The 46,432-nt window shown below is 45.0% G+C and carries 43 protein-coding genes (1 of these 43 cut by a window edge); 28 read left to right on the top strand and 15 right to left on the bottom strand.

Features of this window, described 5'->3' with window-relative positions; genetic code table 11:
• Nucleotides 1-105 precede the first annotated feature (105 nt).
• Together ACFVAD_RS08850 and ACFVAD_RS08845 are read left to right on the top strand one after the other, a co-directional pair.
• Entirely contained in the window at nt 106-1,479 is a 1,374-nt protein-coding gene (locus ACFVAD_RS08850) for an aldehyde dehydrogenase (RefSeq protein ID WP_386638305.1), read from the top strand.
• A gap of 183 nt (nt 1,480-1,662) precedes the next feature.
• Complete coding sequence (locus ACFVAD_RS08845) at nt 1,663-2,877, top strand: MFS transporter (protein WP_386638302.1); 1,215 nt, start codon at nt 1,663-1,665, stop codon at nt 2,875-2,877.
• Nucleotides 2,878-2,887: 10 nt separating this feature from the next.
• Here ACFVAD_RS08845 and ACFVAD_RS08840 read toward each other — a convergent pair whose 3' ends face one another.
• The 3 genes from ACFVAD_RS08840 to hpaB all read right to left on the bottom strand — a co-directional run bounded on the left by ACFVAD_RS08840 (nt 2,888) and on the right by hpaB (nt 5,723).
• On the bottom strand, nt 2,888-3,085 hold the full coding sequence (locus ACFVAD_RS08840) for a YwbE family protein (RefSeq protein ID WP_386638342.1): 198 nt from the start codon (nt 3,083-3,085) through the stop codon (nt 2,888-2,890).
• A gap of 135 nt (nt 3,086-3,220) precedes the next feature.
• Nucleotides 3,221-4,168, bottom strand: coding sequence for a glycerophosphodiester phosphodiesterase family protein (locus ACFVAD_RS08835; RefSeq protein ID WP_386638299.1), 948 nt, complete (start codon nt 4,166-4,168; stop codon nt 3,221-3,223).
• 115 nt (nt 4,169-4,283) lie between these two features.
• Nucleotides 4,284-5,723: a 4-hydroxyphenylacetate 3-monooxygenase, oxygenase component gene (gene hpaB, locus ACFVAD_RS08830; protein ID WP_386638297.1), complete on the bottom strand. Its 1,440-nt coding sequence runs from the start codon at nt 5,721-5,723 to the stop codon at nt 4,284-4,286.
• Between the two features lie 133 nt (nt 5,724-5,856).
• Between hpaB and ACFVAD_RS08825 the strand changes: the two genes are divergently transcribed.
• Together ACFVAD_RS08825 and ACFVAD_RS08820 are read left to right on the top strand one after the other, a co-directional pair.
• Nucleotides 5,857-6,963 carry a D-TA family PLP-dependent enzyme gene (locus tag ACFVAD_RS08825; protein ID WP_386638294.1) on the top strand — a complete coding sequence of 369 codons (1,107 nt, stop codon included), beginning with the start codon at nt 5,857-5,859 and terminating at the stop codon, nt 6,961-6,963.
• A 22-nt stretch (nt 6,964-6,985) separates the two neighbouring features.
• Nucleotides 6,986-7,816: a DUF4037 domain-containing protein gene (locus tag ACFVAD_RS08820; protein ID WP_386638291.1), complete on the top strand. Its 831-nt coding sequence runs from the start codon at nt 6,986-6,988 to the stop codon at nt 7,814-7,816.
• A 292-nt stretch (nt 7,817-8,108) separates the two neighbouring features.
• On the opposite strand, the gene ACFVAD_RS08815 is transcribed toward ACFVAD_RS08820, so the two are convergent.
• Both ACFVAD_RS08815 and ACFVAD_RS08810 read right to left on the bottom strand, forming a co-directional pair.
• On the bottom strand, nt 8,109-9,476 hold the full coding sequence (locus ACFVAD_RS08815; RefSeq protein ID WP_386638289.1) for a dipeptidase: 1,368 nt from the start codon (nt 9,474-9,476) through the stop codon (nt 8,109-8,111).
• The gene (locus tag ACFVAD_RS08810; RefSeq protein WP_386638286.1) at nt 9,473-10,963 is read right to left on the bottom strand and encodes an amidase family protein; all 1,491 of its coding nucleotides are present in this window, start codon (nt 10,961-10,963) and stop codon (nt 9,473-9,475) included. Before ACFVAD_RS08810 ends, ACFVAD_RS08815 begins: the two co-directional genes overlap by 4 nt.
• 233 nt (nt 10,964-11,196) lie before the next feature.
• On the opposite strand from ACFVAD_RS08810, the gene ACFVAD_RS08805 reads away from it, so the two are divergent.
• The 4 genes from ACFVAD_RS08805 to ACFVAD_RS08790 all read left to right on the top strand — a co-directional run bounded on the left by ACFVAD_RS08805 (nt 11,197) and on the right by ACFVAD_RS08790 (nt 16,804).
• A complete protein-coding gene (locus ACFVAD_RS08805) occupies nt 11,197-12,939 on the top strand; it encodes an ABC transporter ATP-binding protein (protein ID WP_386638283.1) in 1,743 nt (580 codons plus the stop codon).
• The gene (locus ACFVAD_RS08800) at nt 12,920-14,725 is read left to right on the top strand and encodes an ABC transporter ATP-binding protein (RefSeq protein WP_386638280.1); all 1,806 of its coding nucleotides are present in this window, start codon (nt 12,920-12,922) and stop codon (nt 14,723-14,725) included. The genes ACFVAD_RS08805 and ACFVAD_RS08800 overlap by 20 nt, the downstream gene beginning before the upstream one ends.
• A gap of 52 nt (nt 14,726-14,777) precedes the next feature.
• Nucleotides 14,778-14,930, top strand: a complete 153-nt coding sequence (locus ACFVAD_RS08795) for a hypothetical protein (protein WP_386638277.1) — start codon at nt 14,778-14,780, stop codon at nt 14,928-14,930.
• A gap of 461 nt (nt 14,931-15,391) precedes the next feature.
• Nucleotides 15,392-16,804 carry an alanine/glycine:cation symporter family protein gene (locus tag ACFVAD_RS08790; protein WP_386638339.1) on the top strand — a complete coding sequence of 471 codons (1,413 nt, stop codon included), beginning with the start codon at nt 15,392-15,394 and terminating at the stop codon, nt 16,802-16,804.
• Between the two features lie 47 nt (nt 16,805-16,851).
• Here ACFVAD_RS08790 and ACFVAD_RS08785 read toward each other — a convergent pair whose 3' ends face one another.
• The gene (locus ACFVAD_RS08785; RefSeq protein WP_386638275.1) at nt 16,852-17,820 is read right to left on the bottom strand and encodes an EAL domain-containing protein; all 969 of its coding nucleotides are present in this window, start codon (nt 17,818-17,820) and stop codon (nt 16,852-16,854) included.
• A 216-nt stretch (nt 17,821-18,036) separates the two neighbouring features.
• On the opposite strand from ACFVAD_RS08785, the gene ACFVAD_RS08780 reads away from it, so the two are divergent.
• On the top strand, nt 18,037-19,314 hold the full coding sequence (locus ACFVAD_RS08780) for an ATP-binding protein (protein WP_386638272.1): 1,278 nt from the start codon (nt 18,037-18,039) through the stop codon (nt 19,312-19,314).
• A gap of 23 nt (nt 19,315-19,337) precedes the next feature.
• Here ACFVAD_RS08780 and ACFVAD_RS08775 read toward each other — a convergent pair whose 3' ends face one another.
• On the bottom strand, nt 19,338-20,867 hold the full coding sequence (locus ACFVAD_RS08775; protein WP_386638269.1) for an FAD-dependent oxidoreductase: 1,530 nt from the start codon (nt 20,865-20,867) through the stop codon (nt 19,338-19,340).
• 150 nt (nt 20,868-21,017) lie between these two features.
• Here ACFVAD_RS08775 and ACFVAD_RS08770 point away from each other — a divergent pair, with 150 nt between their 5' ends.
• The 3 genes from ACFVAD_RS08770 (at nt 21,018) to ACFVAD_RS08760 (ending at nt 25,193) form a co-directional block, all read left to right on the top strand.
• Nucleotides 21,018-22,223, top strand: a complete 1,206-nt coding sequence (locus ACFVAD_RS08770; protein ID WP_386638267.1) for a DEAD/DEAH box helicase — start codon at nt 21,018-21,020, stop codon at nt 22,221-22,223.
• Between the two features lie 635 nt (nt 22,224-22,858).
• Nucleotides 22,859-24,049: an FxLYD domain-containing protein gene (locus ACFVAD_RS08765; RefSeq protein ID WP_386638264.1), complete on the top strand. Its 1,191-nt coding sequence runs from the start codon at nt 22,859-22,861 to the stop codon at nt 24,047-24,049.
• Between the two features lie 13 nt (nt 24,050-24,062).
• The gene (locus ACFVAD_RS08760; protein ID WP_386638261.1) at nt 24,063-25,193 is read left to right on the top strand and encodes a S1C family serine protease; all 1,131 of its coding nucleotides are present in this window, start codon (nt 24,063-24,065) and stop codon (nt 25,191-25,193) included.
• 166 nt (nt 25,194-25,359) lie between these two features.
• On the opposite strand, the gene ACFVAD_RS08755 is transcribed toward ACFVAD_RS08760, so the two are convergent.
• Nucleotides 25,360-25,755, bottom strand: coding sequence for a C40 family peptidase (locus ACFVAD_RS08755; RefSeq protein WP_386638259.1), 396 nt, complete (start codon nt 25,753-25,755; stop codon nt 25,360-25,362).
• Between the two features lie 135 nt (nt 25,756-25,890).
• Here ACFVAD_RS08755 and ACFVAD_RS08750 point away from each other — a divergent pair, with 135 nt between their 5' ends.
• Nucleotides 25,891-26,664, top strand: a complete 774-nt coding sequence (locus ACFVAD_RS08750; protein WP_386638256.1) for an arylamine N-acetyltransferase — start codon at nt 25,891-25,893, stop codon at nt 26,662-26,664.
• A 375-nt stretch (nt 26,665-27,039) separates the two neighbouring features.
• Here the strand turns inward: ACFVAD_RS08750 and ACFVAD_RS08745 are convergent, their stop codons facing one another.
• Nucleotides 27,040-27,756, bottom strand: a complete 717-nt coding sequence (locus ACFVAD_RS08745; RefSeq protein ID WP_386638253.1) for a tryptophan-rich sensory protein — start codon at nt 27,754-27,756, stop codon at nt 27,040-27,042.
• Between the two features lie 107 nt (nt 27,757-27,863).
• Here ACFVAD_RS08745 and ACFVAD_RS08740 point away from each other — a divergent pair, with 107 nt between their 5' ends.
• The 5 genes from ACFVAD_RS08740 to ACFVAD_RS08720 all read left to right on the top strand — a co-directional run bounded on the left by ACFVAD_RS08740 (nt 27,864) and on the right by ACFVAD_RS08720 (nt 33,775).
• Entirely contained in the window at nt 27,864-28,820 is a 957-nt protein-coding gene (locus ACFVAD_RS08740; protein ID WP_386638251.1) for a phosphotransferase enzyme family protein, read from the top strand.
• 90 nt (nt 28,821-28,910) lie between these two features.
• Nucleotides 28,911-30,242 (top strand): polysaccharide biosynthesis protein, encoded by a 1,332-nt coding sequence (locus tag ACFVAD_RS08735; RefSeq protein WP_386638248.1) that lies wholly within the window; start codon nt 28,911-28,913, stop codon nt 30,240-30,242.
• A 462-nt stretch (nt 30,243-30,704) separates the two neighbouring features.
• Nucleotides 30,705-31,796, top strand: coding sequence for a nitric oxide synthase oxygenase (locus tag ACFVAD_RS08730; RefSeq protein ID WP_386638245.1), 1,092 nt, complete (start codon nt 30,705-30,707; stop codon nt 31,794-31,796).
• 12 nt (nt 31,797-31,808) lie between these two features.
• Nucleotides 31,809-32,945, top strand: coding sequence for a glycerate kinase (locus ACFVAD_RS08725; RefSeq protein WP_386638242.1), 1,137 nt, complete (start codon nt 31,809-31,811; stop codon nt 32,943-32,945).
• A 110-nt stretch (nt 32,946-33,055) separates the two neighbouring features.
• Complete coding sequence (locus ACFVAD_RS08720; protein ID WP_386638239.1) at nt 33,056-33,775, top strand: YebC/PmpR family DNA-binding transcriptional regulator; 720 nt, start codon at nt 33,056-33,058, stop codon at nt 33,773-33,775.
• Nucleotides 33,776-33,826: 51 nt separating this feature from the next.
• On the opposite strand, the gene ACFVAD_RS08715 is transcribed toward ACFVAD_RS08720, so the two are convergent.
• A complete protein-coding gene (locus tag ACFVAD_RS08715; protein ID WP_386638236.1) occupies nt 33,827-34,378 on the bottom strand; it encodes a DJ-1/PfpI family protein in 552 nt (183 codons plus the stop codon).
• 329 nt (nt 34,379-34,707) lie between these two features.
• Between ACFVAD_RS08715 and ACFVAD_RS08710 the strand changes: the two genes are divergently transcribed.
• Nucleotides 34,708-35,463, top strand: a complete 756-nt coding sequence (locus ACFVAD_RS08710; protein WP_386638233.1) for an AAA family ATPase — start codon at nt 34,708-34,710, stop codon at nt 35,461-35,463.
• Between the two features lie 113 nt (nt 35,464-35,576).
• On the opposite strand, the gene mreBH is transcribed toward ACFVAD_RS08710, so the two are convergent.
• Nucleotides 35,577-36,584: a rod-share determining protein MreBH gene (mreBH, locus tag ACFVAD_RS08705; protein WP_386638230.1), complete on the bottom strand. Its 1,008-nt coding sequence runs from the start codon at nt 36,582-36,584 to the stop codon at nt 35,577-35,579.
• 244 nt (nt 36,585-36,828) lie between these two features.
• Here mreBH and ACFVAD_RS08700 point away from each other — a divergent pair, with 244 nt between their 5' ends.
• The 3 genes from ACFVAD_RS08700 (at nt 36,829) to ACFVAD_RS08690 (ending at nt 38,651) form a co-directional block, all read left to right on the top strand.
• Complete coding sequence (locus tag ACFVAD_RS08700) at nt 36,829-37,389, top strand: hypothetical protein (RefSeq protein WP_386638227.1); 561 nt, start codon at nt 36,829-36,831, stop codon at nt 37,387-37,389.
• 271 nt (nt 37,390-37,660) lie between these two features.
• Nucleotides 37,661-37,984: a hypothetical protein gene (locus ACFVAD_RS08695; protein WP_386638224.1), complete on the top strand. Its 324-nt coding sequence runs from the start codon at nt 37,661-37,663 to the stop codon at nt 37,982-37,984.
• Nucleotides 37,985-38,204: 220 nt separating this feature from the next.
• Complete coding sequence (locus ACFVAD_RS08690; RefSeq protein WP_386638221.1) at nt 38,205-38,651, top strand: NUDIX domain-containing protein; 447 nt, start codon at nt 38,205-38,207, stop codon at nt 38,649-38,651.
• A 114-nt stretch (nt 38,652-38,765) separates the two neighbouring features.
• Here the strand turns inward: ACFVAD_RS08690 and ACFVAD_RS08685 are convergent, their stop codons facing one another.
• Complete coding sequence (locus ACFVAD_RS08685; RefSeq protein ID WP_386638218.1) at nt 38,766-40,061, bottom strand: NCS2 family permease; 1,296 nt, start codon at nt 40,059-40,061, stop codon at nt 38,766-38,768.
• Between the two features lie 194 nt (nt 40,062-40,255).
• Between ACFVAD_RS08685 and ACFVAD_RS08680 the strand changes: the two genes are divergently transcribed.
• From ACFVAD_RS08680 to ACFVAD_RS08660, 5 genes are all read left to right on the top strand, one after another.
• On the top strand, nt 40,256-40,624 hold the full coding sequence (locus tag ACFVAD_RS08680) for a DnaJ family domain-containing protein (RefSeq protein WP_386638215.1): 369 nt from the start codon (nt 40,256-40,258) through the stop codon (nt 40,622-40,624).
• Nucleotides 40,625-40,831: 207 nt separating this feature from the next.
• A complete protein-coding gene (locus tag ACFVAD_RS08675; protein ID WP_386638336.1) occupies nt 40,832-41,512 on the top strand; it encodes a response regulator transcription factor in 681 nt (226 codons plus the stop codon).
• The gene (locus ACFVAD_RS08670; protein ID WP_386638212.1) at nt 41,509-42,924 is read left to right on the top strand and encodes a sensor histidine kinase; all 1,416 of its coding nucleotides are present in this window, start codon (nt 41,509-41,511) and stop codon (nt 42,922-42,924) included. Before ACFVAD_RS08675 ends, ACFVAD_RS08670 begins: the two co-directional genes overlap by 4 nt.
• A 116-nt stretch (nt 42,925-43,040) precedes the next feature.
• The gene (locus ACFVAD_RS08665; RefSeq protein ID WP_386638209.1) at nt 43,041-44,279 is read left to right on the top strand and encodes a S1C family serine protease; all 1,239 of its coding nucleotides are present in this window, start codon (nt 43,041-43,043) and stop codon (nt 44,277-44,279) included.
• 27 nt (nt 44,280-44,306) lie between these two features.
• Nucleotides 44,307-44,441, top strand: a complete 135-nt coding sequence (locus ACFVAD_RS08660) for a hypothetical protein (protein WP_386638206.1) — start codon at nt 44,307-44,309, stop codon at nt 44,439-44,441.
• 106 nt (nt 44,442-44,547) lie between these two features.
• On the opposite strand, the gene ACFVAD_RS08655 is transcribed toward ACFVAD_RS08660, so the two are convergent.
• The 3 genes from ACFVAD_RS08655 to ACFVAD_RS08645 all read right to left on the bottom strand — a co-directional run bounded on the left by ACFVAD_RS08655 (nt 44,548) and on the right by ACFVAD_RS08645 (nt 46,294).
• A complete protein-coding gene (locus tag ACFVAD_RS08655; protein WP_386638203.1) occupies nt 44,548-44,712 on the bottom strand; it encodes a hypothetical protein in 165 nt (54 codons plus the stop codon).
• Between the two features lie 386 nt (nt 44,713-45,098).
• Nucleotides 45,099-45,965, bottom strand: coding sequence for a metal-dependent hydrolase (locus tag ACFVAD_RS08650; protein WP_386638200.1), 867 nt, complete (start codon nt 45,963-45,965; stop codon nt 45,099-45,101).
• 149 nt (nt 45,966-46,114) lie between these two features.
• On the bottom strand, nt 46,115-46,294 hold the full coding sequence (locus ACFVAD_RS08645) for a hypothetical protein (RefSeq protein ID WP_204415082.1): 180 nt from the start codon (nt 46,292-46,294) through the stop codon (nt 46,115-46,117).
• Between the two features lie 104 nt (nt 46,295-46,398).
• On the opposite strand from ACFVAD_RS08645, the gene ACFVAD_RS08640 reads away from it, so the two are divergent.
• A protein-coding gene (locus tag ACFVAD_RS08640; protein WP_386638196.1) for an SRPBCC family protein crosses the window boundary here: on the top strand, nt 46,399-46,432 show its 5' end (the start). Its footprint extends 419 nt past the window's final position; the window shows 34 of its 453 coding nt (coding positions 1-34); its start codon is at nt 46,399-46,401; its stop codon lies beyond the right edge, outside the window.

Genomic DNA, 46,432 nt, shown 5'->3' with positions numbered 1-46,432 from the left:
GCCCCATACAAAAGGTTAATCATATTCTTTTAAAAATATTTTTAAAAAGGAAAAACTCTTAAAAACGTTGATATAGCTACATTTATAGAGGGAGGATTCGTTAATATGACAACCGTTTTACATAGATTGGAGCAGCATCGAAATTTCTTTGCGACCGGCAGGACCAAGGATGTGGATTTTCGCCTGCAGCAGCTGGGTAAGCTGAAGAAGGCGATTGTAGAGCATGAGCAGGATTTGAACGAGGCATTAACGAAGGACCTGGGTAAATCCGCATTTGAGGCGTATGCTTCCGAGATCGGTTTTGTATTGGACAGCATCAGTCTTTTTATGAAAAATGTAAAAGGGTGGTCCAAGGTGCGAAGGGTGAAAACACCAATCGTTCATTTGGGGTCGAAAAGCTATATTTATCCGGAGCCCTATGGAACCGTACTGATAGTCGGACCATTCAATTATCCGTTCCAACTTGTCATGGAGCCGATGATCGGAGCAATGGCGGCGGGAAACTGTGTGCTCTTGAAGCCATCCGAATTCACCCCGAACGTTTCAAGGGTATTGGTGAAAATCATTCAGGATAACTTCGAAGAGGGCTATATCAGCGTAATGGAGGGTGGAAAGGAAGTCACCTCCGAGCTTATCCATGCACCATTTGACTATATCTTTTTCACTGGTAGCGTCGAAGTGGGGAAGATCGTCATGAAGGCAGCTGCAGAGAACCTTGTGCCTGTCACGCTGGAGCTTGGGGGAAAGAGTCCTTGCATTGTCGACAAGGATGCGAACCTGGAGGTAGCGGCGAAAAGAATCGTATGGGGGAAATTCATGAATGCTGGACAAACATGTGTCGCTCCTGACTATATTCTCGTCCACCGTGAAGTGAAGGAACAGCTCGTAAAAAATCTGGCTAATACCATCAAGGATTTTTATGGGGAAAACCCGCAAGAGAGCAGAGACTATGGACGCATTGTGAATGAACGCCAGTTTGACCGCCTTGTTTCCTTATTGGATGAGAGAAAGGTGGTTGCCGGCGGATCTCATCAAAGGGAAGAGCTGTTCATGGAGCCTACCTTGATGAACGAAGTAAGCTGGGATGACAAGGTGATGCAGGAGGAGATATTCGGTCCAATTTTACCAATCCTTGAGTATGGCGACCTGCAGCAGGCAATCGAGCAGATCAATTCGAAGCCGAAACCATTGGCATTATATCTTTTCACGGAAAATAGCAAAGTGGAGGAACGGGTGATCCAGAGCTGTTCCTACGGAGGCGGCTGCATCAATGATACGGTGACGCACCTTACCAATCCGAATCTGCCGTTTGGGGGAGTGGGGCCGTCCGGAATTGGCTCCTATCATGGAAAAGACAGCTTTGAAACCTTCTCACATAAGAAAAGTGTCATGAAAAAGAGCACAAAGGTGAACTTGAGCTTCATTTATCCTCCCTACTCGGAAAAAAGTATCAATTTTCTGCGGAAAATTATGAAGTAAGGAGATATCTTCCAAAGGGTCTAGGTCTATTTTGGCATTCCTTTTTCCTGACCGGTGTGTTAATATTTAGGAATACGAAATATATATGTAGGAAACGTGCGCTTAAAAATGGATCTTCGCTGGTGGAGATTCATTTTTCGTTTATCCTTTTTCTGTTCTTACTAGTCTAGGAAGGTGTATAAAATGATAGAAAAAAAAGTAAAGGAACCGTTGTGGACGAAATCCTTCATTATGCTGATGGTCGGGAACCTGTTTGTTTTCATGAGCTTTCAGATGCTGATCCCGACGCTGCCCCCTTATATAAAATCCTTGGGGGCTACCGGACTTGAAATCGGCTTGGTGACTGCCCTTTTCTCGATTGGTGCAGTTCTGAGCAGACCGTTCATCGGATATCTGCTGGAATTCAAAGCAAGAAAACCCCTTGTACTCGTCGGTGCTGTGGCACTACTATTGATTACCATCATCTATCCCATGTCCCAGGTTGTCGTGATCTTCCTTTGTTTCCGCTTTATACATGGGCTTGCATGGGGCTGGTCGACGACGGTCAACGGCACTGCCGCGGTTGATGTTATTCCGAAATCCCGTCTTGGTGAGGGGATGGGCTATTACGGACTATCCATCACGTTAGGTATGATCATCGCACCAAGCTTAGGGATCTTCTTGTATCAAGTTACTACTTTTTCCAACCTGATTTATCTTTCAGGTGTACTAGGAGTCATAGCGTTGGTTCTTTTAGGAATCGTAAACTATCAAACTCCTGAAGTAGTAAAGGAAGCCAAGCGCGAGGACTTGAAGTTTTCCTATATCGGATCCTTGGTGGAGAAATCAAGCTGGTACCCTTCGTTTATCACATTGGTTGCGACCTTCGGGTATGGAGCGATTGTGACGTTCATCGTGATTTTCGGAGAGGAGAGAGGGATTGAGCATATCTTTCTTTTTTATCTGTTCAATGCCGTCATGGCCTCTGTTTCTAGACCTTTTGCTGGTAAATGGTTTGATTCCCATGGTCCAAAAGGGCTTGTGTTATTCTGCATGACGCTATCCTTCATCGGCATGTGGGTGCTTTCCTTTGCCCATACCGACGCAATGATAGGCATTGCGGGTGCCTTGTTTGGTGTTGGATTCGGTTCCTTGATCCCTACCTTGCAATCTTGGACACTTTCTACGACACCCGACAATCGCCGCGGTGTAGCAAATGGCATGTTCTTTTCATCCATCGACCTTGGAATCGGACTTAGCGGACTGATCTTCGGCGTGCTCGCCCAATTCGTCGAGACAGCAACCCTGTTCCAGATCTCAAGCATCTTCCTGCTCTTCGCCATGTGGTTTGTAGTGGTGGAGGGAAGAAAAAAGAAGAAAACAAAAAGGGGCCTGACCCCCGCTGCGATAAAGTACTAAAGCAGCGGGCTCAGGCCTTTTCTATTTCCTTTACCCGCCCGACTTGTCCGTCTTCAAGACGAACCTTGATGCCGTGGGGATGAAAGCTTGATTTTGTGAGGATATCCTTTACAATTCCGGAAGTCAATTTGCCTGACCGCTGATCCTGCTTCAATACGATCTTTACAGATAGTCCCGGTTTTATATCCGTTCTATTTTGTCCATTCATTTGGAAAATCCCGTCCATTCTATTGAGGTTTTTGAACTGCTTTGTAATCATATCATAACCATTTGAAGTCACGCTTATATGGGGGAATATTGAAATGAATGGGACAAAAGCAAAGCGAGTCGGTCATTTTCTTATTCAATAACCCATTTCATCCAATAGCTCGATCATGAGATCAGGCCGGTTGGTGATCAATCCGTCTGCGCCACGTTCCAACAGGTAGCGCATCGTCTCCTTGTCATCGATGGTCCAGTAGTGGACCTGCAGTCCGCTGCGCTGTGCGTCGTTGATCAGCCGCTGGTTCGTCAGGTCGAAAATGCTTTGCTCCTGAGGAATCTGAAAAACGTCCACCTCTGGAAGGTAGAGGTTTCGCATGAAGAGCTTATGGAAAACGACGAATCTCGTGATTTCCTGTTCTCCTCCCGCAAGCGCCACACGCCCCTTGGCATAGGAGTCGAATTTCTTGATGATGTCCTGATCAAAAGCTGCCACGAGCACCTTATCCTCCATCTCGTATTCTTCAATCAACTCCCAGAGCTTCTGGGCCATCTCGTCATAGTTGTCAGGGGGGGTGCTATCCTTAATTTCTATTTCGATGCGCATGTCCCCAAATTCCTTAAACAGTTCCTCGACAGTGGGAATATAGACTCCCTTTCCACGGAAGCTGTTCTCACCGTTCAGATCCTGAAAGTGATAGCCTGCATCCAAGGCTTGAATCTCCTCGAGTGTCATGTCTGCCACTGCTCCAGTTCCGTCTGTGGTACGGTCTACAGTTGGATCATGAATGGCAACCAGATGTCCGTCCTTTGTGATATGTATATCCGTTTCAATGACATCGACTTCCATGTCAGCAGCCTGCCTGAAAGCCGCCATCGTATTGGAAGGTGCCAACAGCTCGCCACCCTGATGGGCAATAACCAATGGCCGATCGTTCTTGAAATAAGGCTTTTCTTCTATCTTACTGATGGGACTAAAGGTAAAAACCAAACATAAGGACACAACAATCGCCACCAAAAGCCCGGCTCCAAGCCCCACCTTGCGTCCCCACCCCCTCTTCCTGTTTAAAGGAATATTCACTTCAGCCATCCTTGTTCCCCCCGTAATCTCATAACATACTAATCTCATTATAAAATATTTGGAATAGTATGTATATGGGGCCTGACCCTCAACGCTTTAAAGCGTTGAGGGTCAGGCCCCTTCTTTAAATACTGAACGCCTTTTTCACATCCTCCACAATCTGATGTCGTCTGTATTCGAAGTAGAGGCCTTGGGTGAGCCGGTTGGAGTCACCGAAGAAGAAGCGTTCATAGAGTGTCTGCCTTGATCCGAAAGCACTCATGCTGACGTCCCAGGCGAGACGGAACAGCTTGATGCGGCTCTCTGCATCAGCGTAGGCAGCCTGGAAATACTGGTCGATGTCGCCTCTTATCGGGGAGTCCAGGTCAGCTTCGGTCGGAATCGTCACAAGACCGCTCGCACCAAGGAGCTGGAGGATCTCCATGAATCTCGGATAAAACTTGGGAAATTGCAGGGTAGCGACAGATAGGGGTGCAAGATCAGGCACCATCGTCCCCCACTGATCCGGTTTCGCCCCGATTTCGGATGCGAGGAGAAGTGCCTTATGATTCTCCAAGGCGATGATGATTTCACAGATTTTATCTTTCACATGCTGATATTCCCCGATGGCAATCGTGTCGACAATCAATTGCGCGACCCCGAGCACAAATTCCGCCTTCATGACCTGGCGGGAGACCACTTGATGCAGGACAAGTGGTTTGTAGCTGCTTTTTGTATACAGATTATTGGCGACCTCGATATTCTCCACCACAAATAGACGTTCCCATGGGACAAACACGTTGTCAAAGACGATGACAGAGTCCATCTCCTCAAAACGGGAGCCAAGGGGGTGATTGAATGGAGAAGAGTCATAGGCAAAGGATTCCCGGCAGATGAATTTAAGACCCTCCGTGTTGCTTGGGATGCTGAAGGCATAGGCGTAAGGCTCTTCAAACATTTTCAGCCCGGAGGAGGATACGATGATTTCATCGGTTATCCCACCCTGTGTCGCCAAAAGGCGTGCCCCCTTGATCACGATCCCCTCAGCATTTTTATCAACGATCCTTGCAGCGACGATATCATCATCCGATTCATAGTGCATGGAAGAACGGTTCACCTGCGGGGAGATGAATGTATGGGTAAAGGAAAGGTCCTTCCTGCTGGCAGACTCATAGAATTGCAGAAGGTTCTGCGGAAACCGGGGGCCCTGCTCTTTGAGAATATCAGATGCGGCTGCAAGGGCCATGATGTTGGTGTTTTTATAGTCAGGCGACCGTCCCATCATGCCAAATGAGGCTTTTGCCCACACCTGGATCATTTTTCTCCGTTTTTCAAGGTCATCTTTTTTAAAGGGGCGCAGAAAGGAAGTGCCGATAGGTTCTCCTGATTTTTCACACTCATATGTCATCAGATCTTTCAAATCCTTATCATGCTGCATATCATACAAGGCGGCCTGACTTTTCATCACGCCGGAAAAGGCGGGATGCTCGGAGATATTCCCCTTAATCCTTTTGCCGTTATGCCAAACATTCGATTGTAAACGGTTGATGCGGTCGATATATTGCTGTCCGCTGCTAATAGCCATCCTTTGTCCTCCTTGCTGGAAATTCTATCTATAATGTATGCAGGGGGTTCTGTCCTTTTGCAAGGAGGGGGCTGAAAAAATGGGGTTGTGTGGTATATTGTAAAAAAAGCACCTGGGAAGGAGCATTTTATCCATGAACAGTTTCCATCAAGTGGACACACCGTCCCTACTTTTAGACATAGGAAAATTAAAAAGCAATATTAATAGGATGAGTGGATTTGCGAAGGATCACGGTCTAAAGCTCCGTCCGCATATTAAAACCCATAAGTCGGTTAAAATTGCCAAGCTGCAGCTTGAAAGTGGGGCGGTCGGTATAACGACCGCAAAAATCGAGGAAGCAATCGTTATGGCAAGTGAGGGAATCAAGGATATTCTCATTGCCTATCCGATTTCCAGTCCTGAGAAAATCAAGCGGGTCATCGAGTTGTTGAACAAGGGTGTGGATCTGAAAATTTCAGTGGACAGCCTCGAGCAGATCAAGCTGCTGCAAAAGGAACTCGAAGCTACCCCTCATACCTTGGAAGTGTGGATCAAGGTGAACAGCGGCCTGAACAGATGCGGAGTGGAGCCGGGCAAGGCGGCGCTGAAGCTGGCGCAAGCAGTCCTCTTTTTATCGCATTTGAGGGTCGGTGGTATTTTCACCCATGCCGGACATTCCTATGGGGCAGCCTCCAAAGAAAAGATCGAGGAAATCGCACTTGCGGAGGCCAGTGCGGTTGTGGAGAGCGCTGAAGCATGCGAGAAGGCAGGGATACCGATTCTAGTGAGAAGTGTCGGATCGACGCCAACCTACGAGATCTCCGGAAAAGTGGAGGGGATTACGGAAGTGCGTCCAGGCAATGCAGTCTTTTTTGATGCCATTCAAGTGGGACTTGGTGTGGCTGCGCGCGCAGACTGTGCCCTGACGGTATTGTCATCGGTTGTTGGTGTGTATGAGGATAGAATTGTGCTTGATGCAGGAAGCAAAACGCTCTGCCTCGACAAGGGGGCACATGGACTGGATTCCGTAAAAGGCTATGGCTATATTCTCGGGTACCCGGAATTGAAGATCGACCGGCTTTCCGAGGAGCATGGCGTGGTCGTTTTTGATGAAAAGCCAACCCTGAAGCTGAACGATAAAGTCCGCATCATTCCTAACCATGCCTGTACGGTTGTGAACCAGTTTGATGAATATACCGTGGTGGAAGGGGATAGGGTGGTGGACACCTGGAAGGTCGATGCGAGAGGGAAACGGAAATAATGATAGAAAATGGAGATATCTTATGGAATTGAAAGCTTTAGCTGAAAAAATGGCAATGGTATATGCAGAAAATCCAAAGGTGGAAGCGATCATGATTGCTGGGTCCGTTTCGCGCAATTGGGAGGATTCCTATTCGGACATTGAGCTGCATCTCCTTTGGCGGGAGGCACCCGAAGACACGGATAGAATGGCACCAATCGAAAAGGTGAAAGGGAACATCATAGATTTCCATGAATATGAGGACGAGGAGTGGTCAGAGACCTACTGGCATGAAGGCGTGAAATTTGAGATCAGCAGCTTTTTATCTGAAACCATCAACAGGGTTATTGACGAAGTGGTGCTTCATCATGATACATGTCTGGACTTACAATGTAATGTGGCTTCCTTTGAGGATGGGAAGCCTTTATTCGGGCATGAGCTGCTCTTGGATTTGAAGGGAAAAATTAGTGTGTATCCAGAAGTGCTGAGAGAAAAGATGGTCCTGGAAAATCTGGACTTTGGCGGCCGTTGGGGGAACCGTGAAGCGCTTTTATATCGTGAGGATTGGCTTATGCTCTATCAGGTGATGGTCAGTGTGCAATCGAAGCTTATGGGGGCAATGTTCGGTTTGAACAGGATGTATGTCCATCATCCAGCCTACAAATGGCAGAGTCAGACCTTGGAGAGGATGTCTGTGCTGCCCGCTGGATTCGCAGAGAGAATGGAGCAGGTCTTGGTTCTTCACCCGGTTGAGGGGTTACGTGTTCTGGAAGGAATTATCCGGGATGTTTTCGCCTTTGTGGAAAGAGAAATGCCTTTCATGGACCTTCGTACATTTAAAGAAAAGAGCGTGTTTGTCAGGTCGAATTTATAGGGAAGAGTGAACCGGCTGGAATTGGAATGTGGCTTGGTATTCAAGTTGTTAGAATGATATCGTATTTTGTTAGAATGTCAGACAATGTTGTTAGAATGTTTGATCAATCTGTTAGAATGATCATGAAATCTGTTAGAAAGATCTGGAATAGTCGGCCAATATGCACTCGGGAATGAATAATTTCACTAAATCATTCATTTATTCTACCAATCACCCATTCACCAGCAAAAAAACTGTCCGAATGCCATCTGCAAGGCGTTTCGAACAGTTTTTTTTCAACAAATCAATCAGATTAAAGAACTCCCTCTAGCTCCTCCCAATAATGGCAGAGCGTCAGCAGACCTTTATCAAAATTCTTCAGCTTGAAGTTCTCGTTCGGTGCATGGACGTTATCAGTCGGCAAGCCGAAGCCCATCAGCACGATTGGAGCTTTCAGGATTTCATCCAGGTTGGAGACGATCGGCAGTGAGCCGCCGCCGCGGGTGAAGGCGGTTGGTACTTCAAACACCTTTTCAAAGGCACGGCTTGCCGCCTGGATGGCAGGGTGGTCAAATGGCGTGACAAATGGTGCGCCTTTGTCGAACAGGGTGACTGTCACTTCGACTCCAGGTGGCGTGTGTTCTTTTACATGCTTTTGCAGAAGCTCGAGTATCTCGTCCGGATCCTGGTCCGGAACTAATCGGCATGTGATTTTAGCATGTGCTTCGGATGGCAGAACGGTCTTGATGCCTTCACCCTGGAAGCCGCCATAGATCCCGTTTACCTCAAGTGTCGGGCGGACCCATGTTCTTTCCAAGTGGGTGTAGCCCTTCTCTCCGAACAATTCGGTTACCCCGACCTCATTCATGACGCTTTGCTCTGATGCATTCAATGCTTTAAAGGCTGCCTTTTCATCCTCGGTCAACGGTACGACCTTATCATAGAAGCCGTCGACCGTAATGACACCATCCTTGTCATGAAAGGATTGCAGAAGCTCTACTACGGCATGGATCGGATTCTGTACGGCACCCCCATAGAGTCCGGAATGCAGGTCTCGGCGCGGCCCTTTTACATCCAACTGGAATCCGCACATTCCACGCAGGCCATAGCAGATGGTAGGCTTGTCCTCTTCAATCATCGCCGTGTCTGAAACAACGATGACATCTGCTGCAAGCATATCCTTCTTTTCCTCGATGAAAGCAGGGAGGTTCGGACTGCCTACTTCCTCTTCGCCTTCAATACAGATCTTGAAATTGAACGGAAGGGTGCCGGTCGTTTTCAGGATAGCCTCGAGTGCTTTCAAGTGCATAAAGGTTTGTCCTTTGTCATCGCTGGCTCCGCGGGCATAGATGCTTTCCTCACGGATGGCGGGCTCGAAAGGTGCTGTGTCCCATAAGTGAAGCGGATCCACCGGTTGAACATCGTAGTGGCCATAGATGAGGACAGTCGGTTTTCCTTGTGCCTTCAGCCATTCTCCATAGACAATCGGATGCCCTTTTGTCGGATAGAGCTCGACATTGTCCATGCCAAGGTTGCGCAGTGCTGCTGCAAACCATTCCGCTGCACGGTGTGTATCTTCCTTATGGTCAGGTAGCGCGCTGATGCTTGGGATGGAAAGAAGCTCGAAAAGCTCCTCCAAATGCTTGTCCCGCTGTTCTTTTAAATAAGTTTGAAAGGTCATGCTTTTACCTCCTTCTTTTGTAGTACAGGTGCTTTTCTGTGTAATGTAGCTTGCTCATAGGCATAGCCGATCTGGATCAGGGTGCTTTCTTCAAATGCTCTGGCGGTGAAGGTCACGCCAACCGGTTTGCCTGTCTTTGTGTACCCGCCCGGAACAGTAATGGAAGGGTATCCGGCCTTGGCAGGAAGACTTGCACCAAAGTTATTCGGAGTCAGGATGGCATCCAATTCATACCCGTCCATGCTAGCATCAATGCCGCCCTCCTGTGTGCGATACAGGTCCCGTTCCCTGCTGACCAGGTATTCTTCCTCCGATAAAGTGCCGCTAAGATTCTCGGAATCTATCAGGACGGTCTGATCGTATTTGAGCATCTTGCCAGAGTCCTTATTGTTGAAGGCAATCAGGTCCTTCAGGCTTTTGACCTGTATATGGGAGCCGGTCTTGCTCAGATAAGCGTTCAGGCTTGGTTTGAATTCATAGAAAAGCGTGTGGTAGTCCCATTTCTCTTTTGCAAAAGGAATATTGACGTTTTCTACAACAACCGCTCCATTCTCCTTGAGACAGGCAATCGCTTCTTCCATGACAAGTGCTTCTTCATCAGAAAGATACGTAAAGAATGGGTCGCGTGCAATCCCGATTCGCATGCCATGCAATCCTTCTTTTAAAAGAAAAGAGGAATACGATAGGCCGGGGTTTGGATTGGAAAGGGTAGCGGAATCCTTGTCATCGGTTGCAGTGAGTGCACTCAAAACAATCGCTGCATCCGTTACGGTCCTAGCCATAGGCCCTGCCGTATCCTGACTATATGTAATCGGAATGATGCCCCTGCGACTGATCAAACCTACTGTCGGCTTGATTCCGACAAGGGAGTTCAAGCTTGCGGGACTAAGGATGGATCCGGAAGTTTCTGTGCCGATAGCAGCTGCGGCAAAATTCGCTGCAATGGCAGCACCAGAACCGCTGCTTGATCCACCGACATCAAACTGACCAGGACCATACGGATTCAGTACCTGACCTCCGCGGGAGCTGTAGCCGCTCGGCATATTTTTCGTCATGAAGTTGGCCCATTCCGTCATATTCGTTTTTCCCAGAATGATGGCGCCGGCATCCCGGAGCTGCTTGGCAACAAAGGAGTCTTCCGCAGCGTTATGCTCAGCCAAGGCAGCCGATCCGGCACTTGTGTGCATATGGTCGCCTGTATCAATATTGTCTTTTACGAGAACGGGGATGCCGTGAAGAGGTCCCCGTGCACCTTTACGTTTTCTTTCGAGGTCAAGTGCTTTTGCAATGAAGACTGCATCAGGGTTGATTTCAAGAATCGAATTCAGGGCGATTCCCTTTTTATCGTGCTGCCCGATCCGATGAAGGTACATAAGAACCAGTTCTTTCGAGGTGATTTTCCCGTTCTCGAGCGCCTCCTGCAGTTGCTCGATTGTCGCTTCAGGCAACCATTCATTCACTAGCCCAGCAAGCTTTGGATGATACATAGCCGCTTCCTCCTTTGATTTTCTTCTGCTATTTAATAAAATGAAAAAATATTCCTTTATACTTCATAATAATAATTCAAACTATTTAAAAAACATAGTAAAAAAGGTATGATAGTTAAATAAAGGTGATAATTCAAGATATTCGTTTAGCTAAACGAAGTATTTGATGTTATATAGAATCATCAGATTCAACATAGACTAAACATAGCAAACAGTTTGGGGGATCAAGACACATGGGGAAAGTTTTTTCTTTTTTAAAGCCATATAAGCTGGCAGTAGGGATAGCGCTGCTGCTGATGCTTACAGAGCTTATTGTGGAGCTGTTGCATCCACTCTTGATGGCTAAAATCATTGATGACGGCATTTTACAGGAGGACCTGGGAGTGGTCATGAAGTGGGGAGGCATCATGGTCGGAATGTCATTCCTGGCATTCCTGGCCGGGGTCATCAACTCCTTTTTTGCAGCACATGTTTCACAAAACTTCGGTTATGACATCAGGAAGGGGTTGTATGGGAAGATTCAATCCTTCTCCTTCGCAAACTTCAACCTTTTCCCAACGTCATCCCTTATCACAAGAATGACCAATGACGTGACACAGGTTCAAAATACCGTATTCATGAGCTTGCGCATCATGATGCGTGCGCCTCTATTGATTATCGGTGGGGTGGTCATGGCCCTGATTGTCAATTTCCAGCTGGCATTATTCCTTGTCATTGGAGTACCGGTTCTTTTTGTTTTTCTTATGTGGCTAATGAAAAGAGGGGGAGCGCTGTTTAAGGCGGTTCAGGAAAAGCTGGACGGCGTGAACAATGTGATGCGTGAAAACCTTGGAGGTATTCGTTTAATCAAAGCATTCTTGCGTAAAAATCATGAAATCAAGCGCTTTGACCATGCAAGTGAGGACTTGAAGGATCAGACTGTTTCCGCGCTGCGCTTGATGGAAATGACGATGCCGATTCTACTATTGATCATGAATCTGAGCATCCTGGCAGTCCTCTGGTTTGGAAGTGCAGGCGTGAATACCGGAAGTGTCCAGGTGGGGGAAGTGGTAGCGATTGTGAACTACGCAACGAGAATTACTGGAGCACTATCAATCATCTCCTTTATTATCATGGCATTTGCCCGTGCAAAAGCTTCAGCACACCGAATTGCTGATGTATTGGAGGAGGAAGTGGATCTTGTCGACAAGCAGGGAATTGAAGAGAAGGGTGCGGTGCTGAAAGGGGCTGTAAGCTTCCGTTCCGTTTATTTCCGTTATCCAAACACGGATACTCCAGTACTTGAGAACATCACGTTTGATGCGGAAGCTGGCTCGACCGTTGCCATCATGGGAGCAACCGGCGCCGGGAAGTCATCCCTGTTTCAGCTGCTGCCGCGATTATACGATGTGAGCGAAGGTGTCATTGCTGTTGATGGAAAACATATTACCGACCTGCCATTGAAAAATCTTCGAAGGCAGATCGGCTATGTCCCGCAGGAAGCCCTCCTTTTCTCAGGCTCTGTAAAAGATAACCTTGCATGGGGCAAAGAGGATGCCTCCATGGAGGAGATCATTCAGGCGGCAAAGGATGCGCAGATACATGAAACAATCGACCGTCTGCCTAATAAATACGAAACTGTGCTGGGGCAAAAGGGTGTGAATCTATCCGGTGGACAAAAGCAGCGCTTATCGATTGCGCGGGCTTTAATCCGAAAGCCGAAGATCCTGATGCTCGACGACAGTACCAGTGCCCTGGATTTGAAGACGGAAGGAAAGCTTTTGACGGCAATGAGGAAGTACGATTGCACCACTTTCATCATCACGCAAAAAGTTAGTACCGCAATGGAAGCCGATAAAATCTTGCTTCTAGAAGATGGAATGCTTCTGGAAGAAGGCAGTCATGAACATCTTCTAGCACATTCGACTCTCTATCAGAAAATTTATCAATCACAATTTGGAGCGGAGGTGGCAGAGCATGTCGAAGCGTATAAGTAGTAGTGCCGCTGTTCAGAATAATGCCAATCCAAAGCCGAAAGCAAAGGATTGGAAAGGGACTGTCAAGCGGGTCTGGATGTATCTTGGTGAGCGGAAAGGGCTGCTCTCCTTGGTGCTGTTGATGGTACTTGCAAGCTCTGCCCTAGGATTATTAGGCCCTTTCATTGTAGGAATGGCCATTGACAATTATATTGTGGAAAGAGACAGCACAGGACTTATCAACGTCCTGATCGGCCTTGTGTTCATCTATATCTTCTATTCGCTGTCCACCTGGCTGCAGAACTACTGGATGGTCGGGATTGCACAAGATACCGTTTATAAAATGAGGACTCAGCTTTTTCAGCATCTGCATAAGCTTCCGATTCCGTATTTTGATAAAAGACAGCATGGAGAGCTCATGAGCAGGGTGACCAATGATATGGAGAATGTCAGCTCCACCTTGAACAGTTCGGTGATCCAGATCTTTTCGAGTATCCTGACATTGGTCGGAACAGTTTCAGTGATGCTCTATCTTAGTCCGATTCTGACTTTGATTACGTTGGTGATCGTGCCTGTCATGTTCTTCGGATTGAGGTGGATCACTTCACGGACGGGGCCGCTTTTTAAACAAACCCAGCGCAATCTTGGAGAATTGAATGGTTATATAGAGGAGACCATTTCCGGTCAACGCATTGTGAAGACCTTCTCCCAGGAAGATAAAGTCATGAATGAGTTTCTCGAAAAAAGCGAACGCTTGAAAAAGAGTGCCTACTGGGCCCAGACCTATTCAGGATTCATTCCAAAACTGATGAATATGCTGAACAATTTGAGCTTTGCCATTATTGCTGGAGTGGGAGGAATCATGGCATTGAATGGTATGGGAATAACCATTGGGGTCATCGTCATTTTCGCCGAGTACTCCCGTCAATTTACAAGGCCATTGAACGATCTTGCCAACCAATTCAATACCCTGCTGTCGGCGGTTGCCGGGGCGGAGCGGGTATTTGACGTTCTCGATGAAGAGGAAGAGGCAAGTGATGAAAAAGAAGCGATCGAACTGGAAACGGTTAAGGGTGAAATTGAGTTCATTGACGCGTCATTCTCCTATGACGATGATGATACAACGATAAAAAATATCAGTTTCCACGCATCCGTCGGGGATACAGTCGCGTTCGTAGGACCAACCGGAGCTGGGAAAACGACGGTAATCAATCTGATTTCACGGTTCTATGATCTGGACAGCGGCATCATCCTGCTTGATGGTCATCCGATCAATAGGATTAAGCGGTCAAGCCTGCGTAAGCATATGGCATTCGTGCTGCAGGATTCGTTTCTGTTTGAGGGAACGATCCGTGAAAATATCCGTTATGGAAAATTGACGGCGACCGACGAGGAAGTGGAAGAGGCGGCAAAGCTTGCCAATGCCCATACATTTATCAAAAAGCTGCCTGGTCAGTACGATTTTAAACTGAAGCAGGATGGCAGCGGTATCAGTCAAGGGCAGAAGCAGCTGCTTTCCATTGCGCGGGCGGTGCTAGCCAACCCGACAATCCTGGTGCTCGATGAAGCGACAAGCAGCATAGACACCATCACGGAAATGAAAATCCAGGAAGCCCTGCAGCGCCTGATGGAAGGCCGAACAAGCTTTGTCATCGCGCACAGGTTGAACACGATTCAACAAGCGGATCAGATCCTTGTTCTGAAAGAGGGCGAGATCATCGAAAAAGGCTCCCACGAGGAACTGCTGGAGGAGCAAGGTATTTATTACGAGCTGTTTACGAGTCAGTTGAAGAAGGAAGTCGGTTAAGGAGAGTCCAGTGTGTCGTCGGTTGTTGGGGGCGATGTGCTGGGTTTTTTTTATGTGGTTTAATGTAATTTTTTGTAAAGTGGATAGATTAACAGGTGGAGTGGATAGAATAATTGGAATTTTGGATAGATTGTTCAGCTTTATGGATAGATTACTAAGTGAAGTGGATAGATTTACCGCCAAAGTGGATAGATTACTAGGATAGTGGACCAGGCACGCTTCCACACTCGGTCAGATGATTCGTTAAGATCTGTGGTATTACACAACTTTGTTGAATCGAAAGGAACTATAGTCCCGATATCCAATACCATTTCAACAAAACACTACAAATTACCCAAAACACTACATTTTCTTTTTCAAAATAGGATTATTCCCTCAAAATTAAGGGAAAAGGACTATGAATAAAATAATAGATTATTCGAATTTTATTGAAAATAACTAGGTCAGGTGGTGAAGAGGTAACAAGTTTGGGTTGATTTGAGCATTGTGTATTAGTACAATTTGCTTTATAATTCAAAAACATAGAAAGAAAATTCTAAATATTATGAGTGGTGAGGGGGATGTCATTTGGATTGGTTTAACAGTTTTTTGGAAAACTGGCAAGAGTGGAAGCTTGAGCTCCAAGGTGCATTTGAAGACGTAGCTGGGATTCTCTGGAGTACACCGATGATTGTATTCTGTTTGGGTGTTGGACTTTTATTTACAATTCTTACTAGAGTGGTACAGGTTAGACTTTTCAAGGATATGATCAAGAATATCTTCTCCGGGGAGAAATCAAGCGCTGGTGTATCTTCCTTCCAGGCATTGGCGATATCATTATCGGGACGTGTGGGAACTGGTAACATTGCAGGTACGGCAACGGCCATTGCGATGGGTGGACCTGGGGCGGTGTTCTGGATGTGGACGATTGCGTTTATCGGAGCTTCCAGTGCCTTTATCGAATCAACATTGGCGCAAATCTATAAAGTGAAGCAAGACGGTGAATACCGGGGCGGTCCTGCTTATTACATAGAAAAAGGAATCGGTTGGAGATGGTATGGAATCCTTTTTGCAGGCTCTGCGATTCTGGCAATGAGTCTTCTCATGCCCGGGGTTCAGGCATTCGCTATTGGGGATGGTCTAAGCAATGCGTTCGGTGCCAATAAAACATACGTAGGAATCGGATTGGTCCTGGTTATTGCACTCATCATTTTTGGTGGCGTAAAGCGTATTGCAACGGTGGCACAGTATGTTGTACCGTTCATGGCTGTTGCCTATATTCTCGTTTCTCTGTATATCATTGCGGTTAATTTTACCGAGCTTCCTGCAGTATTCGGTTTGATCTTCCGAAGTGCATTTGCATTTGATTCCGCGTTTGGGGGGATTGTCGGGATGGCGATTGCCTGGGGTGTAAAACGAGGCATCTATTCAAATGAAGCTGGTCAAGGGACCGGACCGCATGCAGCAGCAGCGGCAGAAGTGTCCCATCCGGCGAAGCAAGGGTTGGTACAAGCGTTTTCCGTTTATATCGATACGTTGCTTGTATGTTCAGCAACGGCATTCATGATTCTTTTCACAGGAATGTACAATGTGGAAAATCCTGAAGGCGGCTTTATCGCCAACAACCTGGGAGCAAATGTAGAGGCGGGACCTGCCTATACACAAGCGGCCATTGAATCCGCCATACCAGGTTTCGGTGCAGGATTTGTAGGTATTGCCCTGCTGTTTTTCGCCTTTACGACCATCATGGCCTACTACTATATCGCAGAAACGAATGTGGCTTATCTTGTACGTGGACGAAAAAATGCCATTCCAATGTTTCTGTTAAAGGTAGTTCTCCTGGCATCCACATACTATGGTGTGGTAAATAACTCCAAGATCGCTTGGGCTTTAGGTGATATTGGCCTTGGTATCATGGTCTGGCTGAATCTGGTCGCCATCTTGATCCTCGCCAAGCCTGCATTAAGAACTCTGAAGGATTATGATCAGCAGAAAAAGCAAGGACTTGATCCGGTCTTTAATCCCGATAAGCTGGGAATCAAAAACGCTGAATTCTGGACAGAAGACTACCAACAGGAAAAGAAAGAAAATGTATCCTAACATAAAAGCGGCAGGCCCTGTTTAACAGGGACTGCCGCTTTTTTTGCTTATACCGTTTCCAATTGAGGGACTACCGGCTCTGCACTAGGCTTTCCAATATAATACCCTTGAGCATAGTCGATGCCGATTTCTCTGCAAAATTCCAATTCTTCCGCCCTTTCGATTCCCTCTGCCAAGACTTTAATGCCGAGCTTTTGGGAGATCTCGAGCACGTTCTTTAAAAAGAGCTGATTCTCCAGGTTCGTATCGCAGAACGAGACATAGGATCGATCCACCTTCACAAAATCAGGCTGCAGCTTCTGAAGGACATCCAAAGTGGAGTATCCGGAACCTACATCATCCAAAGCGACCTGCATTCCCGATTTTTTGTAGGTGGTAAAAATGGATTCCAGATGTTCGATATCGGAGATTTTTTCCGATTCCACCACTTCAAACACAAGCTGGTCGGGAGAAATGCTATGCTGGTTCACGATGTGGAAGGTATGCTGCAGGCAATACTCCGGGTTATAGATGGAAGAAGGGAGAAAATTTATAAAAAATTTCACTTCTGGCGGTACACCGAGCTTGCTGCTTGAGACGATCGAGAGCTCCCTTGCTTTCTGGTCCAGATAGTTATGCAAATTTGACTCTCTGGCAAATTCAAAGAGCTTGAATGGGGATATGGGGCTCCCGGCTGATACAGGCCGCAGCAGGCATTCATAGGCAAAAATTCGATTCTCATTTTGCAGGTCGATGATAGGCTGAAAATGGGTGGAAAAGGAATTGCCGGCTATCAGATTGACAAGTTCATAGTTTTGCACCATCAACTCTAAGGAAGAAAGAGAAATAAAGCCATTCATCGTGGCGGTTTTCACTTTTGTTTGGTCGGATGCCCCTTTTTTCTGGAGCTTCAATATGTGGTCCGCCAATTCTCTATATGTAGTATATGGATACTGCTCAATCTCCCTGGATCGTTTGACAAAAAATGTTCCGCTTTCTTCGATGGGACTTGGAACCCCGCAATCGATACAATGCATGGTGACTTCCTCCTTATATGGTTCTTAGGATAATTTTACTATTATTCTTACAAAATAGAGAGTTAATATCGTGAAAAGTAGAATTAATGGTCTGTATGGTGTGAAAGAGAAAGAAAGTTATCGAATGCGAATGAATGAACAAGGGATTTCCCAAAACCTGTCGAACATAAAAGCTAGTAAGTTATCTTTAGAGATTTTAGAATGGAGCCCTCTCTCATGCTTGCAGAAAAACTACTCTTACATGTATTGATCATATTGGCGCCGGTATTAATCTATTATGTTGTCTCCGAGAATAAAAGGGTAAGTGGTTCTCCGTATTTTATTGGAGTGCTCCAGGGGGCTTCGGCAAGTCTTTGCTTGCTCTTTGCATACTATGATTATGGACTATACTGGGACTTGCGATATATCCCGCTTGTTCTGGCTGTCTTGTACGGAGGTCCAAAGGCTGGGTTTATTGTCCTGGTGGCCATCCTCGGGACAAGGACCTATATGGGGGGAGATGCCCTGCTTTTTGGCTATATCAGTGCACTGCTATCAGCCTTGGTGCCTTTCTTGATGGTGAGGAAGTTTAATAGGCTCCGAACGAAAAAGAAACGGATCACACTATCGGTTCTTGTCGGACTTTGGCCGGACATCGTGATGCTCAGCATTCTCCTTGCCTTCCTTTTTACGCAGCCAGAATTTAGTGGTGGAGCAGGCCTGCTGTTGTATATCCTGCCGTTCGGTCTGATTCAGGTGATAGGGGTTGGATTTGCTTCCATGCTTCACGAAGCGGTACTGGAGAGGGAGCTGATGAAACGCGAGATCATGAGGGCGGAAAAATTGAATACCCTTGGAGAGCTTGCCGCGTCCATTGCTCATGAAGTCAGAAATCCTTTAACGGTGGTGAAGGGATTCCTTCAGCTCATGCAACAAGAGGATAGGAAGTACCCTTATATCCCGCTTGTCCTCAGCGAATTGGGAAGGGCGGAATCCATCATCAATGATTATCTGAACTTTGCCAAGCCCGAATTCAAAAAGATAGAGCAGGTAAATCTGGCAGAATTGATAACAGAGGTCATGATACTGTTGAACCCCTTGGCAATCAAGAACGGTGTCTCTCTTGACAGCTATCTTGAAAAGAATGTCTATATGGATACCGATAAAAACCAGCTGAAGCAGGTGCTCGTCAACATTATAAAAAATGCAATCGAGGCCACTCAGCAAGAGGGCAGAGTGTTTATCAAGCTGCTTGTCAGCAATAACGAAACGATGATCATCGTCAAGGACAATGGAAAAGGCATGTCGAAGGAACAGCTCGCACGCATCGGAACTCTATTTTATAGTACAAAAGATAAAGGGACCGGACTTGGTACAACGGTCTCACTGCGTATCATAGAAACGATGAACGGGAAGGTGTCCTATGCAAGTGAATTGGGGAAAGGAACCGAGGTCAAGGTTGTGTTTCCTGATTTCACAAGAAGCAAGGAGAAAAAAATGGTGCAGTCCGTATAGCAGGATTGCACCATTTTTCGTCTTTACAGCTTTTCAAGAGGTTTATCCGCAGGGCCCTCGAGTACCTCACCATGAATCGAGAATCTCGAGCCGTGACAAGGGCAGTCCCAGCTTCTGTCGCCATGATTCCATTCCACCTCACAGCCCAAGTGGGTACAGGTCGTATCAACACAGTGAAGTTCGCCTTTTTCATCCTTATAAGCACCGGCACGGCGGCCATTAAGAGAAACCACACCTCCCTCGTCCAAGCCGAGTTCATCCGGAGTTTTCGTTGGCTGGTCAAGCTTTCCTTCCACCAAGTGACTAGCCACATCCATATTGGTGCTGAAAAATTTCTTCAAGGAAGGATCAGCAACAAAGCGGGAAGGAGTGAAGAGATCCTCATACTTATTCTTCTTTCCGGTAACAAGGTCCTGTAACAGCAGTGCCGCTGCAGTACCGTTGGTCATCCCCCATTTGCGGTATCCGGTAGCAATGAATATATTCGATTTTCCGGATGTAATCCGCCCGATATACGGAACTTTATCAAGCGTATAAAGATCTTGCGCGGACCAGCGATAGGCAATATCCTGGATGCCAAAGACTTCCTCTCCAAAATCCTTTAGCGCCTGATAGTGCTTCATGGTGTCCTTGCCTTGTCCCGTTTTATGGCCATCGCCGCCTATCAGGAGATACTTCTCACCATTAATTGTGACAGAGCGCAAAGACCTCGTCGGCTGTCCGGCACTAAGATACATGCCACCCTGTAATGCCTTATCCGTTTTAGCTGCCACAACATAGGAACGCTCGGCATACATTCTTGTGAAGAAAAAGCCTTTCCCATCATAAAAAGGGAAGTGGGAGCATGCAATCACATGCTTGCACTTGATTTTCGAGCCCCCCTTTGTTACTACACGCAGCTCAGTCGATTCTTCTACATCTGTAGCAACCGTCTGTTCGTAGATCTTTCCTCCTTTTTCTACGATAGCTTCCACCAGGTACTTCAAATATTGAAGGGGATGAAACTGAGCCTGATTTTTCATTACCAACACGCTTTTGGTTGGTACGGCAAAAGGGACCTTCTCATTCAAATCTGCAGGTATACCAAGCTTATGATAGGCATCCATCTCCATCAGGACTTTCTTGTTATCCTGTTCGGTAGTGGCATAGATCATCGCATCCTGGTCGCTGAAGTCACATACCATATGCTTTTGGTTTACAAGGTCTCGAATATAGTGAAGCGCATCATTGTTTGCTTCATAATATAACTTCGCCTTTTCCTGTCCGATATGCCCAATCAGCTCATCGTAAATTAATCCATGCTGAGCAGTCACTTTTGCCGTTGTATGTCCTGTCGTTCCATTTAATATCTGATCGGCATCAAGCAGAACGACGTTATAACCATCCTGGACAAGCTGATAAGCGGTGGTGATTCCCGTAATACCAGCCCCGACAATACAGACATCCGCCTCTGTATCTTCTTTTAATGGAGAAAATGACTGAAGGGAAGCAGACTCTCTCCAGTATGGTTCCGGACCCTTTGGCAACTTTACGAATTGATTTTGTTCCGACATGGTGTAAATCCTCCTTGAAAAACAAACATGTACATAATTTTTCCAAAAGGGAAGAAATTCATGTATGTATTCCTTTTTTTCTCTCAAGTAGGGTAGAATGAGAAAAGAACCATGTGAAAACCCCATTAGAGGGTGATAAAGGAGAAATATATGTCTACAACCGTAATAACAACTCTACAACCATTCATTCAGGAAAACTGGAATAAAAGTGAATTCAACAGTCCAACTCCTATACAAGATAAAGCCATACCGGCAATTCTGGAGGGCAAGGATGTACTGATAGAATCACCCACAGGTACGGGGAAAACCTTGGCCTACCTGTTGCCTATCATCGAAAAAATAGAGCTTGGCAGGCAGCATCCGCAGGCCGTTATCGTAGCACCTTCAAAGGAGCTTGCCATGCAGATTTTTGAACAGATCCAGAAGTGGACGGAAGGAAGCGAAATTATCGGTGCTTCCTTTATCGGTGGTGCCAATGTCAAACGACAGCTGGAAAAGCTGAAGAAGAAACCGCAGATCCTTGTCGGGACGCCTGGCAGACTGCAAGAGCTGATTCAGATGAAAAAGATCAAGATGCATGAAGTGACGACCATCGTGATGGATGAGGCGGACCAGCTTTTCATTCCGGAACACACCAAAACGATCCAGAACATCCTCAAGTCGACCATGCAGGAAAGACAGCTGCTGTTATGCTCCGCAACCTTAAAGGACGATACGGAAAAGCAGGCCCTTCAGTTTATGAGAGATCCATTTGTATTAAAGGTTACAAAAGATGAGATGGCCCCTTCAAAAGTGGACCACATATATGTAATTGTCGACCAAAGAGAAAAAGCGAATGTCCTGGCAAATATTCTGCGTGAGGAAAAGAATATCAAGGCACTTGGGTTCGTCCGCGACATCGGTAATCTTGCTGTCCTGACCGAGAAGCTGCTATTTAAAAAGTTCAACGTCGGTTCCCTCCATTCCGAATCCACCAAGCAGGAAAGGGAGACAGCATTGAAGAATTTCCGAAAGGACGAATACCCTGTCCTGCTTGCAACAGACGTAGCGGCAAGAGGACTCGACATCAAGGAACTCAGCCATGTCATCCACTATGACCTGCCAGAGGAAGTGGAAAGCTATGTACATCGCTCCGGTCGAACAGGAAGGCAAGGTGCGGAAGGAAAGGTCATTTCCATCGTGTCGGAAAGAGAAGAACGCAAACTGAAGCAATTTGCCAAAGACCTTGGACTGACCCTTCATAAAAGAGTCATGTTCGGCGGCAGGCTGATCAAGGAAGAGGACATGAAGCCCGTGAAAAAAGGCGGATTCAAAAAGAAGCCCCAAGCTGGCAAGACAAAAGCGAAAAGAAAGTAAGAAAACGAAAAACTGTCTCATATGAGGCGGTTTTTTGTCATTTACTCAGATGGAAATATCCGACATGTTTCATGTGAAACCACAATTTCCCGAGAAATGATGACAATTTCCTTACCTATCCCATAGTTTCAAATTCATATATTCGTAATAAAGAAGGGGTCTTGAAGGCGTTACTAGATATCACCAAACCATTTATCTAAGATGCATACGAAATTCGACAGAGAGCTGAATGATAACACTATATCTTATAGACCGCCCCTGTTGGTTGCAGTGCAAGGGGTGAGACTCCTGCGGCAGTAGCGTGTCAAGGGAGACCCCACAGGTGCTTTAGCACCGAGGAGGCTCCCGAGACCGCCCGCGGAAAGCGAACCCCTGGAACGGAAACCAACAGGGTGTTCAAAGTATCCACTCCATTTTCAAGTAAGCTCCCTTGATTAAAACTTCAAAAATCCGATGATAACCACCCCCCTATTATTTAACATTTGCCGAAATATGCCGTATGATAGGGAAAGAAAGCACAATCAAGGAAAAAGTTACTACCAGATAGAGTGCCAGATTAAAAGGGAGATTTCACATTTATACAAGAAACTATTGTAAAATGGTGAAAGAATAGTAGTTATGGAGGCTATGTCGACATGTTCTGTCACAACTGTGGATTAAAAGTTGCTTCTGATGCGAAGTTTTGCTCCAATTGCGGTGCGAATTTGAGAGAAGAAGATATACATAAAAATGACAATGAAATATTGGAAGGTAGAGGAATAGATCGAAACAGGAAAAAAGGCGGAATGATCATCCCCTTCCTGCTTCCTTTAGCGGCTTTTTTGCTTCTCGTCGGGTCCTTAAGCTGGTTGTACTTCCATGAAACGAAAGTGAATGCAGATGTTATTGCACTGAAGGATACCGCCGAAGAACTTGCCTTAGAAGGTAAGTATGAACAGGCGAAGTCGAAGCTGTCCTCGGCTATCGAGTTAAGGCCGCGATACTATGTGCTTCAAAACAATCTCGAGGTCGTCATGATCGCAGAGGAACTGCAGGCTGAAATGGAAAATACCAATACCCTGATTAAAGATAAAAAGTTTGAAGAGGCTGAAAAGGAACTTGCCCGTTTGAACGAAAAGATTGCCAAACTGAACGGTCCGTTGTTCCAGCCGATCAAAAAAGAGCTTGCCGAAAGGGATACGATGATTAAGGTCGGTAAAATCAATGGTGAACTCGATCAGCTGAAAACGGTTGATGAATTGGCAAGAAAGCTTGCCGTGCTTTCCGCCATTCCTTCAGAGGAAGGCAAAGCGGTGAAAGAACAGATCTTGAATCGGATTGTACAAATCACGACAACCGATGCGGAAGCTGAGCTTGAGCAGAAACAATTTACAAAGGCCATTTCTTTAACGGATAAAGGGCTGCAATATGCCATCAATGACAAACGACTGTTATCATTGAAAGAAAAAATCGAACAGACCAAGACAGAGTTTGAACTGGCGGAACAGGAAAGAATCGAAAAGGCGATGGAGGCTGCAGCAAAAGAGGATCTGAAGAATCGAAACGCGGCACTTGAAGTGGTAGGTTTAAAATATGTAGAAGACGATGCCGGTGGAATGACGATAACCGGTGAAGTGAAAAACATTGTCTCAAAAACCGTTTCCTCCATCACCGTCTACTATAATATATTGAGTAAGGATAAAACGGTACTCGATACCGGGTTTACCACCGTTTATCCATACAAATTGCCACCCGGGGAAAAAGCTAAATTCGAAGACTATTATTATGGTGTTTTTGAAGATGTAACAGTCGAGATAGAGAATATGACATGGCTTGTCGAAGAGTAAAGTAGGTGCAAGGATGAACAAAAGATGGATAGTGAGTATCATAGTAACCCTGGCTCTTATAGGAGTTGGAACATATGGGTACTTTTTTATCAAACAAGGAGTTCCAAAGCAGCTGACAGCACAGTCGAGCTTATATATAGAAACAAAACCTGAAGTAAAAGAGCTGGTGCCACAGGAATTGAAAGAGATTATTTTCGAGTCCCAAAAGCTGGTGGTGAAAATCGAACTGCCGGACGGTTCCTTTGGCTCCGGGTTCCTTTATAACAATAAAGGGGATGTCATCACCAATGCCCATGTCGTACCGAATGCGAAGGATGTAAAGGTCGTTACAGCCGACTCCAAAGAGCTGACGGGACAAGTAATCGGAGTCAGTGTCGATACGGATGTAGCTGTAGTCCGGGTTCCGGAACTCGAAGGAACGGAGCCTTTAAGACTGGCGAAAACGAAAAAAGCGGAACTTGGGGATGAGGTCATCGCCCTTGGAAGTCCGCTTGGATTTCAAAATACGGTTACGACCGGTATCATCAGCGGCGTGGGACGCAGTTTTGAAATAGATTCCTTTAAATATGAGGATGTCTTTCAGATCTCTGCTCCCATTGCACCGGGCAACAGTGGCGGCCCCCTTATTAATACGACTACTGGGGAGGTCGTAGGGATCAATTCTGCAACAATGGATAAGGGAGTCATCGGCTTCAGTATTCCACTCGGCAATGTCATTTCCTTATTGGAGAGCTGGTCGGAATCTCCGATGCAGTCCTTGCCGAAAATTGGTGGAGACGCTCCAGGAAACAATACCGGAACAGAATCCACGAATGAGGATGTTGCAACATATCTCGTAAACTATTTCTATGAAAGCTTGAATTACCGGGATTATGTCACAGCATATTCGTTACTGGGAAGCAGCTGGCAATCCGAAACCGCCTATGAAGATTTCAGGGAGGGCTATCTTGATTTCCTCACCATCGAAACAGAGGACCTGCTAACCAAAAAGGTCGGGGATAAGGTGGAAGTCGTCACGATCATAACCGTACAACAGCGCTCGGAAAGAGGCGTAACCTATAAAAAGTACAAGGTGAAATTTGTATTGGGCCTTGAAAACGACCAGATGAAAATCCTCTCGGAAGAAAGAGAAGAAGTAGAATAGTGGCAAAGAGGCGTAAGACTGCTTTTGGCAGCTTGCGCCTCTATTTTGGTTGCTATTTTCGCAGAAATTGTTGTTTTGACGTTTTCGGTGTATGAGATATTTTACTTTTTAAAAAATGCGTTGTTTATCTAGGTAAATAGCAACAGACTTTACGAAAAGAGCTTTTTTAATTGATTATCCTTTTTGCACCAACGATGACATTCTCCCAATATGGTGAGAGGCTGGTTATGGACACCTTTTTATCAATGCGTGAGGTATGCAGGATGGTGTGGTTGCCGAGATAGATGGCAACATGGCCAATCCGCTCGAGGCCATTTTTCTTTTTTCGCTTTGGTGTGGTGAAAAAAAGAAGATCGCCCTCTTTTAACGATGATAGAGGAATCGCACGGCCGACCTGAAACTGCTGGCGTGAATTCCGCGGGAGGCTGATTCCGTGTTTCCCGTAGACGTGCTGGACAAACGAGCTGCAATCAAATATATCATGTCGTTTAGAGGGAGCTCCAAATACATAAGGAGTTCCTCTATATCTTTTACCAGTCCTGATTATTCTTTTTGCTAACATGCTTATCTCCTTTCCACTTTCCCTCTACTATCTAGTAAATGATGGGAGAGGTTAATTGCTTGGACAAAATGAATCCAATTTTGGAAAAGGATTTGATTTCATCGTGGAGAATTCCATTAGAAGGAGGAGAGGCTGTTGAATCAGGATACAAAATTAGCAAAGTTTCTGGACTTTTTAGAGGTTGGCGTGGAAGCCCCGACGCTAGCCTATCTTAATAAGCTTGTGGAGGCGCATCAGATGAAGGTGAGATGGGAGACCTTCACGAAATTCATTGATTTTGAGGAAGGAAAGAGGGAGAACTACTATTTGCCTTCGATCGATTCCTATCTTGATAGAGTGGTGGACCAAGGAACAGGCGGTACCTGCTGGACATTGGCACGGGGATTCCATTATGTATTGGATGCGCTGGGGTTTCAGGTGGAATATCTGTATATGGACCCGGGTCATTTATGCTTGCAGGTGATGCTGGATCAACCTTATTACGTAGACATAGGATATTGCGCACCGCTATATAGGGCCTACCCCTTGCACCATTCATTTACAGCGGAAAATGAATTGGAGGTATTCCGGTATGAGGTCCGTGAAGAAAACATTCTCGTGTCACGTGAACCTGGTCCGACAAAAACACTCGGAAAGAATCCGGTAACATTTGAAGAGCTGATTCCGTATATCCTGCACTCCCATGATTGGCAGGATGGCTTTGCTTTAAGACATTTGAAGGTTTTCGGATACATAGATGACAAGCCGTACCAAGTGAAAGAAAACAAGCTCATCACTTTTCATGAGAAGAAAATGATCGAGGAAGAATTAACGGCTGAAGAGATCCGCTACTGGATAGAAGAGAAGTTCAGGATGGACTTTTTTCTCTATGAACGGGCGAAGGAGATTTATGACAAAAGGAAGGGCTGAGGCGCACAGGTGAGTGCTGCTTCGGCTTTTTTGTAAGTGGTGGCCGCCATTGCGCTGAATTTTTGGAAACACACTTTAAAAACACTTCTCCGCAGCGGAAAAGTGCCTTAGTTTCAATTGGAAACATCCTGGTTGTTTGCAGAACACCTTCTTTTATCAAAAATAGGTAATCAGAAAGCCCTTTCTTTAGGCTGGAGCAACGAATCTATCCACTTTGTGCCATAATCTAGCGAAAAGCCCCAACAATTTATCCACTTCTTGCCATATTCTATCCAGACCGATCGATAATCTATCCCAAAGGACCATTATTCTATCCACTATACAAAATATGGAATAGAGATGCGCCACTCCGAAACACAGTTAACACCGCATACTCTATTTTTTCCCTTTAAACAACAACGTCATCACGAAAATTACCGCTGCCAAGCTGTACGCGACATAGGATACATTGCTGTATGCCTCCATATTTTTCACACCGATCCCGATGAAGGCCCAGACAAACACCAACGGATAAACTCTGTCACGGTTCGCCAAGTTGAACCAGATGGCAAGCAGGGTAGCCACAACGAGCATGATAATCGTCCAAGTCACATCAGAAAGTCCAAACCCGTCCCACTCGAGATACACCAGTACATAACTGATATTGGCGATGGTTGCGACACTGATCCAGCCAAGGTAGATGGAAAATGGCAGACGGTCAAATAGACCTGGGTCTGATACCTGCACTTTTTTATAAAGTCCAATCAGTGTGAGCAATAAGCTTAGCATGACAGCGACGGTTGTAACGAAAAACTCATAATGCCATAGCACCACCCATGCACTATTGAGAAGGCAGCTCAACACGAATAAAGTGCTAGTGGTCTGATAGATAGGCAGATTTCGTCGGCCTTTAGGGAACTGCCGGATAATCCAAACTCCAAGTAGCAGGTAGATGAGACCCCAAATGGAAAATACATAGCCTGCCGGGGTAAATAGCACATTCAGTCTATTGGAAATCTCGCCAGTCGTTTGGCCATTCAGAGGCAGTGCATTTGATAGATAATTCACCAGCACGACTATTAGAAAAGCAATCACATTGAGCCATAGCTTCATTCGCTAACCACTCCTTTCATCTCTCTTTCTATACTATTCCTTAATAGAGAGAGACATAACCATCGGGATGTTCTAAAATAAGATTAAAAACATTTGTAGGAACAGGGATGAGAAAAGTGGATAAATTGATGGAACTGTATGAAGCAGAAGGAAAGTTGAACCTTATATCCGGGGGGTATCAGAATACAATCTACGAGTTTGAAAAAGGAGAAGATGCTTACATAATGAGGGTATCTGATACTGAGAGGAGAACGAAGAAGCAAATAGAGGATGAGGTGGAGTGGCTGCTCTTTTTAAAAGAGAATGACATTAAGGTAGCTGCTCCTATAAGAAATGTGCACCAATCCTATGTGGAGGGCTGGCAAAAGAATCATGTCATTGCCTTCCAAAAGGCCAAGGGGAAACAGGTAGACGTGTACAATATGTCTGTTTGGAACGAAACATTATTTGAAAAATGGGGAAGGTTGATTGGCAAGCTGCACCGACTTAGTTCGGAAAAGCCTCTGGCATTAAAAAACCGTCCTGCATGGACCAGTGACAATCCCGATCTGCTAGGATTAGGAAAGAGTCTGGAATCAAAAGAGATGAGCGTTGTATACAAAAGGTTGCTAGGAAAGCTGCAAGGCTTTGAAAAGAAGGAGACAACATTCGGCCTCATCCATAACGATCTCCATCAAGGGAATTTCTTCTACGATGGAGAGGACATCACCCTTTTTGACTTTGATGACTGCGCCTATCATTGGCATGCGTATGACATCGCAGTGAGCTTTTATCATGCCTATTGGCAGGGAACGTCCGCCAATCCGGAGGCAGTGAGCTTTGGAGAAGATTTCATGAGGGATTTTATGGCTGGATATAAAAAAGAGTATAGTGTCGACAAGGATATTCTTCTTCAGATTCCTATATTTTTAAAAATAAGAGAGCTGTTTCTCTATGCATTGTTTATGGAAAAATGGAATCTGAACACGTTAGAGGAGTGGCAGGAATATACGATACACCAACTAAGGGAGTCCATATTGAAAGAAACGCCACACAGCGATATCGATTTTCTGCAATTCCTCTGATAGCAGGTAGCAATATTTATGAACTTGTCTCATATGATGGAGAATGGGTCACATCGGATAAGCCTTTTCCATGAAGAGAGGAGAACGTTCATGAATAAGTTTTTTAAAGCTGTGCTGCTGCTTGCCATTGCCGCTTTCTTGGGAGAAAGCTTGGAGTTCATTGTGAATATGGTACTGGCCAAACAGCTTGGGGAAGTGGGCATGGGTCTCTATATGTCTGTATTGCCTGTCATTTTTCTGGTTGTGGTAATTGCGAGCCTGGAGCTGCCGATTTCCATCTCTAAATTTGTAGCGGCAAAAGAGGAGAAATACCATAAGAGTATGCTATCGCATGCCATGAGGCTGACAGTCGGATTCATGATCAGTGTCATCTGCCTGACAGCGGTCATTCTTCCTTTCATTTCAGTATTCGACCAGTATCACCCGTTGGTCAGATGGATGATCCTGTTCATGATTCCCATCATCTCCTTTTCGTCCATTGCGCGGGGCTATTTTATGGGACTTCATCATATGGGAAAAATCGCGATATCGAACTTTTTGCGAAAAGCGGTTCAACTGGTGCTGCTTGTTCTCGTCTATCATTTCTTCCATTTCTCGATGGAGCTTGCGATACTCATTGCCATCTGCACCCTGGTGTTCACTGAGCTGATTGTCTGCGTCTATTTAATGTACATGTACATAATCCAGTTTCGTGAATTGAAGAAGCAGCCCAGTACCAGCCTTAATGCCAGACATGTACGCAAAAGTCTTTTGGAAGTATCCATCCCTACAACAGGAATGCGGATATTTCACGCGGTCACCAGTGCGATTCAGCCATTTTTGATAAAAATGGCGCTGTTAAAGGCGGGACTAAGTGAAACGATTGCCCTCGAGGAGTTCGGTTTGTTGGCAGGGGTAGCCCTGACAATAGGATTTTTTCCTGGATTTATTGCTCATTCCTTTCTGATAGTCCTGATTCCGACCGTTTCAGCTTCCCATGAAAATGGTGATTATCCAAAGCTGCAAAAGCTGCTTCAACAGGTGATGGGACTCACTTTTCTTTATGGAATCCCGGTTGTGATGGTGTTCTACCATTTTGCCATACCGTTGACGAACATCTTTTACGAATATTCCAAGGCCTCGTCCTACTTGCAACTGCTGTGGCCATATTTTCTGTTTCACCTCTTTGTCATTCCGTTGCAGGCCTACCTGATCGGCCTTGGTTTGATAAAGGATGCCTTTTTGCATTCCATCTGGGCGACCCTGGTTTCCTTTGCTTTGATTTTCATATTAGGCTCGATGGAATCGCTACGCATGACAGGAGTAATACTGGGAATGAATACGGGCATTGTGCTGCTGACCTTGATGCATTATTTGACGGTCTGCCACAAAATAAAGGTCACCCTATGGTTGAAGCATGCCGGACCGCAGAAAATTGGATAGTTTCGCAGAATAGGAATTTTTAAACGAACGTTTGTTTAAGGGGAATGCAAAAACCTTGTGTGCCTTGGCTGAAAAGTTTTTTTGTGGAAATTACCTTTTAAAAAGGGGTTTTCGCGATAGTTTTCAAAATAGGGGGGAGAGGCAGTGTTTTGGGGCTGAATCTCTCTTTTTTCTTTTTCAGGATAGGTATTTTTAAACGAACGTTTGATTAAATGTAGATCAGAATTCATGTGTGGCGGGGCGGAAAAGTATTTTGGAGAAAATAATTTTTAAAAAAGGGTTTTTGATATAATTCTACATGAATAAAGGCAACGTTTTAGCTGGTATGCTTCGAATCGTGATGAAAGTCGGAATTAAGTTTAGCAAGCAGTAACCTGAAAAAACTTACCACATACCTATTATTTCTTTTCCAAAACAAATCAGTATACAATAGAGGGCAAGGAATTCAATTTTGAGGTGGACATGTTGTCAGAAAAAAAGCAAACTCTCCTTCAGAAGGCGGAGGAATTTATCAAACAGTGCTATTCCGAACTTGAAAAGTCATCGGAAGAGCTTGCCCTGAGGCTAAAGGAAATAAAAGATGATATACAAATCAATGGAACGTACGAGCATACATATGAGGAATTGGAGCATGGGGCGAAAATGGCTTGGCGCAACAGCAATCGCTGTATTGGCCGGCTGTTTTGGAATGCGCTTCATGTAATCGATAGAAGGCTTTTGGACAACGAAGAGACAATAGCGAAAGCACTCCTTCATCATATCGATTTTGCCACAAATAAAGGGAAAATCAGGCCAACGATTACTATTTTCAGAGAGAGGAAGGAAGATAGGGAGATACGAATCTTGAACCACCAGTTGCTGAGGTATGCGGGCTATGAAACAGAGCACGGGACAATCGGCGACCCTGCCTCGATTGCTTTTACGAAGGTTTGCGAGGAGCTTGGCTGGGAGGGCGCGCGATCTCATTTTGATATTCTGCCCCTAGTGGTGCAGATTGATGGAGGCAATCCGAAGCTGTTTCCGATTCCAGGGGACATTGTGTTGGAAGTCCCGATTCAGCATCCGGAGCTTCCGCAGTTTCAAGATCTCCAGCTGAAATGGTATGGAACGCCTCTCATTTCCGATATGAGGCTTGAAATCGGGGGGATTCTCTATACGGCAGCTCCATTTAATGGCTGGTATATGGAAACGGAGATTGGTGCGCGGAATTTTGCGGATAAAAACCGATACAATATGATTCCAAAGGTCGCAAGCATCATGGGGCTCGATACGACCACGAATGCAACGCTATGGAAGGATAAGTCGCTGATCGAACTGAATGTAGCTGTCCTGCATTCCTTCAAGAACATGGGGGTCAGTATCGTTGACCATCATACTGCAGCGATGCAATTTCAGCATTTTGAACAGCAGGAAGCGAAGAGCTGCCGCCATGTAACCGGGGAATGGGCGTGGCTGATCCCGCCTGTTTCACCGGCTGCGACGCATATTTTCCACCATTCCTACGAGGACAGGATAGTTACTCCTAATTACTTTTATCAAGAGAAGCTCTATTAAAGGAGGATCAGGATGAAAATAATTGTGGCACCGGATTCCTTTAAAGGGTCCATGACAAGTGTGGAGGCAGGAAAGCAAATCAAGCGAGCCATTCTCGAGGTCATCCCGGATACGGAAATTGTCGAGCTTCCGATGGCAGACGGAGGGGAAGGAACGGTAGAAGCTGTTCTGCAGGCGATTAAAGGGGAAATGGTGCAGACACGTGTCCACGATCCAATTGGCCGGGAGATGCTTGCAAGCTTCGGATGGCTGCCGGAGAAGCAGGTGGCCGTCATCGAAACAGCTGCTGCGTCTGGACTGCCCTTGTTAATAGGAGACGAGCTAAATCCTCACGCAGCCTCCTCTTTTGGAACAGGGAAAATAATCGGACATGCGTTGGAAAAAGGAGCGAAAACGATCATTCTTGGCCTGGGAGGAAGCGCCACGGTGGATGGAGGCGTCGGGATTCTGCAGGCGCTTGGGATGAAGGTGTTCGATACAACGGGTAATGAGCTGGACCGAGTTGGCGGAGAGCTTTGGAAAATAGGGCGATTGGACTTGACGGGTATCGATGCGAGGTTGACAGTCGTGAAGCTGATTATTGCCTCTGATGTGACGAATCCGCTGCTCGGTTACGAGGGAGCCATTCGGATCTTTGGCCCGCAAAAGGGTGTGAAGGCTGAGGAACTTGAGTTGTTTGAGGCTGGAATGGCTAATTTCGCAAGAGTAGTAGAAGCGGCGACCGGGACGAGCAAGATGGCGGAGCTTCCGGGAAGTGGAGCAGCAGGGGGAATAGGTTTCCTGCTGAGGTCTGTTATGAATGTTGAATTCAAGAGCGGATTGGAACTTGTGCTGGAGCTTGCAAATTTCGAACAGCATCTGAATGGTACCGACCTGGTCATTACAGGGGAAGGCAAGATTGACGCGCAGTCGGCCTATGGAAAAGTGCCTGTTGGTATTGCGCGGATCGCTCTAGCCAATAGCATACCTGTCATCGCATTTGCGGGAATGGTGGAAGAGAGTGCGGAGAAACTGGTGCAGGAGGGAGTCACCCTCGCACTTCCGATTATTGATGGGCCGATGACTTTGGAAGAGGCGATGGCTGCTGGTCCGGAGCTTTTGTATAAAGCGGTAAAAAGTTTTCTGCAAATCTATCATCTAAGAAGCTAGCAAAGGGGCATCTAACGGGATGCTTCTTTTTTAATATTTCTCCCCAAAAATTTCTGATATAATAGGTAGTGGAATTAGAGGATTTAATGTCAGGAAAGAGAGTGAAATATATGGGTCGTAAATGGAACAATATCAAAGAGAAGAAAGCGGCGAAGGATGCCAACACTAGCCGTGTCTATTCGAAATTCGCTTTGGAGATCTACGTAGCGGCGAAGCAGGGCGAGCCGGATCCAGAGTCCAACATGGCGCTGAAATTCGTGCTTGAACGTGCGAAGACCTACAATGTACCGAAGAACATCATCGACCGAGCGATTGACAAAGCCAAGGGCGGCGGTGAGGAAAGCTATGACGAGCTTCGATACGAAGGTTTCGGTCCGAACGGCTCCATGATCATCGTGGATGCCTTGACAAACAACGTGAACCGTACAGCTTCCGAAGTGCGGGCAGCATTCGGGAAAAACGGCGGAAACATGGGCGTAAGTGGATCCGTATCCTACATGTTCGATAATACTGCAGTCTTCGGTATCGAAGGAAAAACTGAAGATGACATCATGGAGATCCTGATGGAAGCGGACCTTGATGCACGTGACATCTTTGAAGAGGAAGAGTCTGTCATCATCTATGCCGAGCCGGACCAATTCCATGCCATCCAGGCAGCACTCAAGGAAGCTGGAATCACGGAATTCACCGTAGCGGAATTGACAATGCTTGCCCAGAATGAAGTGGAAATTCCGGAAGATTCCGTTGCACAATTTGAAAAGTTGATTGATGCATTGGAAGACTTGGAGGATGTTCAACGAGTTTATCATAATGTGGATTTAGGGGAATAATGAAAAACGAGTATGTAACCGTTAGAGGTTCATACTCGTTTTTTATGTAATTCATACATTCCTAGATAGCTTCAGCGCAATTTTTTCGAGTCTGGTATCCTGCTCTGTAAGTTTCAATTTTTCCAGAACCGCCATCATAAATTCATAATGGGCATACCCTTTACTGGTAATGATTTTGTTGTTTACATATACATCTGAGTCCATATACGTTCCTTCGGCAAAATAAGAGGAAAATAAGTCTTTGACATGCGGCATGGTGGTGTAGTTTCCAACAATCAAACCTGAAGCTCCTAGTAGAACAGCAGATGCACAGCTCGCAGCAATCAAGCCGTTAAAGTTTTCAAGAAAGTTGTGTAGATCTCGGTTTTCTGCTAAAGATGGAGTAATTTCCCCGCCTGGAATTAAGATCATCCGGTATTTATTTGAATCTGCAGCAGAAAACGATGACGCTGCATGAACATCCAGACCTCCGTCCGTTGAAACAGGTAATCCATCATGTGTTAGTGTCTCCATCTCCCATCCATTATCTTTTAGAAACTTCTGCAGTAATGTCACCTGCCAGATTGCACAGTTTTCAAATAGAACACATGCGAACTTTCCCATCTAATCTCCGCCTTTGTCAGTAAGATATTTCTAATTCTACAGTATTATTTTGGAAATAAAAGACTGAACTAATAGTGGAATTATTGGTATACTTGATTTATAGAGATTAAAATTAAGCCTATTCTGTATACTTTATAGCTTTGGATAGGAATTGCACAAGTGACGTTTCCTGTAGATTTCCGCTCCGGAAACAAGATTCACTGGGAGTCTTGTGTGCTCCGCTAGCCTGCTTTTCTTTTACTAATTCTTTTATTTACTAAAAGAACAAAATTAAAATACTAAGACGGCCAGGCCCAAATATTTTTTTCTACAAACCGAGGTGAATATCTGTGAAGCTGAATGAGGATTCCCAATACATCAGGGCAGTCAATCTTAAGAGAGACCATATATCCGACTATGATTCCTTTCCACTTAATCTTCCTCTCATCCGGAATTTCGAAGAGTTGAAATTTCATCCTAATGTCACATACATTATTGGTGAAAACGGCATGGGGAAATCCACCTTACTCGAGGGAATTGCCATCTCTTTTGGATTTAATCCGGAAGGAGGCACACTGAATTTTAATTTTTCAAGCTATGACTCCCATTCGGATTTGAATGACTATCTTCGTTTAATAAAAGGGGTAAATAGAGCCAGGCATCATTTTTTCTTTAGGGCCGAAACTTTTTATAATGTAGCAACCAACATAGATGAATTGGATAAAGAGCCGTCTGGGGGCCGCAGAATTATTGATTCATTTGGCGGGAAGTCATTGCATGAACAATCACATGGGGAATCGTTTTTTGCAGCATTTATGGAGCGATTTCAAGGTAATGGTATATATATCCTGGATGAGCCTGAAGCAGCTTTGTCTCCGCTAAGGCAGATGTCCATGCTCGCCAGAATAAATGAGCTTGTGAATCAAGGCTCGCAATTTATCATTTCTACGCATTCACCTATTATCATGGCCTATCCACATGCGTCTATTTTTGAAATCACAGAAGATGGCATGCACGAATCATTATTGGAGGACACAAATCACTATTCGGTTATGAAACAGTTTTTTGAAAATAAGGATCGGTTACTATATCATCTATTTCAATAATCTACAGACACAATGGCAGGGTCCGAACCTGGAAAAGTAAACAAAAAAGAGCAGCCCCATAGTCCGGTCAAAAATGACCGATTCTTGGGGCAGGCTCTTTTTTACTAGATTAATTAAGTCGCAGCCTTCTGCAATTTATGAAGGAACGTCAAAGATTTCCCTGTTCCAATTGCAACAGATTCCAAAGGATTAGGAGCTATATAAACAGGAACGACAATCTCGTTGCTCAACCATTCCTGCATGCCATTCAGCAATGCCCCGCCACCAGTGATGATGACACCTCTGTCAACGATGTCCCCACTCAGTTCCGGTGGGCAATCCTCTAATGTGGCACGGATTGCTTCAAGAATGTGCAGCAGAGATTCTCTGATGGATTTTTGAATTTCAGTAGAATGCAATTCAATTGTTTTCGGTAAACCTGTAACAAGATCACGGCCGCGGATTTCCATTGACAATTCTTCGTGCTCGACTAATGCATAGCCGATTGTCATCTTGATCTGCTCAGCTGTACGTTCCCCGATTAGAAGGTTGTAGTTCTTGCGCACGTGATGAACGATATCCTCGTCAAACTGGTCTCCGCCAACACGGATGGAGTTACAGGAAACAACGCCACCATAGGAGATGATCGCCACTTCAGTTGTTCCACCGCCGATGTCGACAACCACGTTTGCCACTGGCTCGTCTACAGGGAGATCGGCCCCGATTGCAGCTGCTACCGGCTCTTCAATCAGATGAACATGCTTCGCGCCGCAATTTTTCACGGCATCCTGGATCGCTCTGCGTTCCACTGATGTTGAACCGGATGGTGTACAAACTACCACACTTGGTTTACGGATGGAGAAGCCCATCGCTTTTCCTGCTTGTTTCATGATTTGTTTAAGCATGCTGGTGGTGATGTCAAAATCTGCGATAACACCATCTTTTAAAGGTCGAACGGCAACGATTCTGCCAGGAGTTTTACCAATCATATTCTTTGCTTCTGTTCCTACTGCAAGAACAGCCTTAGTTTCTAAATCAATTGCCACTACGGACGGTTCATTGAACACGATCCCTTTAGTTTTACTGTATACCAGCGTATTCGCTGTACCTAAGTCAATACCAATTTCCGTTGTTGAAAACATAGTCACTTCACCCAATCATTCTTTTAGTTTAGGTCTCTTATATACGTTCTAAGAATTATGTCGTTTTGTGGGGGTAAAAGTAATAGAATAATATGGTAATCTACTTCTTGTAAAAATAAAGAAGAATACTAGTCTTTTCTATTTACTTGATTTTTCCACTCCTTCCACCTAGATGTATACCCTTTAGTGGGAAATATAGTCATTTTATGGTATATTGGAGAAAAACCAGCGGGGAATCGTGCCTATGTCTTTTAAAAGAAAAATAGAGGAAAGTACCGAGGAAGAGTTCTTTTCCTTGGATCGAATAATCACCTACTTCTTAATAGCCTGTACACTAATCATTGGGGTATTAACCTTCCTACTTTTCCATGATGGAATTTCTGTAAATAAGGAAAAAAGGATCAGTGAATACATCTCCACTTCGGATAGGCTTCTGAAGGAAACGAAACTGCTTACTGAACCTTTAATGCTGTATGCGAACGGGGAGAATAACAGTTTTACGTTAGTGGATGAGGACCTGGAATCCCTAAAACAAAGAATGGCAGAAGGCAAAGGGCTGGATGCACCCCGGGAGTTTCTTGAACATAAGGACACGATGAATGCCATATTGGCAGAAAGGTATGCAGCCTTTTACGGCTATTCTCTTGGAAACCGTTCCCGTACGGCTGCAGAAGCGAAGTTTGCGGGAATTGATCTGTTGATGGAAGAAGAGAAAAACAATTTGATAGCAGCAATGGATCAAGCGAAAATCAACTATGAGCTATTAGAGGATGGAACCATCCGTTTTTATTTTAAATCTTATTGATTGCACACAATGCGTCTTTCGCGTTGTGTGCTTTTGTTTCCTTGAAACATTGTAAAGAAGCTTGTACACACGTTAGTTGTTTTATTTTCAAATGGCAGGGGTAGATATACGGTATAAAGCTTAGGAGGCGATATTCATGGGAAAATTATTTCGGAGAGTATTCATTGCAGTGTTGCCGATTTTGGCAAAGGAAGGCTATAAATATTTCAAAGAAAGAAAAAAGACTCCAAGAACGCAATAACCGATACTCGGATTTGGAATCTGGAGGGAAATGATGATGGATAAGTATCTATATTATGTAACGATGGAAACTGGTAAGATACACCGTGAACCATTCGATGACCAGGTTAAATATTATGAGGTGCTGGCAACAAATGAAGAGATAAGGGAACTTGAAGTACTGTTCGACGAACTGAACGGTTCTGAATACAGCTTTGATGGATTTAAAGCCCCGTTGAATGAAAAAAGCACCCAGGAGCACCGGGACAAGCAGCAGCTCATTTTGGACAAAATCTTTGTATCCATCTATGAACTGGGTACGGAAATGACCAAAGAGGAAATTAAGACGATGAACGGATTGAACCAGCGGGTGTAAGGAGCACGCTGGTTTTTCCTTTTGATTGGAAGGCTAATGCTTGCTGCAGCTTTTATGGGGGTACATAAGAAAATGGGTAGGTTTAGACCAGTTAAATGCATAATCTGGAATATTTCACTTGTATAAATGGCCTATTTTTCATACTGGCAAGTGGTTTCCGTTGAAAGTGGATGGGGACCGCGATAGACTATTGTAAAAACGATGTGTTAGGAGTATTCCTATGAATAAGCAAAAACCAATCAATATGTATCCTGCTGTTGCAGTGATAATTTTCGATAAACAAAAAAGAATACTGCTTCAAAAAAGAGCGGATGTCGGGCTATGGACCATCCCTGCCGGACATGTGATGCCTGGTGAAACGGTCGAGGAGGCAGCAGTGCGCGAGGTCTATGAGGACACCGGGTTGATTGTCGATCCGCACCGTCTGATCGGGGTATATTCCGATCCCGAATCCCAGACATTCGAATACCCGGATGGAAGATTGGTGCAGTTTGTCACCTCCTACTTCGAAGCCGAGATAACAGGTGGAACAACAGAAAAGAAGAACAAAGCACTAATCGAAATCGACTACTTTGCCCCAAACAGACTGCCGCACGACCTCCTGCCCATGCACCCGAGATGGCTTGTTGACGCATTCTCCGACCGAAGAGCAGCATTTGTGCGGTAAACGGACCTCATGGGCATGCGGTGAAAAAGGGGTTTCGACATAAATGAAAAAATCCCTGCCGGGGTCTGGCCCCTGGCAGGGATTTTTTTCACTAATTAAACGAACAATCTATCATTAATGCACATTTGTCAGGAATGTCAGGAAGAACAGCGCCGCGATTACATAGAGCGGTGCGGATACTTCTTTTGCTTTGCCGAGTGCAAGTTTAACCAGCGGGTAGGCAATGAATCCAAATGCGATTCCGTCAGCGATACTGTAAGAGAATGGAATCATTACAATTACAAGGAATGCCGGGAATCCTTCTGAAAGATCTTGGAAGTCGATCTGTTTGACGCTTTGCAGCATCAGAACCCCGATGATGATCAGAATTGGGGCAATCGCGCTTCCAGGGATGATCTTGATGAAAGGAATCGCAAAAATGGAAAGCAAAAATAAGCTTCCTGTCACAATGGCTGTCACACCAGTTCGTCCTCCTGCAGCAATACCGGCAGCACTTTCCACTGTGGAAACAGTTGGACTTGTGCCGAATAGTCCGCTCGTAAGAACGGAAATCCCGTTTGCCTGGAAGGAACGCTTGAATTTTTCCGGACGCTTGATCATACTCAGGTGACCATTTATCAGCCCGATGTTCTCAAATAAGAGAACCATCGTTAAAGAGAAGACAGCTACTAAAAACGTAAACTCTCCAATCTTTGCAAATGAAACGGCACCGAATAAGGAAGCATAGCTATCCAATGGCAATGCATTTCCACCTACATCGGAAAAGCTTACCACTCCTAAAGCTGCAGCAATACCTGTACCGACAATCATACTGATCAGAAAGTTGGCAGGAACATTGCGCATGAACAGAATAACAGCAAGGATGACAGAAAGGATGGTTGCGATCACATAAGGACTCGACACATCACCAAGTGCCAATAGCGAATTATCGCCTTTTGTCACAAGGCCGCCTTTTTCCAACCCGATCAAGGTTAAAAACAAGCCCAAGCCGACTGTTATTGCATGCTTTAAAGAGTTTGGAATTGCTTCTAGCAGTAATTGAGAAAGCTTCGTAAACGAAATCACGGTCACGATCACCCCAGAAATCACTACTACACCCAACGCCTCCTGCCAGGATAATCCCATGGAATGAACCAATGTATATGTGAACATCGCGTTGATTCCCATACCTGGAACAAGGATGATCGGGGCATTTGCCCAGAATCCCATCAGCCAGCAACCCACTACACAAGTAAGGATGGTGGCAATGATTCCAGCTTCAATTGGGATTCCTGCTTCTGCAAGAATCGTTCCGTTGACAGCAATAATGTACACAATGGTAAAGAATGATATCATACCTGCCATCATTTCACGCTTTAACGTGGTTTCATGGCCAGGCAAATCAAAAGAAGACTTTATCCATTGAAGCATAGTAAAACACCTTATTCAGTTTCCCTCTCCCACCCGGTCTCGCAGGACCCACAAACTAGTATTATAAGTCTATAAGAAGAAAACGACAATAGTAAAATTCGAAAACATTATGTTGGAATGTTCAGAAAACATTCACAATCAAATTGAAAATCTTCGGGTATACTATAAGTAACGCAAAGGAAAAGGGTGATGGGATGGACTTTTTTCGATTGACGGAAGAAAAGATACGCAAGGCCTATGAAGACGGCGAATTTGAGAACTTGCCCGGTTACGGAAAACCACTGGAGCTGGAGGACTTATCCCATGTTCCGCCTGAAATGCGCATGGCGTATAAAATGATGAAAAATTCAGGCATGATGGAGGAAGAGCAGCTGCGTAGCGAGATGGAGTACTTGGAGGACCTGATAAAAGGAGCCCACGATGACCTTGAAGAGGAGCGTCTGACGAGAAGGCTCAACGAAAAGCAGTTCCGGCTCAATCAGCTTATCCAAAAGAAAAAGAAGGAAAACAATTCGGCAGTGTTCAAGAATTACCAGAACCGGATTGATGAACGTTTCAAGTAAGGGCCTGATGCATGACGTATCAGGTTTTTTTTCTTTCTCCATTCATTTCAGCAAAATTACAATCATTACGTTTTTAATTCTCATCAAATTCTCATGCCGTGAGGAAGGAATTTTAGGTACTATTAATATATAGGAGTTTTGCGATTGATTTTTAAGGTAATAGACTACACTGTAAGCAAGGTGCCACTTATACTTGGAGGTGGAGAGATGTGTAAAGTACTTATAATAGAAGATGAAAAGAATCTGGCGCGCTTTATTGAGCTGGAACTACAATATGAAGGCTTCACGATCGCCACTGCGTATGATGGAAGAGCGGGCCTTGACTTAGCGATAAATGAGGAATGGGATGTCATTCTCTTGGACCTGATGCTGCCGGGCTTGAGCGGGATGGAAGTGTGCCGCAGGATCCGGGCGGCAAAAGATACGCCGATCATCATGCTCACAGCAAGGGATAGTGTGATGGACAAGGTATCGGGCCTTGATAGTGGGGCCGATGATTATATGTCCAAGCCATTTGCCATCGAGGAGCTGCTTGCGAGAATACGTGCCCTGTTGCGTAGGCTCGAAGGAAAGAAATCGGCATCCATTACGAAAAACCTGACCTTTCAGGAGCTGGAAGTGGATCTTGATGCCAGAACCGTACACCGGGATAAGAAATTGATCGAGCTGACGAAAAGGGAGTTCGATCTATTGGTCGTTTTCATGACCAATATCAATCGGGTCCTGACCAGGGAGCTTCTCCTTGAAAAAGTATGGGAACTCGGAACCTATGCAGAAACGAATGTGGTGGATGTGTATGTGCGATACCTAAGGAACAAGATTGATAAGCCGGGCGGAGAAAGCTATATCCAGACGGTGCGCGGGACGGGTTATGTGATGAGAAAATGACGAAAATAACCAACTTCTTTTATCAGCTGCCGATCCGATGGAAAATTACCCTCTGGTCGTCTTTAGTGCTGTTCATCTTATTTGTAACCTATAATTCCATTCAATACTATGTGATGAGAACGTGGATGATCGACCAGGAGGAGCGGAATATCCAGGACAAGATGAATGAAGTCCAAGCCTACCTGGCAGACAAGCCTTTTCTGGTCGACCGCACAGAAATCATATATAGCAGCGGTTTTTTGGAAAAAGTAAATGAAGCCAATGAGCTTATCCGAATAATAGACCGGGAAGGAAACCTTGTTCTTGCAGTAGCGACCAATCTTCCGCAAGAGCTGCTCGTGACTCCGGTGGACAGCGATAATCTCGAGCATGTGAAGGTAAACGGAAAGCATTATCTCATTCACCGCCAGCCGGTCATTACAAACGGTTTTATCGGATACATAGAAATTATCAGGGACCTGAAAAACTACGAACGGCTAAGGAAACTCATTTTCCTTGTTACCTGGTCAGCGGGAGCCGGGGCAATTCTTCTTAGTGGTGTAGGTGGAATGCTTATTGCACGAAAGCTCCTTAAACCGATTGCGGCGCTGACGGATACGATGAAGCGGATCAAAAAGCGAGGATTCAAGGAGCGTGTTCCTCAGGATAGCAACGAAAAGGATGAGATTGCCGACATCTCCAATATGTTCAACGAAATGATGACAGATGTAGAAACATCCTTTCAAAAGCAGAAGCAATTTGTGGAGGATGCATCCCACGAGCTGAGAACGCCGATATCCATCCTCGAAGGTCACCTGTCCATGCTCAACCGATGGGGTAAAAATGACCCTGATGTACTGGAAGAATCCCTGAAAGCCTCCCAGCAAGAGGTGGAGCGCCTGAAAATGCTCGTATTTGAATTGCTGGAGCTGACAAGACTGGAGTCCGACCGATTCGAGATCGGCGATGATGTCATAAATCCAGTCCCTGTTATAGAAGAGCTGATTAAGAAATTCACCCTGCTGCATCCGGAGTTTTCATTTACATTTGAAAACAGATTAAAAGAGGATATATCGATTCAAATGGCCGATCGCCACTTTGAACAGCTTTTGATCATCCTCCTGGACAATGCCGTGAAGTATTCCAAGGAATCCACTAAGGTGGAAATTATAGCTGAGAAAAAAGCAGACAAGTTTACCTGCCACATCAAGGACTATGGCATCGGCATCCCGAAGGAAGACCTGAAAAAAATATTTAACCGCTTCTACCGCGTGGATAAGGCGCGAAGCAGGGAAAAAGGTGGACAAGGGTTGGGACTTTCAATCGCCAAGCGCATTGTCCACAACTATAATGGTTTGATTGAAGCTGACAGTAAAGAAGGGGAATGGACCGACATTCAACTGCAATTTGATATAGAAAAACTTCCATCTTAAATTTCTCATCAAAATCTAATTTTTCTTTAAGATTGTTTTCATCACAATACGGTTAAATATAAGTATAGAATATTTCATTGATGAATTTGGAAAAAACAAGATGAGGTGAAAATGAAATGGGATATTACGATGAACATGTGAACCAGTCACGTTCGAGAAAGGATAGATCCTTCGGTAAAGTGATGATTGCTTCCGTTTCAGGAGGGATTGTCGGAGCACTTGGGGTAGTCTCCATGCTGCCGGTCCTGATGGATTGGGGATTATATATCGATAATGAAACACAGGGCCAAGAAACGCCTCCAACAGTAGAAACGAGCACTGCAAACATACAGACGGAGCAGGTTGACTTCAAACAGATACAAACAAATGTAACAACTTCGGTTGAAAGAGTTTCTGACGCCGTAGTTGGGGTAGTAAATATACAAGAAGGAAGAAATTCACTATTCGATCCAAGACCTTCCCAATCTTCCCAGGAAGCGGGAACAGGCTCAGGGGTCGTATATAAGAAAGAGAACGGTAAAGCATACATCGTCACAAACGCCCACGTAATAGACGGAGCTTCCAAAGTGGAGGTCAGCATGGCTGACGGCAGCAGAGTCGAAGCAACTGTAGTAGGAAGTGATGCACTGACAGATCTTGCCGTACTCACCGTGGATGGATCAAAAGTCAGCAAGGTTGCAACCTTCGGAAGTTCAGAATCCATCACTTTGGGTGAACCGGTCATCGCAATCGGTAATCCGCTTGGACTTGAATTCTTCGGATCAGTGACGCAGGGCATCATCAGTGGAAAAGAACGGATCATCCCCGTTGACATAAATCAAGACGGACAGCCGGATTGGGAAGCGGATGTCATCCAGACCGATGCAGCCATCAATCCTGGCAACAGTGGCGGAGCATTGATCAATCTGCGAGGAGAAGTCATCGGAATCAACTCGATGAAAATCGCCCAGTCCGAGATTGAAGGCCTAGGCTTTGCAATCCCGATTTCAGCAGTAAAACCAATCATTGAAGATCTGGAGCAGCATGCAGAGGTGCAACGGCCATTTATGGGTGTCGGTCTTGCCTCCCTATCTGATGTCCCACTGGAACAGCAGCGCACAACACTGAAGCTTCCGGAAGAAGTTGAAAACGGAATAGTAGTGACTGGTGTGGAGAAAATGTCACCGGCCGAAAAGGCGGGAATCAAGGAATATGATGTCATCGTAAAACTGGATGGACAGGAGATCAAGGATGCATTAGGGCTTCGCAAATTCCTGTACAATGAAAAGCAAATTGGAGACAAAGTGAAAGTGTCGTTCTATCGAAATGGTCAATTGCAGGAAGCTGAAATGACGTTAGTAAAACAAATGTTTTAAATTCGACGAATAGAGGCGATCTAAACTATGCAAAAAACGACTGGCAAAGAGAAAAAAGGTATCGATGTTCGCAAAATAGTGGAAAAATACAAGAAAAAAGGCATCAATGTGGAAGTATGCAAGCCAAGGCTTGACCTGATAAAAGGGTTAAGCCCCCAATAAAACACAGTAATTTATGTTTCCTCCCCCCTTAACATAAATGAAAAAATCGCTACAACCTCCTTTCCGTAAGGAGGTTGTAGCGATTTTGTTTTACCTAAAAAGTTTCTTATTTGGTGATAAGTTGATCTACCATGATTTTTTGATATATATGAATAATTTCCTCATCATCTAAGCTAAGTAGGTTCTGACGCAGGTGACCTTTATCCATTAGCGTTTGCTCTACACTTTCACGTTCCATATCGGTTAAGAAATATCTCTTTGCTACTAGCATGTTCAGCACCTCGTTTTATTTTTTTTAGTATTTTCTATAGTAATTCCCAGTTTGCTAGATTTATATACCTAAAAAAACTATTTTTCTAATAAAATTTTTGTTTTTTATAGATTGGATGTGTCAAGTCGGGATCATAGAGCTAAACAGAGCAAATACTCGAAGGGGGTGATATGCTCCAAAAACCGGAATCTATCCACTTTGACGTCTAATTTATCCAAAATCGTCGTTAATCTATCCGAAATCAATAATTTTCTATCCGGAACCTCTGTTATTCTATCCAAAACGTATCTCATTCTATCCACTTTACAAAAATAAAAAAGCTTCCTCCATTTCAGCAAAGAGCAGCACATTCCCGCTGAAACCTGAGAAAGCCATGTAACAACACATCATTCTTTTTCAAGAAACTCAAACAAAAACGATTGCCCATCCCGGTAAAACCTTGGATCATAGATGCCGAGTCGCTCCTCATCATCCACAATCACAACAAACGGAGACCACTCATACAGTGTTTTCGCTTCCGGCACTTCGGCAAACAAAGCTTCGAGGTCTGCATCTTCTGCAGATTCCAAGGAATATTGCAAGGTCGGCTTTGTGAACAGGCTGTCGTCGAAGATCATGACGGTATTATCAATTTTACCTATCACTGAATAATGCCATGGGATGAAACTCGCTGAAAGCGCAACCTGATCGTATTTATCCTCATAGCTTTTATAGAGGAGATAGCCCTGGAATGTCTGGATAGTGACATGGAAAAGAATGAGCAGCCACACCATTCGATAAAGATGGTGGCGCTCCTTTTTCCAAAAGCGACGTGCCAAGAATCCGACTGCGATAATGAACCAGATCATAAAATCCACGATCGATATGGTTCCAAACGTTATCCGCATCGAGGAAAATGGCTCAAGATAACCGGTTCCCCATGCGTTGAATAAATCACTCGTATTATGTATGAAAACTGCGATAAGCGGGACCCATAAAAAGCGCCAATCCCGTCTCTTTAAAATCAGCATGCTCAGCAAAAAAAGCAGAAGCGCCCATACCGGGACCATGAACAGGGAGTGCGTGATGCCACGGTGCCACATCTGGTACATGCCCTCTGTGTCCCAGAGCTGTGAGATCACATCGCTGTCAGGAATCTGACTGCCGATAATGGAAGAGGCGAACAACGCTATTTTTGTTTTTCTATCATCTTCTCGTTTATCCACGGCTCCATAGATCGTCATTCCAAAGAGCGTGTGTGTAATTGTATCCAAATTAATCCCCCTTATAAGAAAAGCAAAGTCGGTCCGTTTTCGCCGAACAAAGCTTGACGTTAAAGCAAATTGCCTATTCTAACAGTTTACCTTAAAAAGGGAGTGCAAACAAAAAAACAACCTGTAAATAGGTTGTCCTGAAAAGTTGCTTAATCATCTTTGTGAAGATTATCATCCAAGTCATCCTTATCACGCAATTCTGGAGGTAGAGGATCAATTTCGATGGAATCTTTTTTGTTCAATCCGCTTCTAACTGAATAAATGAATACACCCATTAATAAGAAAAGTAGAATGGTCAATCCAATCGTAGTACCATAATAGCCAAGCATCGCTATCCCTCCTCTGTAAACATATATGCAGGAGGTGGTGGGTTCATTACATCGGTAAGGAAAAGTTTGTCCAAGTTGTTATTATAAGAAGGGAGGGGAAAAACATGCCAGTCATCAAACATCAAATCTTTATCAAAG

Origin of the sequence: Sutcliffiella sp. NPDC057660 (assembly GCF_042800035.1) — a bacterium.
In the GTDB taxonomy this organism is placed as follows: Bacteria; Bacillota; Bacilli; order Bacillales; family Bacillaceae_I; genus Sutcliffiella_A.
The sequence above is the reverse complement of the archived record's forward strand: the minus strand, read 5'-3'. Positions and strand labels throughout refer to the sequence as shown.

What these genes read in the sequence shown, in the direction of transcription:
- ACFVAD_RS08805 (WP_386638283.1), top strand. Translation starts at nt 11,197, where the DNA reads ATGGGGAAAGTTTTTTCTTTTTTAAAGCCATATAAGCTGGCAGTAGGG.
- ACFVAD_RS08695 (WP_386638224.1), top strand. Translation starts at nt 37,661, where the DNA reads ATGATGATGGATAAGTATCTATATTATGTAACGATGGAAACTGGTAAG.
- ACFVAD_RS08835 (WP_386638299.1), bottom strand. Translation starts at nt 4,168, where the DNA reads ATGGCTGAAGTGAATATTCCTTTAAACAGGAAGAGGGGGTGGGGACGC.
- ACFVAD_RS08820 (WP_386638291.1), top strand. Translation starts at nt 6,986, where the DNA reads ATGGAATTGAAAGCTTTAGCTGAAAAAATGGCAATGGTATATGCAGAA.
- ACFVAD_RS08760 (WP_386638261.1), top strand. Translation starts at nt 24,063, where the DNA reads ATGAACAAAAGATGGATAGTGAGTATCATAGTAACCCTGGCTCTTATA.
- ACFVAD_RS08790 (WP_386638339.1), top strand. Translation starts at nt 15,392, where the DNA reads ATGATTGTATTCTGTTTGGGTGTTGGACTTTTATTTACAATTCTTACT.
- ACFVAD_RS08845 (WP_386638302.1), top strand. Translation starts at nt 1,663, where the DNA reads ATGATAGAAAAAAAAGTAAAGGAACCGTTGTGGACGAAATCCTTCATT.
- ACFVAD_RS08670 (WP_386638212.1), top strand. Translation starts at nt 41,509, where the DNA reads ATGACGAAAATAACCAACTTCTTTTATCAGCTGCCGATCCGATGGAAA.
- ACFVAD_RS08775 (WP_386638269.1), bottom strand. Translation starts at nt 20,867, where the DNA reads ATGTCGGAACAAAATCAATTCGTAAAGTTGCCAAAGGGTCCGGAACCA.
- ACFVAD_RS08680 (WP_386638215.1), top strand. Translation starts at nt 40,256, where the DNA reads ATGGACTTTTTTCGATTGACGGAAGAAAAGATACGCAAGGCCTATGAA.
- ACFVAD_RS08720 (WP_386638239.1), top strand. Translation starts at nt 33,056, where the DNA reads ATGGGTCGTAAATGGAACAATATCAAAGAGAAGAAAGCGGCGAAGGAT.
- ACFVAD_RS08645 (WP_204415082.1), bottom strand. Translation starts at nt 46,294, where the DNA reads ATGCTTGGCTATTATGGTACTACGATTGGATTGACCATTCTACTTTTC.
- ACFVAD_RS08740 (WP_386638251.1), top strand. Translation starts at nt 27,864, where the DNA reads ATGAGAAAAGTGGATAAATTGATGGAACTGTATGAAGCAGAAGGAAAG.
- ACFVAD_RS08730 (WP_386638245.1), top strand. Translation starts at nt 30,705, where the DNA reads ATGTTGTCAGAAAAAAAGCAAACTCTCCTTCAGAAGGCGGAGGAATTT.
- ACFVAD_RS08660 (WP_386638206.1), top strand. Translation starts at nt 44,307, where the DNA reads ATGCAAAAAACGACTGGCAAAGAGAAAAAAGGTATCGATGTTCGCAAA.
- ACFVAD_RS08700 (WP_386638227.1), top strand. Translation starts at nt 36,829, where the DNA reads ATGTCTTTTAAAAGAAAAATAGAGGAAAGTACCGAGGAAGAGTTCTTT.
- ACFVAD_RS08815 (WP_386638289.1), bottom strand. Translation starts at nt 9,476, where the DNA reads ATGACCTTTCAAACTTATTTAAAAGAACAGCGGGACAAGCATTTGGAG.
- ACFVAD_RS08755 (WP_386638259.1), bottom strand. Translation starts at nt 25,755, where the DNA reads ATGTTAGCAAAAAGAATAATCAGGACTGGTAAAAGATATAGAGGAACT.
- ACFVAD_RS08690 (WP_386638221.1), top strand. Translation starts at nt 38,205, where the DNA reads ATGAATAAGCAAAAACCAATCAATATGTATCCTGCTGTTGCAGTGATA.
- ACFVAD_RS08765 (WP_386638264.1), top strand. Translation starts at nt 22,859, where the DNA reads ATGTTCTGTCACAACTGTGGATTAAAAGTTGCTTCTGATGCGAAGTTT.
- ACFVAD_RS08675 (WP_386638336.1), top strand. Translation starts at nt 40,832, where the DNA reads ATGTGTAAAGTACTTATAATAGAAGATGAAAAGAATCTGGCGCGCTTT.
- ACFVAD_RS08770 (WP_386638267.1), top strand. Translation starts at nt 21,018, where the DNA reads ATGTCTACAACCGTAATAACAACTCTACAACCATTCATTCAGGAAAAC.
- ACFVAD_RS08725 (WP_386638242.1), top strand. Translation starts at nt 31,809, where the DNA reads ATGAAAATAATTGTGGCACCGGATTCCTTTAAAGGGTCCATGACAAGT.
- ACFVAD_RS08685 (WP_386638218.1), bottom strand. Translation starts at nt 40,061, where the DNA reads ATGCTTCAATGGATAAAGTCTTCTTTTGATTTGCCTGGCCATGAAACC.
- ACFVAD_RS08840 (WP_386638342.1), bottom strand. Translation starts at nt 3,085, where the DNA reads ATGAATGGACAAAATAGAACGGATATAAAACCGGGACTATCTGTAAAG.
- ACFVAD_RS08735 (WP_386638248.1), top strand. Translation starts at nt 28,911, where the DNA reads ATGAATAAGTTTTTTAAAGCTGTGCTGCTGCTTGCCATTGCCGCTTTC.
- ACFVAD_RS08810 (WP_386638286.1), bottom strand. Translation starts at nt 10,963, where the DNA reads ATGTATCATCCAAAGCTTGCTGGGCTAGTGAATGAATGGTTGCCTGAA.
- ACFVAD_RS08665 (WP_386638209.1), top strand. Translation starts at nt 43,041, where the DNA reads ATGGGATATTACGATGAACATGTGAACCAGTCACGTTCGAGAAAGGAT.
- ACFVAD_RS08800 (WP_386638280.1), top strand. Translation starts at nt 12,920, where the DNA reads ATGTCGAAGCGTATAAGTAGTAGTGCCGCTGTTCAGAATAATGCCAAT.
- ACFVAD_RS08780 (WP_386638272.1), top strand. Translation starts at nt 18,037, where the DNA reads ATGCTTGCAGAAAAACTACTCTTACATGTATTGATCATATTGGCGCCG.
- ACFVAD_RS08655 (WP_386638203.1), bottom strand. Translation starts at nt 44,712, where the DNA reads ATGCTAGTAGCAAAGAGATATTTCTTAACCGATATGGAACGTGAAAGT.
- ACFVAD_RS08745 (WP_386638253.1), bottom strand. Translation starts at nt 27,756, where the DNA reads ATGAAGCTATGGCTCAATGTGATTGCTTTTCTAATAGTCGTGCTGGTG.
- mreBH (WP_386638230.1), bottom strand. Translation starts at nt 36,584, where the DNA reads ATGTTTTCAACAACGGAAATTGGTATTGACTTAGGTACAGCGAATACG.
- hpaB (WP_386638297.1), bottom strand. Translation starts at nt 5,723, where the DNA reads ATGGCTATTAGCAGCGGACAGCAATATATCGACCGCATCAACCGTTTA.
- ACFVAD_RS08715 (WP_386638236.1), bottom strand. Translation starts at nt 34,378, where the DNA reads ATGGGAAAGTTCGCATGTGTTCTATTTGAAAACTGTGCAATCTGGCAG.
- ACFVAD_RS08785 (WP_386638275.1), bottom strand. Translation starts at nt 17,820, where the DNA reads ATGCATTGTATCGATTGCGGGGTTCCAAGTCCCATCGAAGAAAGCGGA.
- ACFVAD_RS08825 (WP_386638294.1), top strand. Translation starts at nt 5,857, where the DNA reads ATGAACAGTTTCCATCAAGTGGACACACCGTCCCTACTTTTAGACATA.
- ACFVAD_RS08850 (WP_386638305.1), top strand. Translation starts at nt 106, where the DNA reads ATGACAACCGTTTTACATAGATTGGAGCAGCATCGAAATTTCTTTGCG.
- ACFVAD_RS08795 (WP_386638277.1), top strand. Translation starts at nt 14,778, where the DNA reads ATGTGGTTTAATGTAATTTTTTGTAAAGTGGATAGATTAACAGGTGGA.